Genomic DNA, 57,517 nt, shown 5'->3' on the forward strand with positions numbered 1-57,517 from the left:
GGGCAGCAGCTGCGCGGCATGGTGCTCGGCGTGCACACCGAGCTGGCGATCGACCGGGCGGTGGACGCGGGCGACCTGGACCCGATCGTGGTCCACCCGCTGCCGGTGCAGCAGGCGATCCTGGACGCGTTCGGCCGGCTCGGCTTCGGTTTCAAGGGCGCTGACCTGGAGCGCGGCCACATCCGCAACACCCGGCAGCGGCTGCCGTTCTACCAGGAGATCGAGTTCTTCGCGCCGCAGCAGCAGTACCCGGGCCTGAACCAGGTCGAGCTCTCCTTCGTGGCGGACGAGCACGCGGTGGACGTGGTGCTGGAGATGGACAAGAAGGGCGGCCTCTTCACCGAGGGCTCCGACACCTTCCGCTCCTTCACCGTCGCGCACCCGGACGTGAACGCCACCGACTGGGCCGGCTACCTGCACCAGTGGCTCCATTCGGTCGGCGGTCAGCGCGGCTGGCTCTGATCCGGCCCGTCCCGCGCCTACGGTGACGGCATGTCGGTGAGTCGCAGGGCGGTCCTGGGCGGGTTGGCGGCGGTGGGGCTGGCGGGCTGCGGACGGCCGTCGGAGGCACCGCCCGCCGTCCCGTCCACTCCGTCACCCACGTCCACTCCGTCACCCACGCCCACACCGTCCCCCACACCCACGGCGTCCGCCACGCCCGCGCCGTCGCCCGTGGCAGCGGTACTGCCGACCAGGGCGGAGGTGGTCGCCCGGTACGGCGGGCAGCCGGCCGGGCGGTGGGGGACGGACGTGGCCGGGGTGCTCGGCCGGCTGCCGGGGGAGGCGGTCGCGCTCACCTTCGACGCATGCGGCGGCCCCGACGGCAGCGGCTGCGACGAGGCGCTGCTACGGACGCTCCGTCAGCACGCAGTGCCCGCAACCCTGTTCGTGAACGCGCGCTGGCTGGCCGCCGATCCGGGCCGGGCCCGGGAGCTGGCCGCCGATCCGCTGTTCGAACTGGCCAACCACGGCACCGCGCACCGCCCGCTCTCGGTGGACGGCCGCTCCGCGTACGGGATCGCCGGCACCCGCGGCGTCGGCGAGGTCTACGACGAGGTGGCCGGCAACCACCGGGGGCTGGCCGAGCTGACCGGCCGTCCGCCCCGCTTCTTCCGCTCCGGCACCGCGCACTACGACGAGACCGCCGTCCGGGTGGTCGGCGAACTGGGCGAGCGGGTCGCCGGGTTCACCGTGAACGCGGACGCCGGGGCGACCTTCACCCCGGCCCAGGTGCGGCAGGCGCTGGCCGGTGTCCGCCCCGGGGCGATCGTGATCGCGCACGTCAACCAGCCCGGCCACGGCACCGCCGCCGGGTTCGCCGCCGCGCTGCCCGAACTGCTCGGCGCCGGCCGGAGGTTCGTACGCCTCTCGGATGGTGTAGACCACCTGGGTTAGCCGCTAGGGTCTCGGTCAACCACCGGGAGGGGCAGCCATGACCATCACCACCACCAGCGAGCACGTGCGGACCGTCCGGGCCGGGACGGCCACGGGTACGGTGGTCCGCTGCGGGGTCTCCGATGCGATGCTCGCCGAACTGGCCGTCTCCGTCGTGTTCTTCTACGACCACCCGCTGGACGAGGAGCGCCTGGCCGGGGGTCTGGCGGTGGCGCTCGCCCGGGTGCCGCTGTTCGGTGGACGGCTGCGCGGCGGTGCCGACGGGCTGGAGATCGTCTGCTCGGACGCGGGCGTCCCGATGGTCTCGGGGAGTGTCCCGGAGACCCTGGGCGAGGCGCTCGGGCGGATGACCCTGGCCGCCTCCGGCTACGTGGACCACGTCGCGGCCCAGGCCGTGCACGACGGCGAACTCCCGCTGTTCACCGTCAGGTTGAGCCGCCTGGCGGACGGCGGCACGGCGCTCGGCTGCTCCTGGCACCACGTGCTCGGCGACATGCAGACCTTCATGACCCTGATGCGCTCCTGGTCGGCCGCGGTGGAGGGCACCGAGCAGCCCGAGACGCTGCTGGCCGAAGACCGCGAGGCGTACCTGAGCTCGGTGCTGCCCGAGCGGGACTCCGGGCGGCTGGGCTTCCGGATCCCGGACGCCGCGGAGGCCGAGCTGCTGGCCCGCGAGTTCGCCGTCGCCACCCGGGCCAACCGGACCACCCAGGTCTACTTCACCGAGGGCGAGACCGCCCGGCTGCGGGCGGAGTTCGAGGCGGCGGCCGGGCGGCGGCTCTCGGTCAACGACGTGCTCTGCGCCCATGTGGTCACCGCGGTGCGCCGTTTGGACGAGGACCACGAGGCCCGCACCCTGCTGCTGCCGGTGAACGTCCGCCGCCATCTCGGCGTGCCGGCGGGGCAGTCGGGGAACGTGCTGGGCGAGATCGCGCTGAGCTGTCCGGCCGACGCCGACCCGGCCGCACTGGCCGGGGAGATCCGGGCGGCGGTGGACTCCTTCGCCACCGAGCACCTCAGCCTGCGGACCAACCGGGACTTCCTGGCCACCCTGGGCCGGGAGCGGCTGCGCGAGTGCGTCCCGCTCGGCTTCGACCCGGCGGCCAAGACCTTCACGCTCTCCACCTGGTCCCGCTCCGGCGTCTACGACCTGGCCTTCGAGGGGCACCGGCCGATCGCCTTCAGCCCGGCCGCGAGCGTCCAACTCCCGTGGGTCTCCTGGCTGGTGGAGGGCTTTGAGGGGAGCGGGCACCTGCTCACCGTCTCGCTCCCGGTCCGGCTGGCCGGCCGGCTGCGCACCGAGGCGGGGCAGGCCGTGCTGCACTCACACCGGGCGGCCGACGAGCAACTCCCGGAGACCGCCCGGCAGATGAGGAAGCTGGCCTGAGCGCACGGCCCGCCCCCACCTCCGCCGAGGTGGGGGCGGGCCGCCCGTCAGGCAGCCGGGGTCACGGGAAGGAGACCACGGTGGACGGGGTGGTGCCGGTGCCCGAGGTGCCGGGGCCGGTGGAGTTGACCACGTGGTTGTACTGGCCGTTGCCGCCCAGCGAGACCACCGAGAGGTCGTGGAACTTCACGCCCGGCCGGGCCGGGGCCTCGAAGCCGTGCTCCTGACGGATGGTCGGGTCCACGTTGTAGTAGCAGTAGCTGCCCAGGCCCCAGCCCTCGTGGGTCTGGACGTCCGGGCCGACCCGGTAGGCGGCGTAGCCCTGGGTCGAACCGTTCTGCACCGCGGCCTGGTTGGGGGCGTCGTAGGACTTCTCGTTCTGGAAGAAGATCGTCCTGCCGCGCTCGCCGAACCACTGCACGTCGTACTTGTTGAAGTGCTCGACGAACAGGCCGCTGGTCAGCACGTCGTCGCCGTTCACGATCAGGCCGTAGTCCGAGCGGTTGGTCTCCCAGCCGACGCCGTCACCGTGGTCGGCCCGCCAGAGCCAGGTGTGGTCCACGATCACGTCGTCGCTGTTGACCACGACCGCCGTGGTGGCCTTGCCGGCGCCCGCGCCGCCGACCCGGACGAAGACGTCCTGCACGGTGGTGGGGTTGGCGGTGTGGTCGGCGGAGGCGCCGGTGGGGCCGACCTCCAGCAGGGTGGGGGAGTTGACGGTGCCGGCGTCGATCAGGAAGCCGGCCAGCTTCACGCCGTCCACGTCGGCGACCTTCATCGCGGTGACGCCGTTGTCCGGGACCAGGGTGGCCAGGCCGAGGCCGAGCACCACGGTGTCCGGCCGGGTGACGCTGATGGTCTGGTCGACGTGGTAGACCCCAGGCGTGAACAGCAGGTTGAGGCCTTGGGCCAGCGCCGCGTTGATGGTGGCCGCGGTGGCGCCCGCCTTCACCACGTAGAACTGCGAGAGCGGGACCGAGCTGCCCTGCGGGGTTCCGTTGCCCCAGCTGGTGCCGCGCGCGTCGGTCCGCTTGGCCGGGACGAAGACCTTGTAGTCGGCGCCGTCCAGGTAGAGGAAGGGCTTCTCCCGGGAGACCGGGGTGGTGTCCAGGGTGGTGTAGGCGGGGTTCGGGAAGCTCTGCGCGGGGGCGCCCTGGACGCCGGAGAAGACCTGGTTCCAGACCGAGTTGGAGAAGCCGCCGATCGAGCTGTCCCGGGTGTACCACTGCTGCTGCGAGTAGTTGCCGATCTGCCCGTCGACCTTGCTGTCGGCGATGTACCCGCCGCTGGCCCAGCCGTAGCCGTTGGGCGCCAGGTTGAGCCCGCCCTTGACGTGCATCCGGCGGAACGGGGCGGCTTGGGCGACGGCCCAGCGGTCGGTGCCGCTGACCGGGTTGAGGGCCAGGTTCTCGGTGGAGCGCCAGAAGTTCTGGGTGGCGTTGCCGTTGAACCAGCCGGCGTCCACGGTGACGTCGCCGTTGATGGTGGTGTCGTCGGGGGAGAGGCCGAGGCCGCTGACCGAGGTGTAGAAGCCGACCTGGGCGTTGAGGTTGTTGTACGTGCCCGGCTTGAACAGGAACTGGTAGCGACCGCTGCCGAACTGGGCCGACTCCTGCTGCTGGAAGACCTGGTCCAGCCTGGCCTGGATGTCCGGGGTGGACGGGTCGAAGACGATCACGTTGGGGCCGAGGTCGCCACCGCCCTGGATCGGGGGCAGGCCGGTGCCGGTGTTGACCTTGAAGTCCCAGAGCGAGTAGCCGTACCCGGTGCCCCGGGTCAGGCCGTTGAGCCGGACGTACCGGCCGGAGCCGGAGACGTCGAGGGTCTCGGTGCCGCCGGTACCGTTGGTGGTGGTCTTGACGGTGGCCCAGCTGCTGCCGTCGGCCGAGGTCTGGATCTGGTACGACTTCCCGTACGCCGCTTCCCAGTTGAGCACCACCCGGCAGAGCTGCTGCACGGAGCCGAGGTCCACCTGGAGCCACTGCGGGTCACTGGCGGCCGAGGCCCAGCGGGTGCCGGAGTTGCCGTCGGTGGCGGCGGAGGCCGGGGTGCCCGCGTTCTCGGTGGAGGAGGCCGTGGTGGGGCGGCCCTGGGCGGCGTCGGTGGCGGAGCAGGTGGAGCCGCCGGTCTGCGAGCCGAAGACCTGGAACTCCCAGAGCGAGTAGCCGTAGCCGGTGCCCCGGGTCAGGCCGTTCATCCGGACGTAGCGGCCGGTGCCGGTGACGTTCAGGGTCTCGGTGCCGCCGGTGCCGTTGCTGGTGGTGTGGACGGTGGTCCAGCTGACACCGTCGGCCGAGGTCTGGATCTGGTACGACTTCCCGTACGCGGCTTCCCAGTTGAGCACCACCTTGCTGATGGTGGCGGTGGCGCCGAGGTCCACCTGGAGCCACTGCTGGTCGCTCGCGGCCGAGGACCAGCGGGTGGCGGTGGAGCCGTCCACGGCGAGGGCGGCGGCGGTCCCGCCGTTCTCGGTGGAGGAGGCGGTGACGGCCTTGCCCTGGGAGATCAGGGCGTCGGCCGCGTGGGCGGTGGTGCCGGGCAGGGCGAGCAGTGCTCCGGAGAGCAGTGCCAGCGTGGTGGCGGTCGCGGCTGTACCGCGTGCCGAGGTGAGCCTCACGGGCTTCTCCTGCGGTGGGTGGGGGGTGGGGGTCGGGAGGCGCGGGCGGTGGACACGGACACACCGGCGGATCTTTGGAGAGCGCTCCCCGGTGGGAGTGTGGAGGGCCCAACTCGCGCCTGTCAAGCACCCGGTGACGACCTGACGTACCGCCGGCCGGTCGGCACCCGGCCAGACGTGTACGGTCAAGTCGTCCTCCCCGTAGGGGAGTTGTCGCAGGTCGGGACGGCTACGCCGGGGCCGGCCGGCGGAGTTCGCCGCCCGAGGTGAGGAAGTGGGTGAGCGGCAGGGTGGCCGCGCCCACGGTGACGGCGTCCGGGCCCAGGCGGCCCAGGGTGATGGTGGTCTGGGCGCGCGGGAAGTGCAGCGCGTACTCGGTGGTGGCGGCCTCGATGCCCGGGAGCAGCCGCGGCCCGAGCAGCAGGCCGGCCCAGCCGCCGATGACGATCCGCTCGGGGTTGAACAGGTTGACCAGGTCGGCGATGGCCGCGCCCAGGTACTCGGCGGCCTCCGCGAGCAGTGCCTCCGCCGCCGGATCGCCGGCCTCGGCCGCGGCCAGCAGTGCGGCCAGGCCCTCCTTCTCGGAGCTGCCGGGCGGCGCCGCGCCCCACCGCTCGACCAGCGCCTCCGCGCCGACGTAGGCCTCCAGGCAGCCCTTCGAGCCGCAGCGGCAGCGCCGCCCGCCGACGTGCACCTTGGTGTGGCCCCACTCGCCCGCGCTGCTGGTGGCGCCCCGGAAGCGGGAGCCGTCGGCGATCACGCAGGCCCCGACGCCGGAGCCGAACAGCGCCACCACCGCGTGCCGCGCGCCCTGCCCCGCGCCGAACCACATCTCGGCCTGGCCCAGGGTCTTGGCGCCGTTGTCCACGTAGAGCGGCAGGTCGGTGCCGGCCCGCAGCAGCCGCCCGAGCGGGACGGCGTCCCAGCCCACGGTCTGGCTGTGCACCACCACGCCGTACCCGTCCGAGCCGGGGTCGCCCTGCTCGACGATGCCGGGCACGCCGACGCCGACGCCGAGCACGGTCGCCCGGTCCACGCCGGTCCGCTCCAGCACCTCGGTGATGCCGGTGAGCATCAACTCGACCACGTGGTCCACGTCGTGGCCGTGGTCGGAGAGCGGGTGGTCGCTGGCGGCCAGCTCGGTCAGGGCCAGGTCGAAGAGCGCGACCCGCACCTGGGTCTCGCCCACGTCCACCCCGATCAGGTGTGCCCGGTCGGGCGTGACCTGGAGCAGGATCCGGGGGCGGCCGCCGTCGGAGTCGACCGAGCCGCACTCCTCGACCAGCCCGTCGGCGATCAGTTCGCCCACCACGTTGCTGACCGAGCCGCCGCTCAGGCCGCTGATCCGCCCCAACTCCTGTCTGCTCAGCGGACCTTCGAAGTACAGCCGGTGCAACAGGGTGGAACGGCTGCCCCGTCGCAGGTCACGGACGGTCTGCTTGCCTCGCTCTGTCATGTGGTCTCCCTCCTGGCCTGAATCTATCGCTGCGCGGACTCTTGACGCCAGCTTTTCTCACACGTTAAATCACGGTCCGAAGTAAGCATCTGAGCTAGTAACACTCGTCCGAGAGGGACACGGTCATGCGCTTCCACCGTCTCGCCGCAGCCACCGCCCTGGTCTCCGTCCTCACCCTGACCGCGACCGCCTGCGGCGGCGGGTCCTCCTCCGAGGGCGGCGACAACAGCGCCCCGAAGGAACTCACCTACTGGGCCAGCAACCAGGGCACCAGTCTGGAGAACGACAAGCAGGTCCTGGAGCCCGAACTGAGAAAGTTCGAGCAGCAGACCGGCATCAAGGTCAAGCTCGAGGTCGTCCCCTGGTCCGACCTGCTGAACCGCATCCTGGCCGCCACCGCCTCCGGCCAGGGCCCCGACGTGCTGAACATCGGCAACACCTGGTCCGCCTCGCTCCAGGCCACCGGCGCCCTGCTGCCGTTCGACGAGGCGACCTTCGGCAAGATCGGCGGCAAGGACCGGTTCACGCCGTCCACCATCGCCTCCGCCGGGGCGGCGGGCAAGGACCCGGCGGCCGTTCCGCTGTACTCCATGGCCTACGGCCTGTACTACAACAAGAAGCTCTTCCAGCAGGCCGGCATCGCCCAGCCCCCCGCCACCTGGGACGAGCTGGTGACGGACGCCCAGAAGCTCACCAAGGACGGCAAGTTCGGCCTCGCCATCGAGGGCGGCAACGTCTCGGAGAACGTCCACCACGCCTTCGCGTTCGGCAAGCAGCACGGCGCCGACTGGTTCGACGCGGCCGGCAAGCCCGCCTTCGCCACCCCCGAGGCGGTCGCGGCGGTCAAGCAGTACGTCGACTTCATCGCCAAGGACAGGATCGCCGCCCCGGGCAACGCCGAGTACGCGGCCAACCAGTCGGTGACCGACTTCGCCAGTGGCAAGGCCGCGATGCTGATGTGGCAGGCCGCCGGCGCCTCGCTCAAGTCGCACGGCATGGCCCCCGAGGACTACGCCGTCGCGCCGATCCCGCTCCCGGCCGGGGCGAGCGGCGCCAAGGCCACCACCTCGATGGTGGCGGGCATCAACCTGGCGGTCTTCAAGAACACCAAGAACACCGACGGCGCCCTGCAGTTCGTGAAGTTCATGACCAGCAGCGAGGAGCAGGTCCAGCTGAACAAGACCTACGGCTCCATCCCGCCGGTCAAGGACGCCCAGGCCGATCCCGCCTTCTCCACCCCGGAGTTGAAGACCCTGGCCACCGTGCTGCAGACCAGCGCCGCCCCGCTGCCGCAGGTGGCCAACGAGAGCCAGTTCGAGACCCTGGTCGGCACGGCGGTGAAGAACCTGCTGGCCGCCGCCGCCTCCGGCAAGCCGGTCACCGAGGAGTCGGTGAAGGCCGAACTCACCAAGGCCCAGCAGCAGATGCCGGCGAACTGACCCGATGCGACAGCGATTCGGCCGACGTGCCCTGCCCTACCTGCTCCTGCTCCCGGCGCTCGCCCTGGAGCTGCTGATCCACCTGGTCCCGATGGTGGTCGGCATCGCGATGAGCTTCAAGCAGCTCACCCAGTTCTTCATCCGGGACTGGTCGGCCGCGCCCTGGTCCGGCCTCGCCAACTACCGCGTGGCGGTGGACTTCGACGCACCGATCGGCCGGTCGCTGCTGCACTCCTTCTGGGTCACCTGCCTGTTCACCGCCCTGGCGGTCGGGCTCTCCTGGCTGCTCGGGACGGCGGCGGCGATCTTCCTCCAACAGGAGTTCCGGGGGCGGGGGTTGCTGCGCACCGTGTTCCTGGTGCCGTACGCGCTGCCGGTCTACGCGGCGGTGATCACCTGGTCGTTCATGTTCCAGCGGGACACCGGCCTGGTGAACCACCTGCTGGTGGACCAGCTGCACCTGCTCGACGAGAAGCCGTTCTGGCTGATCGGCGAGAACAGCTTCTGGGCCCTGGTGGTGGTCGCGGTCTGGAAGACCTGGCCGTTCGCCTTCCTCACCCTGATGGCCGGCCTGCAGAACATCCCGCGCGAGCTCTACGAGGCCTCGGCGATCGACGGGGCCGGCGTCTGGCAGCAGATCCGCCGGATCACCCTGCCCTCGCTGCGGCCGGTCAACCAGGTGCTGGTGCTGGTGCTCTTCCTCTGGACCTTCAACGACTTCAACACCCCCTACGTGCTGTTCGGCAAGTCCGCCCCCGAGCAGGCCGACCTGATCTCCATCCACATCTACCAATCCTCCTTCGTCACATGGAACTTCGGCTCCGGCTCGGCCATGTCCGTGCTGCTGCTGCTCTTCCTGCTGCTGGTGACGGCGGTCTACCTGTTCGTCGGCTCGCGTCGGAGGGACGCCGATGCTTAAGCCTCCTTCGTCCTTCCTGTGGGCCCGCCGGGTGTTCCTCACCCTGCTGACCGCGTTCGTGCTCGGGCCGGTGCTGGTGATGCTCAGCTCCTCGCTCAAGCCGCTGCGGGACGTACAGGGCCCGTTCCGGTGGATACCGAGCGAGCTGACGCTCCGTCCGTACGTGGACATCTGGACGACCGTCCCGCTGGCCGACTACTTCGTCAACTCCCTGATCGTGTCGGTGAGTGCGACGCTCTGCTCGGTGGCCATCGCGGTCTTCGCGGCCTACGGGGTGAGCCGCTACCGCTTCCGCGGGCGCAAGCTCTTCACCGTCACGGTGCTCTCCACCCAGATGTTCCCCGGCATCCTCTTCCTGCTGCCGCTCTTCCTCATCTTCGTGAACCTCGGCAACGCCACCGGCGTCGCCCTCTACGGCAGCCGAGGCGGGCTGATCCTCACCTACCTCACCTTCTCGCTCCCGTTCTCGATCTGGATGCTGGTCGGCTACTTCGACTCCATCCCAAGGGACTTGGACGAGGCGGCGGCGGTGGACGGCTGCGGCCCGCTGCGCACCCTGCTGCGGATCGTGGTCCCCGCGGCCACCCCCGGCATCGTCGCCGTCTCGGTCTACGCCTTCATGACCGCCTGGGGCGAGGTGCTGTTCGCCTCGGTGATGACCAACCGGACCACCCGCACGCTCTCCGTCGGGCTCCAGGGCTACGCCACCCAGACCGACGTGTACTGGAACCAGGTGATGGCCGCCTCGTTGGTGGTCAGCGTCCCGGTGGTGGCCGGCTTTCTCCTGCTGCAGCGCTATCTGGTCGCCGGCCTCACCGCCGGGGCCGTCAAGTGACCCTCTCCGAAAGGCTTTCTGACATGGAACTCCGTTCTCTCCCCGACGACTTCGTCTGGGGAGCGGCCACCGCCGCCTACCAGATCGAGGGCGCCGTCGCCGAGGACGGCCGGGCCCCGTCGATCTGGGACACCTTCTCCCACACCCCGGGGAAGGTCGACAACGGCGACACCGGTGACGTGGCGTGCGACCACTACCACCGCTGGCCGGAGGACCTCGGCCTGGCCACCCGGCTGGGCCTCGGCGCCTACCGCTTCTCGATCGCCTGGCCCCGGGTGGTGCCGCAGGCCGACGGCGTGGTCAACCCGGCCGGGCTGGCCTTCTACGACCGGCTGGTGGACGCCCTCCTGGAGGCCGGCATCACGCCCTTCCCGACCCTCTACCACTGGGACCTCCCGCAGGCCCAGCAGGACCGGGGCGGCTGGGCGGAGCGGGCCACCGCCGAACGCTTCGGCGAGTACGCGGCGGTGGTCGCCGAGCGCCTGGGCGACCGGGTGACGCACTGGGCCACTCTCAACGAGCCGCTCTGCTCGGCCTGGATCGGCCACCTGGAGGGCACTATGGCCCCCGGCCTCACCGACCTCACCACCGCCGTCCGGGCCTCCTACCACCTCCACCTCGGCCACGGCCTCGCCGTCCAGGCCCTGCGGGCCGCCGTCCCGGGCGCCCGGATCGGCATCGTCAACAACCTCAGCCCGATCCTGCCCGCCTCCTCCTCGGCCGCGGACCTGGCCGCCGCCGTCCGGGCCGACGGCCACATCAACCGGTGGTGGCTGGACCCGGTCTTCGGCCGGGGCTACCCGGAGGACATGGTCAAGCTCTACGGGGTCGAACTCCCGGTCCAGGACGGCGACATGGAGCTGATCGGCGCGCCGCTGGACTGGATCGGCCTGAACTACTACTTCCGCCAGTTCGTCACCGACGACCCGTCCGGCCCGGCGCCGGGCTTCCGCCAGGTGCGCGGAGCGAACGCCGAACACACCGCGATGGACTGGGAGGTGCACGCCCCAGGCCTCGAAGAGCTGATCCTCCGTCTCTCCCGTGAGTACGGCGCCGCCAAGATCTACGTCACCGAGAACGGCTCCGCCTACGCCGACACCGTCACCCCCGAGGGCGCCGTCCACGACCCCGGCCGCACCGCCTACCTGGAGCAGCACCTCGCCGCCTGCGACCGCGCCGTGGCCCAAGGCGCTCCGCTGGCGGGGTACTTCGCCTGGTCCCTGCTGGACAACTTCGAGTGGGCCTACGGCTACGACAAGCGCTTCGGCCTGGTCCACGTCGACTACGAGACCCAGCGACGGACCGTGAAGACCAGCGGCTTGCGCTACGCCGAACTCATCGCCGCCCACCGCAGCCGCTGAGCTCCGGAGGGGCCGGTCGGGCGAGCGCCCTGGCCGGCCTTCCGCGTTCGGCTTCCGACTCCGGTCGTAGACTCCAGGGAGTCCGGAGCCGAGGAGGGGCAGTGGAGGCATGGATCTCCGTACTGGGTGGGGACCCGGTGCACGAACTTCAGGAACTCGACGGGTGGTTGAACGAGGAGCCGGAGCTGCGGGGGATGGTGCGGCCCCGGGTCGCGCCGCCGGGCCACGGTGAACTCGGCTCGCCTTACGACGTGTTGATCGCGGCGATCGGCAGCGGTGGGGTCGTCACCGTCCTGGCCGGATCGCTGCACGGCTTCCTGACCCGCCCGCGCGGCGCCGACGTGCGGATCTCGGTCTCCTCCCCGAACGGCCGGAGCGTCGAGCTGGAGGCCCAACGGGTCGAGGACGTGGAGGCCTTGTTGCGCCAGGTGATCGCCGCCACGGAGGTGTCCGGCGAGGCCGAAGTCGAGGGCGGCGGAAGGCGCGAGGTCGAGGCGTGAGCAGGGCGGTCGACCCGGAGCGGTCGCGGGTGGTGCTGGTCGGCACCTCGGTCCACGGTGACGAGCGGCTGCCCGATCTGGAGGTGGTCGCGGCCGGAGTCGCTGACCTGGCCCGGGTGTTGACCGACCCGGGGCTCGGCGGATTCCCGGCGGAGCACTGCCGCACCGTGCCGCCGGACGCCGACCTGGCCCGGGTGGGGGAGGAGTTGGCGGCCGCCGCCGAGGAGGCCGAGGACCTGCTGCTGGTCTACTTCGCCGGGCACGGCCTGATCGACCGGCGGGGCAAGCTCCACCTGGGCCTGGCCGGTACCCGCGTCGACCGGCTCCCCTACACCGCCCTGCCCTTCGAGGCCGTCCGGGAGACCTTCCTGGACAGCCGGGCGGAGAACCGCGCGCTGATCCTGGACAGCTGCTTCAGCGGCCGGGCGGTGGGTCGTCCGATGGCGGGGCCGGCGCAGCCCTACCTCGCCGAGCTGGAGGTCTCCGGTGCCTTCACCCTCACCTCGGCCCCGGCCAACCGGGCTGCCCTGATGCTGGACGGGGAGCCGCACACGGCGTTCACCGGGCGGCTGCTCCGGCTGCTGGAAGAGGGCAGCCCGCAGGCCGGTCCGATGCTCACCCTGGCGGACCTGTTTCGGCACCTGCGTTCCCAACTCGCCGCCGAGGGTCTCCCGTTGCCGCAGCACCTCGGCACCGACACGGCCGGTGAGCTGGGACTGGTCCGTAACCGGCAGGTGAGGACGGGCGGTCGGCCTCCGGTGGGGCAGACGCTCCCGGTCCTGGTGCACGCAGCCGTCACCGGGCCGGCCTCGCCGGAGCGGAAGGCGGTCCCCGAGGTCGCGGAACGGGCGATCGAAGAGGCACTCCGGCAAACCGCCCGGGCGGACACCAAGCAGCTGCGGCGCATCCTCCTCGCCTCCGTGGCCCCGGTGGTCGCCAGGGTCTCGGTCGAGCAGGCCCTGGGCATGGCCGCCACCGTCTCCGACCCGGACCGACGGCAGTCGATCACGGCGGACATCGCCGTGGTGCTCGCCGCCGAGGACCCCTTCAGGGCCATCGACATGGCACAGAGCCTCTGGGAACCGTACCGGACCGAGGCCATCGCGGAGAGCGCCCGGGTCGACGGCCAGCGCGACCGGAAGGACGGGCTGTACCTGCTGGACACCTATCTCCTGTCCGACTGGAGTCCGAGCCGGAAGAGTGCGGTCTCCTGGGAGGACGTGGTGCGCTCGGTCGCGGCCTTCGCGCCGGACCGCGCGGAGGAGCTCGCCGACGCCCTGCCGGAGGGCTACTCCCGCACCGTGGCCCGCGCCCGTGTCGCCCTGGCCCTGGCGACAGCAGACCCCGGCCGCGCCCTCCGGCTGCTGCCCGACCGCTGCGGACCCTGGGAGACGCCCTCCGTCGCCGAGGCGCTGGCCACCGTCGACCCGGACCGAGCGCTCGCCTTCCTCGCCCCCCATGCGGACCAACAGCCTTACTCCCACGCGCTGGTGGGCGTCTGCCGCGCGGTGGCCGCCACCGATCCCGGGCGGGCCGTCCACCTCGCCGACACCATCGCCGAACGCTCCTGCCGGGCCGAGGCCCTGGCCGCCGTGGCTGCCGTGGCCGGCGCCGCCGACCCGGACCGTGCCGTGGAGATCATCCGCACCATCGGCGACTCCAAGGTCGAGCAGGCCGCCCGCGCCGATCTGGCCCCCGTCCTCGCCGCCACCGACGCGCACGGCGCGATGGCCCTGGCGGGCACCGTCACGGACAGCCCCTGGACGGTGTACGCCCTCTCCGGGACCGCCGCCGTCCTGCTCGGCGCCGGCCACCGCCGAAGGAGTGCCACCACCCTCGCAGCAGGTCTCCGCTGAACCGCGGGGACGGCGGCACCGCACCGGCTACAAACCCGGGATCTGCCGGGCGGCGAAGGCCTGACGGACCGTCGCCGCCGCCTGGTCGCCGTACATGGTGCGGGCGGTGGCCACGGTGGTGAGGGCGGCGGCGGAGAAGGAGGTGTCGGGGGCGAAGGAGAACTGGGCGTTGACGATCAGGCGGTCGGCGGTGCGGGGGCCGAGGGCCTTGCGGATGTCGTAGAGGGCCTGGGACCAGATCTCGCCGTCGGCGTGCACCTCGCCGACGCGGTCGGCGTAGACCTTGCCGGTGTCGAGGCGGCGCAGGCAGTGCGGCGTGGTGGTGGTGTAGGAGGTGGAGTCCCAGTCGCCGACGCAGGCCTGGTCGGTGCGGCCGGTCCAGCCGTAGCGGGCCTGGGCGGCCTGACCGACCGTCAGGGCGAGGTAGTCGCCGAAGGCCTCGCCGATCGAGCCGGCCTCCGGCGAGCTGCCGAAGCCGGGGACCTGGGCCTCGTGCACCGCGTGGCCGTACTCGTGGACGATCACCTCGGCGTCCTCGGCGTCGTCCACGCCGCCCTTGCCGAGGCGGATCTCGTCCTTCTTGTCGGTGAAGAAGGAGTTGTCCGAGCCCCACTGGTTGAGCCGGACCTGCTGGACTTTGTCGTTGGCCCCGCGCAGCTCGCTGCCGAAGCCGAGGCCCTGGAGGTACTCCTGTGCCTCGTTGACCCAGAAGTACGCCATCACCTGCTCGAACTGGTCGGCGCTGCGGGTGTACCGGAAGTCTCCGGTGGCCGAGCGCGCGGGGGTGCCGGTCTCCGAGCGGACCGCCGCCCACCGCCCGGAGAGGCCGCCGCTCGCGTCGAGGTTGCGCAGCGCCACGGTGGCGTAGGCGGAGGCCGGCACGGCGGAGTCGGCGTCCTTGGAGTCGGTCAGCGACTGGTCCCCGGTGGCCTGCACGGGGTTGACCCGGAACACCTGGCCCACGGGCGCGGTGGCGGGAGCGGCGACGGCCGGGGCGAGCGGCACCGCGAGGGTGGCCAGGGCGGCGGTGGTGGCCAGGGCGAGGCGGGAAGCGCGGGTGGTGCGGGACAAGGCTCCTCCAGGGCGGGCTGGGGCGAGGGTGCTGGGGCCAGGGTGCTGCGGCCCCGACCGATCGGTCGGGGCCGACGGCGGGGATCATGCCGCATCGCCGGAGGATTGGACAGACCTTGGACGGAACCCGCCGGTCGGCCCCTAACGCGCACGCCCCGCCGCCGGGTTAGGGGGTTGCCAAACGGTTTTCGGGCCGCCGAGACTCCAAGGAGGCCGGAGCGGAGGAGGGGCAGTGGAGGCGTGGATCTCGGTGCAGGGCGGGGACCAGGTACGCGAACTGCGGGAGCTCGGGGCGTGGTTGGAGGACGAACCGCTGCTGCGGGGCCGCATCAGGGCCCGTGCCGTGCGGCACTGGCGGGGTGAGCTCGGCACGCCCTACGGCGTGCTGGTCGGGGCGGTCGGCGGCGGCCGGGCGATCGGCGCGCTGGCCGACTCGCTGCACGCGTTCCTGGCCAGGCCCCGCGCGGCCACCGTGCGGATCGCGGTCTCCGCGCCGGACGGGCGCACCGTGGAGCTGGCGGACCAGGGACCCGAGGAGGTCGAGGTGCTGGTGCGCGGAGTGCTCACCGCCGCCCACTGGCCGGCCGTGGACGGGGTGCTCGCCTCCTGAGGATCCGTCAGTACCCGCTCCGTCCGTATGATCGTCGGGATCAGGATCCGGGGGAGTGGGGGCGTCGTGGCGGAGCAGCGTGTGGTGGTCGTCACCGGGGGCGGGACGGGGATCGGGGCGGCCACCGCCCGGGTGCTGCGGGCGGCGGGGCACGAGGTGGTGGTGTCCGGGCGGCGGCGGGAGCCGTTGGAGGTGGTGGCGGCGGAGACCGGGGCGGTGGCGCACCCTGCGGACGGCACGGACGAGCGGCAGGTGGCGGGGCTCGTCGCGGCGACGGTGGAGCGGTTCGGGCGGCTGGACGGGCTGGTGCTGAACGCGGGGACCGGGCGGCCCGGGGCGGTCGGGGAGCTCGCGCTCGAGGACTGGGAGGCGGTGCTGCGGACCAACGTGACCGGGCCGTTCCTGGTGCTGCGGGCGGCGCTGCCGCACCTGCTGGCCGGTGACGGGGGGTCGGTCGTCGGGGTGGCCTCGGTCTCCGCGCTGCGCAACGGGCACGGCAACGCCGCGTACGCCACCTCCAAGGCCGCGATGCTCCAGCTCTGCCGCTCCGTCGCGGTGGACTACGGGCGCCGGGGGCTGCGGGCCAACGTGGTCTGCCCCAGCTGGGTCCGGACCGAGATGGCCGACCGTCCGATGGGCCGCCTCGCGGAGCTGTCCGGGCACGACTCGCTGGACGCCGCCTATGCGGAGGCCACCCGGCTCAACCCGCTGGCCCGGCCCGGCGATCCGGCCGAGGTCGCCGAGGCCGTCGCCTGGCTGCTCTCCCCGGCCGCGAGCCTGGTCAACGGCGCCGTCCTGAACGTCGACGGTGGCATCAGCGCGGTGGACCCGGGCACCGTCCCGTTCGCCTTCGGCGTCGTGCCCCGGCAGGGCTGACGCACCCTCAGGGACGGCGGCGAGGCCGAGTTCCGTCAGCGCCATTGAAAAGCAATGTGACGTGTGCCATTTTACCTCGCAGGCCCGCCGCTGGCGGGCGTCTACTCCACCCCCCAGGGAGTGAACCTTGCGTGCCATCACCAGCACCCTGCTGACCGCAGCCCTCGTGGCCGTCCCCCTCACCGCGGCCCAGGCGGCCCAGGCCGCCCAGCCCACGAAGCCCACCGAGCTCACGTCCGCGCAGGCCGTCGCGGACCCGTCCCAGCGGCCCGCCCACGGCAGCGGCCAGGGCACCCCCGGCCTGGCCGCTGCCGTGGGCGGCAGGCTGGAGTCGCGGATCCTGCCGATCGTCCACACCTGCAGCCCGTCGCTGCGGATCCGGGCGCAGGAGATGACGGCCGACCAACTGGCCGCCACCTGCAACAGCCTGGCCAACCAGGACGCCTACTTCCACGGCGTGGTCAAGGACTCCGGGCCGGTCGCCAACGACCTCAACACCACCCTCGAGGTCGACGTCTTCAACTCCAGCGCCGACTACAAGTCCTACGCCGGGAAGATCTACGGCATCAACACCAACAACGGCGGCATGTACCTGGAGGGCGACCCGGCCAAGGCGGGCAACCAGCCGCGGTTCATCTGCTACGAGCGCACCGACGTCAGCCCCGGCTGGCAGATCTGGAACCTCAACCACGAGTACACCCACTACCTCGACGGCCGCTTCGACCTCTACGGCGACTTCAACGCCAGCCAGACCACCCCGACCGTCTGGTGGGGCGAGGGCATCGCGGAGTACGTGTCCTACTCCTACCGCGGCGTCACCTACGCCAACGCGGTGGCCGAGGCGGGCAAGCACACCTACGCCCTCCGGACGCTGTTCGACACCACCTACGACAACACCGACACCAACCGCACCTACAACTGGGGCTACCTGGCCGCCCGTTACATGGTCGAGAAGCACCCGGCCGACGTCGCCACCGTCCTCGGCCACTACCGCACCGGGAACTGGACCGCAGCCCGCACCTTCCTCACCTCGCTCAACTACGAGAGCGACTGGAACACCTGGCTGACCGCCGTGGCCGCCGGCGCCTGACCCCTGACCCCCACCTCCGCCGTGCCCGGACGTCCCCTCCGGCCACGGCGGAACCGGCCCGACGGCCGCCGACCTTTGGTTGCACGGGCTCATGAGCGCCATCCTCACCAGTGTGATGGCCGTCCTCGGCACCCTGTTCGGGTCTCTGCTTACCCATCTGTTCCAGCAGCGTTCGGCCCGCCAGGCGGAGTGGAGTGCGCGGGCCGAGCGGCACCGTCAGGAGCGGATCGAGGCCTTCGGGGCCTTCGCGGGGGTGCTGGTGGAGCTCCGGCAGGCGCTGATGCACCACTGGCACTGTGTGCACCAGGGCATCGACGCCGACGAGGAGCCAGCCCTGCGCAGCCGGTCCTTCGAGCTGCGCTCGCGTGCCCAGCACGCGCTGTTCCAGGTGCAGTTGACCGCCAGGTCGGCCGAGATCGCCACGCTCGCGGCCGAGGCCTTCGAGACGGTCGGCCGGCTCGACCGGGCCGCCGACCTGGCGGACGCGACCGCCCGGCGGGACGCCACCCGGCTGCTGATCGACGAGTTCGTGGCGGCCGCCCGGCAGCACCTGTGAGGCCCTGACGGATCCTCAGGGGATAATCGCCACCGTGACTGAGCAGCGCGAATGGACTCATGACGGCACCGAACTCGCCTGGCTGTCGGACCGGCTCGGCCGGCCGGAGCCCGGCCCCGGGCACCTGGTGTCCCAGCTGCTCCCTGACGGGTACGAGGCGTACGTCCGGATCTTCCACCGACTCGAGAGCATGGACGGCGCCGTCCAGGGCCCGAGTTGGCGGGAGTGGGCGGAGCGGTCGGGCGTCCCGTTCCTCCCGGAGCTCTCGCACCGCTGGCTGAAGGACGGCCTGGAGACCCAGGACGAGGACGGCGAGGTGACCACGGTGCGGTGGGTGGCGGAGGACGGGGCGCTGGACGCCGCCAGCCGCCGCGCGCTGGCCGCCCTCCTCGGGACGCTGACCGACGGTCGGCCGGTGCACTTCGGCTACGACCTCGCCGCCGTCCTCAACGGTCTGGAGGGCCCGCTGCTGCGTACCGCCCCGCTGGCAGGCCTGGAGCAGCTGCGCGCCGAACTGGCCTCCGCCGTCGGCGAGTCCGGCCCCGAGTACTGGTGGCCCGAGGACCGCGCCTGGGTGGTGTGCACCGACTACGACCTCCTCTCCACCTACGTGGCCTGCACCGCCGCCACCGCCGCCCTCATCCTGGGCGATCCTGACCTGGAGACCATCGAGGTCACCCACGGGACCCGGGTCGACTGGGGTACCGAGGTGCCGTGAGGAACAAACTCAGCCGGTTGCGGTGAGGAAGGCGTCCCCGAAGAGCCAGTTGCCGGGGGCCTCGGGGTCCCTGCTGGTGAAGAACTGCCAGAGGGCGATGGAGAGTTCGTCGACCGAGAGGTGGCCGTCGCCGTCGAGGTCGAGGTGGGCGAAGGCGGTGCGGGCGGCGTCGGGGGCCACGTCGAGGGCGCGCTGGAGGAGGGCGAACTCGGCCTGGGTGACCAGGCCGTCGCCGTCGCGGTCGCAGAGTGACCAGAGCGGTGCGCAGACGCTGCGGGCGGCGGCCAGTGGGTCGGCGGGGGGTGCGGCGGCCAGCCGGAGCATGCCGGTGCGGTACTCGTCGGGGTCGATCCGGCCGTCGTGGTCCAGGTCGAGGCCCTCGGAGAGCGACCGCCACCACGCGGAGGCGGCCCGCAGGACGGTGACCGACTTCGCCGAGTCGAAGGGCTCGCCGGTGGCGGCGATGGCCCGGGCGGCGAGGGTGAGCACGTCCCCGGCGTCGATGGCGCCGTCCCGGTTCTGGTCCGCATAGCCGAAGCTGATGTCGAACTTCCGTTCCAGCAGCCGTTCCTGCTCCGGCACGCGGGGCTCCTGTCGCCGTGCGGCGGCCGGTCGTGGTGGCCCGGCCCTGGGGTCAAGACCTTAGGGCCGCCGTCGTGCGGGGCGGCCCTGGCGCGGCCGTGGCACACCGGGCCTCTGGGCCGAACGGGCGGCCGCCGTGCGGGGCTCCGGGGCGGAGCCGGGCGGCTGACCTAGGGTCGGAGGATCGTGCGGCCGGAGCGGAGGGGGCGGTGGACGGTGCACCACGGCGGGGACCACAGCGGGGACCACGGGACGGACCAAGGGCTCGACCTGCTGCTCACCGGCGCGACGGTGGTGGACGGCACCGGCCGGGACGGCTACCGGGCCGAGGTCGGCGTGCGGGACGGCCGGGTGGCGGTGGTCGGTCCGGAGGCGGAGTGCGGCCCGGCGCGCGAGCGGCTGAAGGTCGACGGGCTGGTGCTGGCGCCGGGGTTCGTGGAGCTGCACAGCCACGCCGATCCGGAGGCGCTGCGGTCGGGCGCGGAGAGCTCGCTGCGCCAGGGCGTGACCACCGAGATCCTCAACCCGGACGGCTTCGGCACGGTGGGAGCACCGTGGACGGACATCATGGCCAGCCCGGACGTCACCCGGACCCTCGCCTTCGCCGGGCGGCCGCCCGGGATCGCCGTCAACGTCGGTGCCTACGTGGGCCTCGGCGCGGTCTGGGCAGAGGGCGCGGGCTGGCAGGACACCCGCCCGGACGCGCGGGCGCTGCGCCGGATGCGCGCGTCGGTCCGGGCGGCGATGGCCGCGGGTGCCTGGGGGGTCTCCGGCGGCCTGTACTACCCGCCGAGTTCGTACGGCAGCACCGACGAGGTGGTCGAGGTGGTCTCGGCCGCGGCGGAGTGGCGGACGGTGTTCAGCAACCACATCCGCAACGAGGGCGCCGAGGTGCTGGCCGCCACCCGGGAGAGCCTGGAGATCGCCGGACGGGCCGGGCTGGTCGGCGTGATCGCCCACATGAAGGCGATGGGCCCGGCCAACTGGGGCGCCACCGAGGCGACCCTCCGGGCGGTGGCCGAGGCCCGGGCCGCGGGGCAGCGGGCGGCCGGTGAGGTCTACCCCTACCTGTCCAGCCGGACCGGCCTGGCGGTGCTGGTGCCGCCCGAGTACCGCTCCGGGGGCGGCGAGGCCATGCTCGCGCGGTTCGCCGACCCGGCCCTGCGCCCGGAGATCGCGGCCGGGGTGGTGCGGGTGCTGCACTCCCGGGTGGCGGACGCCCGCAGCGTCCACCTGGAGGGCGAGGGGCTGACCCTGGGTCAGTACTGCGCCGAGAACGCGGTCGGGGCGGGCGAGGCGGTGATCCGCCTGCTGGAGCAGGACCGGGAGGCGATGGCGGTCTACGACTTCGGCCACGAGGCCGACCTGGAGCGGATCCTGCGCCAGCCGTTCGTGGCCGTCGCCTCCGACGGCGGCGCCTGCCGGGACGAGCGGACCCACCCGCGCAACTACGGCACCCAGCCCCGGGTGCTGGCCCGCTACGTGCGGGACCGTCACCTGCTGACGCTCCCTCAGGCCGTCCGCCGGATGACCGGCCTGCCGGCCTCCGTGCTCGGCATGACGGACCGGGGGGTGGTCGCCCCGGGGGCGGTGGCCGACCTGGTGCTGTTCGACCCGGCGGCCATCCGCGACCGGGCCACCTACGAGCGGCCCCGGCAGTACGCGGAGGGGGTGCGGCACGTGCTGGTCGCGGGCGTCTTCGCGCTGCGCGACGGCGAGCTGACCGGAGCGCGGGCCGGGCGGGTGCTGCACCGGCCGCCGCACGCGGTCAGCGATCCGGACACCGGACTGCCGGGCGGGCCGCGCGAAGGTGAGCCGGGGGTCGTGGTGGTGGAGGTGAAGGGCGGAAGCCCGGCGGGGGAGTGCGAGGTGAGCCTGCGCGGCCCGGGGCACGGTGCGGCGGCGGAGGGGGAGGCGGTGCTGTGCACCCCGGACGGCCGCTCCTTCACCCTCACCCAGCCGGGCAGCCTGCGGGCGGGCGGTCTGCCGCCGGGTGGTGACTGGGCCGCGCTGACCGGGACCGGAAGGCTCGGGGACGGCCGCACGGCGGTGTGCGGGCTGACGGTGCAGACGGCGGACCCCCGGCACGGCGGGCGGCCCAGCGCGGCCTGGGAGCTCGACGGCCGTCCGGTCGGCTACGGCCCGCTGGAGGGCACCGTCACCGTGACCGGCGCGGGCTGAGCGGCCGTCAGCAGGCCGGAGGTGAACGGCCCGAGCAGCTCCCGGTGGTCGGACGGGTCGACCAGGCGCAGCCCCCGGCGGTGGAAGGCGGCGAAGTCGGCGGCGCCCGGGAGCGAGCGGTAGCGGCGCAGGCCCCGGTCCTGCCGCAGGGCCGGCACCGGCCGGCCCGCGAGCACCCGGGGCAGCAGGTCCAGCAGCACCGCCACACCCCGGGGGTAGGTGTGGGCGACGTGCCAGGCCAGCGAGCGGGAGGTGTCGACCGGCAGCCGTCCGATGCCGAGGACCGGCCCGGTGTCGATGCCCCGGTCGATCCAGTGCACCGTGCAGCCGATCGAGCGGCGGCCCTCCAGCAGGGTCCAGAACGGAGAGAACAGGCCCGCGTAGCGCGGGAGTTCACCCGGGTGCACGTTGATCACGCCGAGCCGGGGCAGGGCGAGCACCGGCTCGTGGAAGATCAGGCTGAACCGGGCCGAGATGATCAGGTCGGGCCCGAAGCGGCGCAGCAGCGCCAGTCCGTCGCCCTGGTTCACCTCCCGCACGCTGTGGCACTCCAGCCGGTGACGCCGCGTCAGGTGGCCGAAGCTGAGCAGCTCTCCGGAGGGGGCGGGCAGGGCGTCCAGGGCGGGGAACAGGGCCCGGTTGGGCAGGTCCCGCTCGAAGCGCTTGAGCCTGGCCAGCTCCGGCACGGTGTGCTCGACGCCCCGGTCCACCTCGGACATCAGCACCTGGATCCGGTGGCCGGCCAGCCCCGGCAGCAGCTGGTTGAGGGCCAGGCAGCCCGGCAGGTCCCGCTTGGTGCAGACGGTGATGCGCATGGCGGCTCCGGTTCGGCTCGCGGTTCGGCTCGCGGTTCAGCTCGCGGTTCGGGGGATGCGCCGCTCCCAGTCCCGTTCGAAGACCACGTCGCCGCCCTCCAGGGCGGTGAGGTGGTTGTGGACGGTGAAGTGGTGGGCGTCGCAGGTGATTTCGGAGTGGGTGCGGACGGTGGTGTCCCAGCCGATGTCGGGGCGCTGGAGGCGGACGGTCCAGTCGGAGCGGGTGGTGGCGGAGAGCGGGGAGTCGGCGAGGATCGAGTAGGACTCCAGGGCGTGTTCGTCGAAGACCAGGCCGTCGGGGTAGATCCGGGTGCCGCCGTAGTTGGGGTCCACCTCCAGGCGGTGTTCGCCGGTGGCGACGTCGCGCAGCAGCAGGCGTTCGGGGCGGGCGGTGAGCGGCTCGGGGAAGACCACGTCCAGGCCCACCGCCTGCTCCGGGGGTTCGAAGGTGACCGGCGGGGAGCCGGCGTCGGCGGCCAGGTGGCGGACGGGGAGGACGAGGCGGCTGTGGCCCGGGTCGACCTCGAAGCCGGAGGGGTCGGGCTGGGGCCAGATCCAGGGCCAGTAGGCGGAGGAGAGGGAGAGCCGCAGGCGGTGGCCGGCCGGGAAGGCGTGGGCGATGGAGACCAGCTCGAAGGAGACGTCCGCCACCTCGCCCGGGGTCCATTCGACCACCCGGTCGCGGCCCTGACGGGAGCTCAGGTTGAGCACGCCGCGGGTGACCAGGGTGGAGGAGCCGTCGGGGGCGACGTCGCACAGCCGGGCGGCCACCTGGCCGCGCCGGGCCCGGCTGCGCACCCGCAGCCGCACCGAGGCCCGCCCGAGGACCTCGACCGGCTCGGGCAGCGGCTGCGAGTCGAAGCAGACCGAGCGCCCGTCCTCCTCGCGCTGGTCGGGCGGCAGGTCGGAGGCGTTGCCGAAGGGGAAGAACCGCCCGGCGTCGATGCCGGTGTGCTGCGGGGAGCGGACCTCGACGTAGCGGTCGGCGGAGGTGCCGGCGGTGCGCAGCGCGTCGTCGAGGCCGTAGCCGACCTCCCGGACGTCGGGTGAGGGCCAGCCGTCGTCACCGACCCAGCGGCCGGGCCGGTTGGCGTACACCGTCGCGGGCGGCACCGACTCGTTCATCCAACTGCGCAGCGCGGGCTCGGACATGACGCCGTTGTCGACGCCCTTGAGCCAGTGGTCCCACCAGCGCAGGGTCTCCTGGAGGAAGCCGATCGCGGGGCCGGGCGGCAGGCCCCGGTCGGGGTACTGGTGCGACCAGGGGCCGATGATGCCGCGCACCGGCGCGTCCAGGTGCTCCAGCAGCCGCAGCACGGTGTCCCGGTAGGGGTCGGCCCAGCCGCCGACCGCGAGCACGGCGGCCTTGATCGCGCCGTAGTCCTCGCAGACGCTGCCGTGCCGCCAGTAGTCGTCCCGCACCTGGTGGGTGAGCCAGGGGTGGACGAAGGGCTCGACGGCGGCGAGGCGCTCCAGCCACATCCGGCGCCAGTCGTCCCCGACGTACTTCGGGTCCGGCGGGCGGGCGACGAAGGCCAGCATGGTGGCGGACCAGGCGTGCATGTCCACCGCGAGCAGCGAACCGCCCATGTAGTGCACGTCGTTGTCGTAGCGGTCGTCGGTGGAGCAGACGGTGACCACGGCCTTGAGCGGTTCGGGGGCCAGCGCGGCGATCTGGAGGCTGTTGAAGCCGCCCCAGGAGATGCCGAACATGCCGACCTTCCCGCTGCACCAGGGCCGGGCGGCCAGCCACTCCACCACCTCGACGCCGTCGGCCAGCTCCTGCGCGGAGTACTCGTCGCCGGGCAGGCCGCCGGAGTTGCCGTGCCCGCGGACGTCCACCCGGACCGAGGCGTAGCCGTGGCCGGCGTACCAGGGGTGGCGCTGGGCGTCGCGCGGGGCAGTCCAGTCGGTCAGCCGGTAGGGCAGGTACTCCAGCAGGGCGGGCACCGGTTCGTCGGTGACGGGGCGCCAGATCCGGGCGTACAGCTCGACCCCGTCGGAGAGCGGGATGCGCAGGTCCTCGCGGGTGGTCCCGTACGGGTACTGCGACGGGTGCTGCATCGGTGGGCCTCCTAGGAGCCGTCAGCGGACGGGGTGCATGGTGCGGCGCATCCAGGGCAGCGCGAGGTGCAGCGCGACGCCGGCGGCCACCGCGAAGGCGCCGAGCCAGCCGTAGTAGGCGGCGTCGGAGACCTCGCCGTAGAGCTTGGTCAGCTGGGCGGCGATGCCCTGGGAGAGGGCCAGCGAGAGGAACCAGACGGCCATGGTCTGGCTGGCGAAGTGACGAGGCGCCAGCTTGCTGGTGGCGGACATGCCGGTGGTCTCCAGCAGGATGTCGCCGACGCCCATGAAGAGGTAGCAGCCGAGCAGCCAGAGCCCGGCGACCCGGTAGTCGCCGCTCTTGCCGGCGGTGGCCGGGACCAGCACCAGGAAGGCGGCCCCGGCGGCGAACAGCGAGTAGGCGATCTTGCGGGAGGCGTGCGGCTGGTGGTGGTCCATCCGGGCCCACAGGGCGGCCACCACCGGGGCCAGCAGCACCTCGATGGCGCCCAGGATCGAGGTCCACCAGCTGGAGGGGAAGTGCCAGCCGAAGATCGAGTTGTCCACGTGGTCCACGGCCAGCAGCGCCAGCGTGGTGTACGAGGAGAACAGCACCAGGTTGAAGACCACCGAGGCCAGGAAGAGCACCACGTACGGGCGCAGCCGCCCGCGCTCCTCCCGGCTGACCTCGGGGGAGCGGAACATGACGGCGAAGTAGGCGATCGGGGCGAGCACCGAGACCAGGGTGATCAGGTCCACGGCGCGGTCCATGGTGAGCCAGCCGACCGCCCAGAGCAGCAGCCCGACGGCGGCGACCGCGGCCACCACGAGCAGGGCCAGGCGTCCCCAGCGGGCGCGTTCGGCGGAGGTGAGCGGGTGGACCGGGCCCCGGCCGCGGTGCAGGGTGGTGCGGCCCAGCACGTACTGGACCACGCCGAAGGTCATGCCGACCGCGGCGGCGGAGAAGCCCCAGTGCCACCCCTTGTTCTGGCCGAGCCAGCCGCTGACCAGCGGACCGGCGAAGGCGCCGATGTTGATGGCCATGTAGTAGAGGGCGAAGCCGGCGTCCCGGCGGTCGTCGTCGGTGGCGTAGAGGCCGCCGACCAGGGTGGCCGCGTTGGGTTTGAGGAAGCCGGTGCCGACCACGATCAGGCCCAGGCCCACCCAGGTCATGGCGGCGGTGGGCACCGACATCGTGTAGTGGCCGCAGGCGATCAGCACCCCGCCGTAGAGCACGGAGCGGTAGGAGCCGAGCATCCGGTCGGCGACCCAGCCGCCGACCACCGAGGTCAGGTAGACCAGCGTGCCGTAGGCGGAGACCACCGAGGCGGCGGTCCCCTGGGCCATGCCCAGGCCGCCGTCGGCCACCGAGTCGGCGAAGTAGAGGACCAGGATGGCCTGCATGCCGAGGAAGGAGAACCGCTCCCAGACCTCCAGGCCGGAGAGGGTGAGCAGGCCCCGGGGGTGCCCGAAGAAGGAACGGTCGAGTTGGGCGGCGTCCTTGCGCTCGGTATCCGTGGTCACAGGAACAGACAATAGGGGACATTTATGGCGATTTCCTGACGGGGTGTGAGCTGGGGAGCCGTCAGGGCAGCGCCCGGTCGCCGTCGAGTGCTCCCGTACGCCGGGGTGGCGCAGTTGCGAACGGCTTGCAACTGCGCCCCGCCAGGGGGAAGGATGGCCCAGCTCAGCGCTCTGGGCATCTCGTACGACTTACCTGCGACCTACCTGGAGGAACGCCGCATGGCTGCGCCCGCGAGACTGCGCGACCGGCTCACCCGCGAGGAGTGGATCCGGCTGGCCGGCATGGGCGGCTTCGTGCTGGCCCTGCACGTGATCGGCTGGTTCACCCTGATCGCCCTGGTCGCCCCCGAGGAGTACGACGTCGGCGGCCAGGTCTTCGGCGTCGGCATGGGCCTGACCGCCTACACCCTCGGCATGCGGCACGCCTTCGACGCCGACCACATCGCGGCCATCGACAACACCACCCGCAAGCTGATGGGCCAGGGCCAGCGCCCGCTCTCGGTCGGCTTCTGGTTCTCGCTCGGCCACTCCTCGATCGTCTTCGGGCTCTGCGCGCTGCTCGCCTTCGGCATCCAGTCGCTGGCCGGGCAGGTCGAGTCGGACGACTCCGCCCTGCACGACATCACCGGCCTGATCGGGGTCAGCGTCTCCGGCGTCTTCCTGGTGCTGATCGGCCTGATCAACCTGGGCGCCTTCAACGGGATCCTCAAGGTCTTCCGCAAGATGAAGGTCGGCGAGTACGACGAGGCCGAGCTGGAGCGCCAGCTCGACAAGCGCGGCTTCCTCAACCGGATCCTCGGCAAGGTCACCAGGGCTGTCACCAAGCCCTGGCACATGTACCCGGTCGGCCTGCTCTTCGGCCTCGGCTTCGACACCGCCACCGAGGTCTCGCTGCTGGTGCTGGCCGGCGGCGCGGCCGCCTTCCAACTGCCCTGGTACGCGCTGCTGGTGCTGCCGGTGCTGTTCGCGGCCGGGATGAGCCTGCTGGACACCATCGACGGCTCGTTCATGAACTTCGCCTACGAGTGGGCGCTCTCCAAGCCGGTCCGCAAGATCTACTACAACCTCACCGTCACCGGCCTCTCGGTGCTGGTCGCGCTGGTGATCGGCACCATCGAGCTGGTCGGCCTGCTGGGCGAGAAGCTGGAGATCACCTCCGGCCCGGTCGCCTGGATCGGCGCGATCAACCTCGACCTGGTCGGCTACGCGATCGTCGGCCTGTTCGTCCTCACCTGGGCCGCCGCCTACGGCTACTGGAAGCTGGCCCGGGTCGAGGAGCGCTGGACGGCCGCCATGGCCAAGGGCGCAGCGGCCAACGACTGATCCCAGGGAGCCCTCACTCCTCCCGCAGGCCGTCCGCGACCGCCGCCAGTTGCCCCGGCGTCAGCGGACGGCCTGTCAGCACGAGAGCCCACTGCCAGCGCGCGTCCCGCCAACGGTGCAGGTGAACCGCCGGGTTGAGCGCCCAGCCGGCCAGGTAGGGCGCGTCCCCGAGCGGCTGCCGCACCAGCTGCGCGCCGGTCGGGAGCCCGGCCGCCGGGAGCGGGTCGAGGTCCACCACCAGGTACCCCGTCTCCGGGTCTCCGTCGACCGGGGCCGGCAGCGGCCGGTCCCGGAAGTGGGCCCGTACGCTCTCGTAACGGTGGAGCTCAGCCGCGTCTGCCTCGGTGACCGGTCCGAACGGCTCCTCCGGCAGTGCGGCAGGGAAGGTGAGTTCTGTGAGCTCCTCCAGGTACCCGCATGCGGTCGAGGTCGCACGCAGCAGTACACCCCACTCCTCGTCCACCCACAGCTCGACCGGCTCACCGTCCGGGCCCTGGGTCCGCCGCACCCTTGCTGCTCGACCGTCCCACTCCGCCGCCCACTCGTCCAGGCTCCCCGCCAGACCGGCCGGACCTGGCACCAGCAATCGAGCGGGCCGCGGCTCGAACGCCCAGAACCACCCCTCCTCCGGGAACACCCACCCCGGTGGATCCCACGGAGCCCGGCCCCTCTGACGGGAACCTGACCACATCGACGGTCCTCCCGAAAGCGTGGTTCAACTCCGCGCCATCAGGTGCCGCACCTGAGGTGGGTCCATCTGCGCCATCGGCCTTCCAAGTGGAACAGGTCTGGTCGGTCGCACCCTCGATGTTCACGCCGCACTCATACGTGTACGAGGCGGAGAAGTTGCCCGGCCCCGACCAAGGCGCGGAGTTCAGCGTCAGTCGCCACCGTCGTGATTCGCCACCGAACAGATACTCCTTCAGCCCCAGCTTCACCTGCTGCACCGGTTCGCAAGAGGAACCACTGCAACGGGCCTCGATCGCTCACACGTCGGCAGAGTTGTAGACGTAGTCTGTCGCTGGGGCGCCCTTCCGCAGCACGTACCCACGTGGTGCGGCCGTCCGTGGTTCAACCGGAGGTGGCGTCAGCTGGTCCTGTGCGGGACCAGGCAGGTCAACGACGGGAGTGCCACTGTCCGGCAGTGGCGAGTCGGCGAAGTAGGCGACTGTGCGCGGCTGGTCGGCAGCGCGGGCCGTCGGCATCCCCGTGGTGAGCAGGAGGGCGATGGCGGCGACGCCCATCGTCCTGGAGGTCGGATTCATCCTGCACACCGCTTTCAGGCAAGGCCGGATGCTCCTCGTTATACCTGGGCCGGGGCCCGGTGGCCTCCCCGCCGTGCCGACGCCACCCGTCCGGGGGATGGGCCGGGCTTGCCCGGCCGTGACGGTGGCTCAGAGCCAGCCGCGCCGGGCCGCCTTGAGGCCGGCCTCGAAGCGGCTGGCGGCGTCCAGACGCTCCATCAGGGCGGCCATCTGGCGGCGGACGGTGCGGACGGAGACGCCGAGGCGCTTGCCGGCGGCCTCGTCGGTGAGGCCGGTGGCGAGCAGGCGCAGGAGTTCGCGCTCGGTGGGGTTGAGGCCGGTGTCCCGGCAGGAGGCCGGGTCGGCGCCGAGCGGAGTCGCGGTGTCCCAGGCCTGTTCGAACAGGGCCACCAGGGAGGCGACCAGGCCCGGCTCGGTGGTGCAGAGGGCTCCGGCCTTGGTGTCGGCGGGGTCGATCGGGACCACCGCGACCCGGCGGTCGAAGACCAGCAGGCGGGGCGGCAGCATCGGGGCGGTGCGCACCTGGCCGCCGAGCCCGGCCATCCACTGGGCGTAGAGGAAGGTCGGCAGGTCGTTGCGCGCGGAGTCCTGGTAGAGCGTCAGCAGCCGGACGCCGCGCGCCATCGCGTCCTGGTCCAGCGGCCGGGAGGCCTCCAGGCTGGCGGCGGACTGCGCCCCGCCGGGCATCACCGAGAGGCACTCCTCGGTCAGGCCTTCGGTGAGCACCTCCAGCTTGGCCTGGATCGCGTCCAGCCCGTGGAGCCGCTCGGCCTGTACCGCGCCGGTGCCCGGCCGTAGGTCGGCGTACTCCGCCACGGCCCGCGCCGCAGCCGCCCTGCTGAGCGCCAACTCCTGCTGCCTCCGGGCGAGTTCCTCCTCCTGGCGGCGCAGGATCAGCTCCAGGCCGCGCTCCGGACTGACCGGGCGCAGCCGGCCCGGATGGTCCCGGGAGGCGCGCAGCAGGGTGAGGTCGGCGAGCCGGTCCAGCGCTTCGCGGACCACCGGCTCGGAGAGCGAGAGCCGCTCGCACAGCTCGGCGAGGCAGTCGTCCGGGCGGGCCAGCAGCTCGCGGTAGACGGCCTCGGCGGTCGGGTCCAGGCCCAGGAGTTCCAGCACGTCGGCAGTCCCCCACAGCTCGTCGTGTACGCGTCGCGCGCGTGATCCGGATCTTCACATTCCGTGCGTCCGGTGCGCAAGCCCGTCCGCGGCGGGACGGGCCCGGGCGGGGCGGGGGGGCGGCCCGGGCAGGATGCTGCCAGGCATGTTCGTGCCGCCGGGAGGCCCTCCACGGGGCGGCGCGCGGACGGGCAGGATCGGGGTGTCGGAAGATCAGATTCCAGAGAACCGGGAACCACCGTGCTCAACTCCGCCCGTCGTGCCGCCGCTCTCCTCACCACCGCTCTCGCGGCCTGGTCCGTGCTGGCCGTCGCCGCCCCCGGGCAGGACCTCCTGGCCGGCGACGGGATCGGCTGGGACGCTCCGGCGAAGCGGTCCGTCCTGGCGGGCAAGGGCATCGGCTGGGACGCCCCGGCCGAGTCCGGCCGGGTCTGACCGGACGGGCCGCCGCTGGGACCGCGCCGTGCACGCCGTCGATCTCGTCCTGGTCCGCCCGGACGCCGGCCCGCCGGGGTCGGACGAGGCCAACGCCGTGCAGGACGCGCTCTGGGCGCACGCCGCGCCGGCCGACGGGCTGGAGCACGTCCGGGCGCTGGCCCTGCCGGAGGGCATCGGCCTGGTGCTCTTCCTGCGCGCGGCCTCCCGGGCCGCGGCGGCCGTGCAGGCGCAGCTGCTGCTGGCCCGGGTGCTGGGCTCGGCCGCACACGCCGGGCTGACCGTGGCCGCCTGGACCTGATCCACCGTCACGCCGCCTGGATCTGATCAACCGTCACACCCCTTGAACCGGCCGGAGGCCGGGGCACGTCCCGGCTCCGCCGGGCCACCTGCCCTCCGGCCGGTCCCCACTCTCCATTTCCTCCCCCGAGTCCCCCCGCGGCAGCGGCCCGCCACCGGCGGGTGGCTGTCATGGCCATGCCCTCAAGGAGATCCATGTCACGCCTTCCCGGCGGCGGTGCCCCGCCGTCCTCCCCCGGCGCGCGGAGCGGCCGCACCGGCCTGCGGCCGCTCGCCGTCGCGCTCTCGGTGCTGATGGCCGCCGAGTGCGGCGTCGCGGTGCTGAGCACCGGTCAGGCCTTCGCCGTCGCCCCGAACTCGGCGCGGATCGAGCTGCCCTCCTCGGTGCCGAGGACGGCCGGTCCGGCGACGGCCAAGGACGAGGCCAGCGCCCGGGTGAAGGCCCGGCTGGAGAACCGCCGGATCGAGATCCTGGACGCCCGCTCGGAGACGGTCACGCTCTGGGCCAACCCGGACGGCTCGACCACCCAGGACATGGCCACCGGCCCGGTCCGGTTCAAGGACGCGGCCGGCCGGTGGCAGGACGTGGACGTCGCCCTGGTCCAGCAGGCGGACGGCAAGGTCACCGCCAAGGGCCACCCGCTCGGCCTCACCTTGGCGGGCAGGAGCGCCGCCCCCAAGGGCAAGGCCAAGTCCGGTGCGGCGGCGGCACCTTCGGCCGGTGAGGCCACCGGAGAGGTGCCGAGCACCCCGCTGGTCACCCTGCACGGCGGCGAGGGCGGACCGGCCATGACCCTCAACTGGCGGGGCGAGCTGCCCGCCCCGACCCTGGAGGGCTCCAGGGCCCGGTACGCGGACGCGCTGACCGCGACCGACCTGGTGATCGAGTCCACCCGGACCGGATTCGAGCAGTTCCTCGAACTCAAGGACCGCTCCGCGGTCGCGGCCAACGGCTCGGTCACCATGACCCTGGACGCCAAGGGCCTCACCGCCCGGGCGAACGAGGACCGTTCGGTCTCCTTCGTCGACCCGAGGACCGGCAAGGAGGCGGGCGTGCTGCCCGCCCCGGTGATGTGGGACGCCCAGGTGGACCCGCGCACCGGCGACCACCGGAACACCGCCCCGGTCGGCCTGAAGGTCAGTCAGCACGGCGACGCAGTCGAGCTCACGCTCACCCCGGACGCCGCCTTCCTGAACGACCCGAAGACCCAGTACCCCGTCACCGTCGACCCGGCGGTGAACCTCGGGGTCGGCTTCGACACCTTCGTCCAGCAGGGCTACGCCACCGACGTCTCCAGCCAGACCGAGCTCAAGCTCGGCAACAACGGCTCCGGCCAGGTGGCCCGCTCCTTCCTGCAGTTCCCGATGGCGAAGGTCACCGGCAAGCAGATCCAGAGCGCCAAGCTCAACCTCTGGAACTTCCACTCCTGGTCCTGCACGGCCAAGGGCTGGGAGGTCTGGGACACCGGCAGCGCCACCACCGCCACCCGCTGGACCGCGCAGCCCGGTTGGAACAAGAAGTGGGCCTCCTCCACCTCGACCAAGGGCTACTCCAGCTCCTGCGGCGACGGCTGGGTGAACACCGACATCACCACGCTGGCGCAGGCCTGGGCCAACAACGGCAACGCCAACAACACCCTGGGCATCCGGGCCACCGACGAGACCGACGAGTACGCCTGGAAGAAGTTCAACTCCGGCAACGCGGCCTCCAACACGCCCTACCTGTCGGTGACCTACAACACCAAGCCGGGCGCGGCCACGCCGATCTCCCCGCTGTCGGGCGCGCTCACCAACGACTCCACGCCGACCCTGACCGGCAAGGCCACCGACGCGGACGGCAACACCGTCCAGCTCACCTACGAGATCTGGGCCGCCAGCGGCACCGCCGCCCTGCAGACCGGCAAGTCGGCCTTCGTCGCCTCGGGCACCAACGCCCCGTGGACCTCCACCACCGCGCTGGCCCCCGGTGCGTACAAGTGGCGGGCCGCCGTCTCGGACGGCCTGATCTCGAACGGCACCTGGTCCGCCTGGCAGACCTTCACGGTGGACACCACCGCGCCCGGCGCGACCACCATCGGCTCGGCCGACTTCCCGGCCGGCGCGTGGTCCGGCAGCCCCGACGGCTCGGGCAACTTCTCCGGCAACTTCACCTTCACGCCGCCGAGTTCGGACGTCAAGGACATCCAGTACAAGCTGGACGCGGGGGCCTGGGTCACCGTCGCCACCACCGGCGCCGCGGTCACCAAGGCGCTCACCTTCAAGGCCGGCCAGCACACTGTCACGGTGCACACCCGGGACGCGGCGGGCAACCTCTCCGCCGACAGGGCGTACACCTTCTTCGCGGGCAAGGGCTCGGCCCTGAACGCCCCCGGCGACGGCGAGCGCCCGGCCCGCCGCACCTCGCTGCAGGCCGAGGGCAAGAGCAGCTACACCGGCGTCAGGTACCAGTACCGGCGCGGCGAGGCGGACGCCTGGAAGGATGTCCCGGTCGCCAACGTGACCACCACGGCCGGCGCCGCCGTCACCGCCTGGCCGTTCGCCGCGCCCTCCGGCAAGCCCGCCCTGCTGAACTGGAACATCACCGACACGCTGGCCCAGGACGGCACGGTGGACGTGCGGGCGGTCTTCACCGACGGCACCGCCACCGACGCCTCCGAGCCCAACACCGTGACGGTGGACCGCAAGGCGGGCACCGCGCCGGTCGAGGCGCACGGCCCCGGCACGGTCAACCTGCTGACCGGTGACTACACCCTCTCGGCCACCGACGCCTCGGCGTTCCAGGTCTCCTCCACCCGCTCGCTCTCCTCGCGCAACCCGCGCGCCCAGGAGGACGGCCAGGCGCCGATCTTCGGCCCGGAGTGGTCGGCCGGCACCGTCATCGACATCAACGAGACGGCCTGGTCCCACGTCAGGCAGACCTCGGCCACCTCGGTCGCACTGGTGGACAACGCGGGCCGCGCCTACGGCTTCACCGCCACCACCAGCGGCGGCGGCTGGAGGCCCGAGCCGGGCGCCGAGGAGCTCACCCTCACCGGCAGCCTCACCACCTCCTTCACCCTGAAGGACACCGGCGGCGACAGCGTCACCTTCACCAAGTCCGATGCCGCGCAGCCGACCTGGCGGATCGCCTCGAGCGCCGAGAACGGCCTCGCCGACTCCACCACCACCGTCACCTCGGAGGCCGTGACGGTCGGTGGCAAGAAGCTCTCCCGCCCCAAGCTGGTGATCGCTCCCACCTCCGCGGTGACCACGGCCACCTGCGCCTCGGTGCCGAGCACGGCTGGCTGCCGGGTGCTGGAGTACGTCTACGCCGACACCACCACCGGCACCGACGCCGCCTTCGGCGACTTCGCCGGCCAGGTCAAGGAGTTGAGGCTCTGGGCGACCGAGCCGGGCGCCGCGGCGGCCACCGCCAAGGTGGTCTCCGCCTACCGCTACGACGCGGCGGGCAAGCTGCGTGAGCAGCGCAACCCGCTCCAGCCGCAGGCCGCCCCGGTGGCCTACGACTACGACGCGGCCGGCCGGGTCACCAAGCTGACCCCGGGCACCGACCTGCCGTGGACCCTGAGCTACGGCAAGGCCGGAAACTCCGCCACCGCTGGCGACGGCATGCTGCTCTCGGTCTCCCGCTCCGGCCTCAAGCCGGGCACCAAGGACGTGCTCGAGGGCGCCGCCACCACCACGGTGGTCTACGACGTGCCGCTCTCCGGTGCCAACGCCCCCTACCAGCTGGGTGGTTCGGACGTCGCGGCCTGGGGCCAGACCGACGCCCCGACCGACGCCACGGCCATCCTGCCGCCCGACGCGGTGCCGGCCGGCAACGCCGGCTCGGCGCTGACCCCGGCCGCCTACAAGCGGGCCGCGATCACCTACACCAACGCCTCCGGGCGCGAGGTGAACACCGCCGTCCCCGGCGGCCACCTCACCACCACCGAGTACGACGCGCGCGGCAACACCGTCCGCGCCCTGTCGGCCGCCAACCGTGCGGTGGCCCTCGGTGTCAGCGCCGCGGACCGTGAGGTGCAGTCCGACCTCGGCATCACCGGCCTGGCCGCGGCCGCCCGGGCCGAGCTGCTCTCCGCCCGCACGCTCTACAACCCCACCGGCACCCGGGCGTTGGAGACCTTCGGCCCGCTGCGCCGGGTCGAGCTCACCGAGGACCTGAAGAACGGCGCCGCCACCGTGCTGCCCACCGGCAGCAGCCTGGTCGGCCGCAACTGGACGGTCAGCGAGTACGACCAGGGCCGCACCGCCGACGCCACGGTCGAGGACCAGGTGACCAGGGTCACCGCCGGTCTCCAGCCGCTGGAGTACCCGACCCTGATGGCGGACGCCCGGATCACCGACACCGCCTACGACTGGGCCAAGGGCCTGCCGGTCCGCGAGACCCAGGACCCGAACGGACAGGCCGTCACCCACACCGTGGAGTACGACGCCCAGGGCCGCGCGGTCAAGGAACTGCTGCCCGGTGCCACCGGCACGGACGCCGCCACCACCGTGACCGGCTACTGGTCCGCCACCGGCACCGGCGCCTGCCAGGGCCGCCCGGAGTGGGCCGACCTGGCCTGCACCACCGGCCCGGCCGGCGCGGTCACCGGAGGCGGGAGCAACCCGTCCACCCTGCCGGTGATCGGCTCCGAGTACGACTGGTGGGGCCAGCAGACCAAGGTCACCGAGACCGTCGGCTCGACCACCCGCACCAACACCACCAGCTACGACGCGCTGGGCCGCGCCCTGGAGGTCAAGCTGGCCGGCGGTCTCGGCGAGGCCGTGCCGCAGAGCACCACCGAGTACGACCCGGTCACCGGACGGGCCGTCAGGACCGTCTCGCCGACCGGCGGCACCATCACCCGCGAGTACGACCGGCTGGGCCGTCTGATCGCGTACACCGACGCCGACGGCGCCACCACCCGGGCCGAGTACGACCTGCTGAACCGGCTGGCCAGGACCTCCGACTCGGTGCCCTCCAGCGTCACCTACGTCTACGACACCGAGGTCGAGCCGCGCGGCATGGCCGTGCGCACCGTGGACTCGGTGGCCGGCACCTTCGCGGTGAGCTACGACGCCGACGGCGAGGTGCGCAGCGAGAAGCTGCCCGGCGGGTACAGCCTGACCGTCGAGCGCGACCCGGCCGGCGCGGTCACCTCCCGGGTCTACACCCGGGACTCCGACGGCGCCGTGGTGATGGCCGACAGCGTCACCCGGGCCGCCAACGGCGAGCTCACCAGCCACGCCGGCTGGTCCTCGCAGGACTACGGCTACGACCGGATGGGCCGCCTGACGACCGTTCAGGACACCGTGGGCGACACCTGCACCAAGCGCTCCTACACCTTCGACAAGCGGGCCAACCGGACCTCGCTGACCACCGCCGAGGGCGCGGCCGGCGCGGCCTGCCCGACCGGCGGCGGGAGCACCGTCACCCACACCTACGACAGTGCCGACCGCCTGGTCGACGCCGGGTACGGCTACGACGCGCTCGGCCGCACCACCGCGCTGCCCGGCTCCACCCTGGAGTGGTACGCCAACGACCTGGTGCGCCGTCAGTCCACCGCGGACCAGCGGCAGACCTGGCAGCTGGACGCCAACCTGCGCAACCGCTCGTTCACCGTCGAGAGCCTCACCGACGGCACCTGGACCCCGACCGGCGGCAAGGTCAACCACTACTCCGGTGACGGCGACAGCCCGCGCTGGATCGTGGAGGACGCCACCACCAACGAGCTGACCCGCATGGTCGACGCGGCCGGCGGCTCCTTCGGCGCCACCACCTCGGCCACCGGCGACGTGGTGCTGCAGTTCGCCAACATCCACGGCGACGTGGCCCTCCAGCTCCCGCTGGACCCGGCCGACAGCCTCCGGGTGCTGGACAACGACGAGTACGGCAACCCGCGTTCGGGCCAGCCGGGCACCCGGTACAACTGGCTCGGCGAGAAGCTGCGCTCCAGCGAGACGCTGACCGGCGCGGTGATGATGGGGGCCCGGCTCTACAACCCGGCCACCGGCCGCTTCCTGTCGGTCGACCCGGTGCCGAACGGCGGGGCCAACGCCTACGTCTACTGCTCGGGCGACCCGGTGAACTGCCGGGACACCTCCGGCACCCTGGACTACTCGTTCAAGTTCGACCTGGGCAACGGCCTGAAGAGCGCCAAGGGCCTGTTCCGCTACTGGATGGACCACTTCGGCAAGATCTTCCCGCTGGCCGGCCGGGCCAACAAGATCACCCACGTCGGCCAGAAGATGGACCTGCGGGACTCGGTCTTCGGGTACAAGATCAACTTCAACGTCCGGGTCGCCTACATCGGCTCGAACACCCTGAAGCTCGGCACCCGCAAGGGCAGCGTCGTGCACGGTCGCAACTCCTACATCCAGTTCACCATCACCAAGGGGCGGACGGACCGGATCGGCATGGGCCGGCTCTACCTGACCACCCACGGGCACACCGCCGGTGACAGCTGGATGGACGACTGCATCGACAGCTGGACCTGCCCGATCACCGAATGGATGTACAAGAAGGGTGCCCACATGACCTGGGAGAAGCTGGCGGGCAACCTCCGCCGCCACGTCTGATCCCGCACCTGACGGACCGTCGGCCCGCCGCCCCCGCCCTGGGGGTGGCGGGCCGACGGTGTTCGGGCCGTTGCCGATTGTTAACTGACGGAGTCTTGTCGTGTCATTTTCTACGCGCGTATCTTTGGGCCGCCGGTACTGGCCGGTAATCGATCTACACGGGTAGCGGTCCCCAAGACGCTGCCTGATCCACCCTCAGCTCCCGGCGACCCCACGACCGCCGGAGCATCCGACCGAGGAGCCCTGCCCGGTGACCAAGCCCACCGCCCCCCGTTCGCGTCGCGCCCTGCTGCGCGCCACCCTGCTCCCCGCGGGTGTCGCGGCCTCGCTCGTGCTCGTCCCGCTGCCCGGCGCGTTCGCCGCGCCCTCGGCCGACGCGGTCGTCTCGGAGGTGTACGGCGGCGGTGGCAACTCCGGTGCCACGCTGAAGAACGACTTCATCGAGCTGGCCAACAAGGGCACCGCCGCCCTCGCGCTGGACGGGTACAGCGTGCAGTACCTGCCCGGCACCCCGAGCGCGGGCTCGCAGTGGGGCGTCACCCCGCTGACCGGCTCGATCGCCAAGGGCGGCCGCTACCTGGTCGCCGAGGCGGCCGGCACCGGCGGCACCGTCGCGCTGCCCACCCCGGACGCCACCGGCACCCTGGCGCTCTCCGGCACCAGCGGCACCGTCGCGCTGGTCCAGGGCACCGCCCCGCTGACCTGCAAGACCGCCGCCGACTGCGCCGCCGAGCCGCGGATCAAGGACCTGGTCGGCTTCGGCACCGCCGTGGTCCGCGAGGGCTCCGGCCCGGCGGCCGGCGCGAGCAACACCGCCTCGGTCGCCCGCACCTCGGGCCTGCCGGACACCGACGACAACGCGGCCGACCTCAAGGCCGGCGGGCCGTCCCCGGTGAACAGCAAGGGCGAGGCGGCCGAGGGCGGCGACACCGGTACCGGCACCGGCCCGACCGACCCGGGCACCGTGCGGATCCACGACATCCAGGGCACCACCCGGCTCTCCCCGCTGACCGGCAAGACCATCGCGGGCGTCCCCGGCGTGGTCACCGCCGTGCGCACGTCCGGCTCCAAGGGCTTCTGGTTCCAGGACCCGAACCCGGACGCCGACCCGGCCACCAGCGAGGGCCTGTTCGTCTACACCGGCAGCGCCGACCCGGCCGTCAAGGTCGGCGACTCGGTGCTGGTGACCGGCAAGGTCGCCGAGTACTACCCGGCCTTCAGCGCGGGCGGCCAGTCGCTCACCCAGCTGACCAACCCTCAGCTCACCGTCCGCTCCTCCGGCAACCCGGTGCCCGAGGCCGTGCTGCTGGACGAGTGCTCGATCCCGGCCGCGTACGCCCCGGAGGCGGCCGGCGGCTCGATCGAGCCGCTGCCGCTCAAGCCCGCCGCCTACGCGCTCGACCGCTTCGAGTCGCTGGAGGGCATGAACGTCGAGCTCGGCCACGCCCGGGTCGTGCAGGCCACCGACGAGTACCACGAGCTCTGGGTGACGGTCCGTCCGACCGAGCCGCGCACCGAGCGCGGCGGCGCCGCGTACCTCGGTTACCAGGGCCAGAACTCCGGCCGCCTGATGGTCCAGTCGGCGCTGCCCGAGGCCCAGCGGCCGTTCCCGGTGGCCAACGTCGGTGACGAGCTCTACGGCGGCACCGCGGGCCCGCTCGACTACAACCGCTTCGGCGGCTACACCGTGGTCGCCAACACCATCGGCGAGCACGTGGACAACCAGCTCCAGCGCGAGGTCACCGACCGAGCGCTGCCCAGCGAGGTCGCCATCGCCACCTACAACGTGGAGAACCTCGACCCGAGCGACCCGGACTCGAAGTTCGCCGAGCTGGCCAAGGGCGTGGTCACCAACCTGCGCTCGCCCGACATCGTGGCGCTGGAGGAGATCCAGGACAACAACGGCGCGGTCAACGACGGCACCGTGGACGCGAGCCAGACCCTGGCCAAGTTCACCGCCGCCATCCGCGCGGCAGGCGGCCCCGCCTACGAGTGGCGCACCATCGACCCGGAGAACAACAAGGACGGCGGCGAGCCGGGCGGCAACATCCGCACCGCCTTCCTCTTCAACCCGCAGCGGGTCTCCTTCAACGACATCGCGGGTGGCAACGCCACCACCGCGGTGGACGTGACGGGCTCCGGCAAGTGGGCCTCGCTGACCGCCTCCCCGGGCCGGATCGACCCGGGCAACGAGGCCTGGGCCACCAGCCGCAAGCCGCTGGTCGGCGAGTTCATGTTCCACAACAAGAAGATCTTCGTGATCGCCAACCACTTCAACAGCAAGGGTGGCGACCAGGGCCTGGACAGCCGGTTCCAGGCGCCCACCCGCTCCTCCGAGGTGCAGCGGGTCAAGCAGGCCCAGGTCGAGCAGGCCTTCGTGGCCAAGCTGCTGGCCGCCGACCCGAAGGCCCGGGTGGTCGCGCTCGGCGACCTGAACGACTTCCAGTTCTCCCCGGCGCTGACCGCCCTCACCAAGGACGGCGTGCTCCGCGACCTGGTCAACGAGCTTCCGGCGAACGAGCGTTACTCCTACGTCTTCCAGGGCAACTCGCAGGTGCTGGACCACACCCTGGTCAGCCCGGCGCTGAAGCACGCGGAGTACGACGTGGTGCACATCAACGCCGAGTTCGCCCAGCAGGCGAGCGACCACGACCCGCAGATCGTCCGCATCAAGCCGTGACGTGACGAGCCGCAGGGCGCGGACCGGAGTTCCGGTCCGCGCCCTGCGGTCTTTCCGGCTACCGGCCCAGTGCCTTGAGCACCGCGCCGGCCATCGCCCGCTCCCCGGCCGCGTTCGGGTGGAACGGCACCGCCGGGGAGCCCGGCAGCGCGCCCTCCACCCAGCGGTCCGAGGAGCAGGCGTCGTGGCCCCTGGTGGGGGACAGGGTGTCCACGTAGGTGGCGCCGTTGGCGGCGGCGGTCCGGGCCAGCATGGCGTTCAACTCGCCCAGCACGCCCCGCAGGTAGTCCACGTCCCCGGGGGTGACGGGCTGGCGGCCGATGCAGCTGCGACCGTCCTCGGGCAGCACGGACGGGTAACCGACCAGCAGCACCTTGGCGTTGGGCGACTTGGCGTGGATCTTCCGTAGCATGTCGGCGAGTTGGGGCGCCGCCCCGGCGATCCGGCCGCGCAGGCTGTCCTCGCCGTAGACCCACTGGAAGGACCAGTCGCGCCACTCCCAGTGCCCGTCGGCGTAGACGTCCTTGCACGGGGTGCCGAAGGGGTTGACCACCGCGCCCGCGATGCAGACGCCGATCACGTCGCCGACACCCAGGTCGGTGACGCCGAGGTCGTTGCCGCCGACGCCGAGGGTGATCAGCCCGGTGTCCGGCCGCAGCGCGTCCAGCTGCGGGTCGTTGACCCGAATGAAGGCGTCGTACTGGGCGGTGGTGAGGTGCTTCACCTTGGCGGCGGCGCAGGTGACGTCGGTGTAGGCCGGGCTGCTCAGCGCGGCCGCGACCAGGTGGCCGTAGTTGTGGTCCGAGCGCAGGCAGAGCCCGGCGGACTGGCCGGGAACGCCGGCACCGGCGGCGTAGGAGTCGCCGAGCGCGACGTAGGGGCCCGATCCGGCGATGGCGCCGGTCTGGGCCTGGGCGGTGGTGGGGGCGGCGAACGCGGCCAATGCGGCGGCGGCGACCAAGAATTTCCGGGCATGGCGGAGCACGGTTCCTCCTGAGGGGTGGAGAGAAACGCATGGTGGGGGAATTCGCTTTACCGACAAGTAAGTTACTGGCAGGTTAATAGGGCTGTCCAGGGGTGTTGCGGAAATCCATTGGCTGCGTCAACTCGACTGGTATTTCCGCTCCTTGCCGGATCGTTTGTCGGCGGAATTCCGCTACCGGGTGGATCGGAAATCTCCCGCGCGGTGGTTGACCGGGCCCCGTCCAGGCCAGAGAATCCCGACACCACCCCCGCACCCCTGGAGGACCCCCGTGGCACTGGACGCCGACGTCATCGTGATCGGAGCGGGGCTGGCCGGCCTGGTCGCCACGGCCGAACTCGTCGACGCGGGACGGAAGGTGATCCTCCTCGACCAGGAGCCGGCCGCCTCGCTCGGCGGCCAGGCGCACTGGTCCTTCGGCGGCCTCTTCCTGGTGGACTCGCCCGAGCAGCGCCGGATGCGGATCAAGGACTCGCACGAACTCGCCTGGCAGGACTGGCTCGGCACGGCCGGCTTCGACCGTCCGGAGGACGCCTGGCCGCGCCGCTGGGCCGAGGCCTACGTCGCCTTCGCGGCGGGCGAGAAGCGGGCCTGGCTGCACGGCCAGGGCGTGCGCTTCTTCCCGGTGGTCGGCTGGGCCGAGCGCGGCGGCCTCACCGCCACCGGCCCCGGCAACTCGGTGCCGCGCTTCCACATCACCTGGGGCACCGGGCCCGGCCTGGTCGCCCCCTTCGCCGCCCGGGTCCGGGCCGCCGCCGCGCGCGGGCAGGTGGAGCTGCGCTTCCGGCACCGGGTCACCGGCCTGTCCGCCACCGCCGGGGCCGTCGACACCGTCACCGGCGAGGTGCTGGTGCCCAGTCAGGTGGCCCGCGGCGAGTCCAGCTCCCGCGAGGTGGCCGGCTCCTTCGAACTGCGCGCCCAGGCGGTCGTCGTCACCTCCGGCGGCATCGGCGGCAACCACGAGCTGGTCCGCAAGGCCTGGCCCGCCCGGCTCGGCACCCCGCCGCAGAAGCTGCTCAGCGGCGTGCCCGCGCACGTGGACGGCCTGATGCTGGACATCGCCGGCGCGGCCGGCGGGAACCTGATCAACGGCGACCGGATGTGGCACTACACCGAGGGCATCGAGAACTGGGACCCGATCTGGCCGAAGCACGGCATCCGGATCCTGCCCGGCCCGTCCTCGCTCTGGCTGGACGCGCGCGGGCGGCGGCTGCCGGTCCCGCTCTTCCCGGGCTTCGACACCCTGGGCACGCTGGAGCACATCATGACGACCGGTCACGACTACACCTGGTTCGTGCTCACCCAGAAGATCATCGAGAAGGAGTTCGCCCTCTCCGGCTCGGAGCAGAACCCGGACCTGACGGGCAAGTCGGTGCGCGGGGTGCTCGGCCGGGCGCTGCCCGGGGCCACCGGGCCGGTGGAGGCCTTCAAGCGGCACGGGGTGGACTTCGTGGTCGCCGACTCGCTCACGGAGCTGGTGCGCGGCATGAACGCCAAGTCCGACGGGCCGCAGATCGACGAGGCCGAGCTGCGCCGGGAGATCGAGGCCCGGGACCGCGAGCTGGCCAACCCCTTCTCCAAGGACCTCCAGGTGACCGCCATCCACGGTGCCCGCCGCTACCTGGGCGACAAGCTGATCCGCACCGCCACCCCGCACCGCCTGCTCGACCCCAAGGCCGGGCCGCTGATCGCGGTGCGCCTCAACATCCTCACCCGCAAGTCGCTCGGCGGGCTGGAGACCGACCTGGACTCGCGCGTCCTGCGGGCCGACGGCTCACCGCTGGAGGGCGTCTACGCGGCGGGCGAGGCGGCCGGCTTCGGCGGCGGCGGGGTGCACGGCTACCGCTCGCTGGAGGGCACCTTCCTCGGCGGCTGCCTCTTCTCCGGCCGGGCGGCGGGCCGGGCGGCGGCCGAGGCCACCGCCTGACCCGCCGCCGGGTCGTGCGGGCTCAGCGCTTCATGTAGACGCTGTCCATGAACTCGATGATCTGCTTGTCCGTCAGCCGGCCGCCCTCGCGGTGACCCATCGCGAGGTCGGCCTCGCTGATCATGCCGACCAGGCGCTCCCCGTCGATCACCGGGATCCGGCGGATCTGGTGCTGCTCCATCTTCTTCAGCACCGCGTCGATCGAGTCGTCCGCCCGGACGCAGTGCAGGTGGCCGCTGAGCTCCATGGCCTTCATCGTCGACGGGTCCTTCCCCTCCGCGATACATCGGGTGACGATGTCCCGGTCGGTGACGATCCCCTTGAGGAGCTGGTCCTCGCCGCAGATCGGCAGGGCGCCGACGCCCATGTCCCGCATCATCATGGCGGCGTCGAGCAGGGTCTGGTCGGCACGGACGCACTGGGCACCGGCGTGCATGATGTCGCTGGCCGTGATCATGAGTCGAACCTCCGGTCCGCCCCCGGAGGGTCCGGGGTGCGGTCGCGGCCACCGTAAGCAGCGGCCGGACGGACCGCACGGCGGGCGGCCGGGGCCGTGACGCTCCGTCATGGCGGCGGCCGTACTGACGCACCCTGGGGGGCGTCCGGGGCCGTGGTGCAGAATTCAGGGGATCACGGGGGTGGCGCCAGTCCTCCCCGGCGCCCGCAACACGGCCCCGGCAGCCACGCCGCCGGGCCCCCGTCGGAAGGAAACTGATGGCTCGTCGCCCCCGCAAGGAGGCCGCCGCGGCGGCCCCGGCCCCGGTCACCGTCACGGTCTGCCGGGGATGCTGCTGCGGGACGGAGCGGCGCCACCCGGAGGTGGACCACGCGGCGCAGCTGGTGCGGCTGCGGGAGGGCGTCGGCGCGGCCGGCCGGGTCCGCGCGGTGCCCTGCCTGGACGCCTGCGACCACTCCAACGTGGTGGTGGTCAGCCCCTCGGCCGAGGGCCGCGCGGCCGGCGGGCGTCCGGTCTGGCTCGGCTGGGTGCTGCAGGACGACATGCTGGACGAGATCACCGACTGGGTGAAGGCGGGCGGCCCCGGGGTCGCCGACTCGCCCGGCACGCTGGACCTCCAGGAGTTCGCCGTCTCCCGCCGGATCCGCGACGGCCTGCCGGGCTGACGCGGCTTCCCCGTCTTCGAGCTGGCATGCTGCCGGACATGAGCGAGACGGAACTGAACGGCAGGCCGGTGCGGCCCTCGGAGCTCCAGGCGCTGGCGCTCACCAACTACGGCCACTTCACCACCCTGCGGGTCTCCGACGGCCGGGTGCGCGGCCTCGCCCTGCACCTGGAGCGGCTGCGGCGGGACTGCCGGGAGCTGTTCTCCGCCGAGCTGGACCTCGACCGGGTGCGGCAGTACGCGCGGCGGGCCGTCCCGGCCGGGGGTGGGGACGTGATGGTCCGGATCACCGTCTTCGACCCGGCGCTGGACCTCGCCGGTCTGGCCGGGAGGGCCGACCCAGCCGTCCTGGTGACGACCCGTCCGGCCGGCCCGTCCGGTCCGCTGCCGCCCGTGCGGGTCCGCACGGTGACCTACGTGCGAGACCTGCCGCAGGTGAAGTCGGTCGGCCTGTTCGGCGCCCTGCACCACCGCCGGGAGGCCCAACTGGCCGGGTACGACGACGCGTTGTTCGTCACCCCGGACGGCGCGGTGGGGGAGGGCGGCACCTGGAACCTCGGGCTGGTGCGTGGCGGCGAGGTGCTCTGGCCCGAGGCCCCGTACCTGCCCGGTGTCACCCAGGAGCTGCTGAGCGGCCTGCACCCGGCCCGCCGCGAGCGGGTCGCCCCGGCCCAACTGCCGGACTTCGAGGCCGCGTTCGCCGTCAACGCGGCCATCCCGCTGGGCCTGCGGCCGCTCGCCGCGATCGACGCGGTGGCGTACCCGTCCGAGCACCCGGTGCTCGCCGCGCTGGCGGCGGCGTACGCCGCCCTGGAGGGCGAGGCGCTCTGAACGCGCGCGGGGCCGCACCCGGCGGGTGCGGCCCCTGACGTCGGCGTCGGCTCAGTAGCCGCGGGCGCCGCGGCCCGGGTCGGCCTGCTGGACCTTGGAGGCCAGGTCGTGGCCGTCCTTGGAGACGCCGTAACGGTCCATCACGTAGTTCATCGCGGCCGCGCAACTGGCCACCGGGTCGTAGATGTTGGTGGAGGTGCCCGGCTGGTGGTGGGCGGCGAAGGTGCTCGGGATGGTCTGCCAGGGGCCGCGCGAGCAGTTCTGCGGGTAGCCGTCGCCGACCCGGGGGCCGTGCGCGTTGCTGTCCCAGTCGTTGACCAGCGGCATCGCGTTGTACGAGGACTCGCGGCCGGTCATGGTGAGCAGGCCGCGCATCCAGTTGGCCCGGGCCTGCGGGTCGGTGACGCCCATCAGGTCGAGGGTCTTGTTGATGTAGTCCTCGCAGGCCGCCTTGCCACTCTTCCAGGAGCCCCGGCCGCCGTACTCGACCTCGGAGACCTTGATCGCGGAGGCGGTGGACGGCGTGGCGGAGGCGTCGCCGCCGTTGTCGCCGCCACCGTCGTGGTCGCCCGAGCCGCTGCCGTTCCCGTTGCCGTGCCCGTTCCCATGGTCGTTGCCGTGGCCATTCCCGTTCCCGTTCCCGTTGCCGTTCCCGTTGCCGTGGCCGTTGCCGGTCGGCTTGGGCTTGTCCGGGGTCTCGCGCTCCTTGTCCTGGTTCTTCTGCTCCTCGGCGATCTTGCGCTCCGCCTCCTGGTACTCCCGGATGACGGCCTGGAGCTTCACCGCGTCCTCGGCGATCGCCTTGGAGAGCTTCTCCTTGGTCTCCATCAGGTGCTTGGCGCGGCTCTCCACGTCCTTGGCGTCGTTCAGCACGTCGTAGGCGATGTAGAAGCCGGCGATCCCGGCCAGCGGGCTGACGGCCAGGTCGACCGCGACCGCCTTGGCCAGGGTGGACTGGATCTTCCCGAGCTTGGCCTGGAGCTCCGCCATCCGCTGGCTCATCTGCTGCCAGTCCTTCTGGAGCGTCCCCAACTCCGCCACCGAGACGCCGAACCTGTCCCCGCTGCTCATACCGCTGCCCCCTGCCTACTCGCTCTGCTGCCCTCGGCCACCACCGCGAACGCCTGCCCGCGCCACCTCCGGTGACGGCCCCTCAACACCTGATGGTTCCCCGGCATCCTGCCATGACCAGGCCATCACCGCGGAAGGCGGCCGCCGGGATCCTTAAAGCGCTTGCCCTCCGCGCGGGCTGGCCTAGTGCCGTGCCCGGCAAGGTCTGCCCCGTCACGCCGCCCGGCACGCACTCTCGCCGCACCGGCCAAAGGCCCGGGTAGCTCCGCTACGACGGGCCTTCGCCCGGCACGCCGACAGCACGCACCGAACGACGCGACGGGGCAAACCTTGCCGGGCACGGCACTAGCATCGGCAGGGTGGCCAGTGAACTGCGGCGGATCACCGCCTTTCGGACCTCCTTCGCCCGCCGCCAGGCAAGCTCGGTGCGGGAGGTGGAGGGCGGGTTCGTGGTGCGGAACGCGGAGTTCCCGCTCTCGTACGAGCACAACCAGCTGCACGTGGACGGCACCGGCCTCGATCCGGCGGCGCTGCTGGCGCTGGCGGACGAGGTGATGGCGGACGCGGACCACCGGCTGCTGACGGTCTACGAGGACGAGGTCGGTGCGGCCTGCGTGCCGCTCTTCACCGCGGCCGGGTACGAGCACAGCACCGAGCTGGTGATGCACCACACCGGCCCGGTGCCGGCCGCCCCGCCCGCCGTGCCGGCCGAGCCGGTGGACTGGCCGGAGCTGGCGGCGCCGTACGGCGTGCGGCTGCGCGAGTGGATGCCGGAGTTGACGGACGAGGGCGTGCGGCAGCTGGCCGCGCGCCGGGAGGCGCGCCGACGGGGTGCGCAGGAGGTCGTCTTCCTGGCGGCCCGGACCCCGGAGGGGGAGGTGGCGGCCTGGGCCGACCTCTACCTGGACCCGCCGAGCGGCACCGCCCAGATCGAGGACCTGATCACCGCCGCCGAGCACATCCGCCAGGGCTACGCGGACGCCGTGGTCGCCACCGCGCTGCACCGCGCGGCCGGGGTGGGGCTGCGCTTCCTGATCGCCGACGCCGAGGACTGGCCGCAGTACTGGTACGGGCGCCGGGGCTTCACCCCGGTCGGCCGAGGGCACTCCTTCACCCGCTCGTGATCGAATGAGCGGACGGGCAGGCTCCGACCGGGAGCTGACCGATCATCAGGGAGAGAACGTGCGCAAGCTGGTGTACTTCGTCGCCGGTACGCTCGACGGCCACATCGCCGCCCCCACCGGTGGTGACCCGTCCGGCCCGGACGGCTTCTGGCCGATCGGCCAGGACTACGTGGAGCACCTGGTCGCGGAGTATCCGGAGGTGCTCCCCGGCCCGGCCCGGGCCGCCCTCGGCGTCACCGCCGAGGGCACCCGCTTCGACACCGTGCTGGAGGGCCGCAACACCTACCAGATCGGCCTGGACGCGGGCATCACCAACGCCTACGCCCACCTGCGCCACCTGGTCTTCTCCCGCAGCCTCACCGAACTCCCGGACCCGGACGTCGAGTTGGTCGCCACCGATCCGGTCGCCAAGGTCCGCGAGCTCAAGCAGCAGGAGGGCAAGGACGTCTGGCTCTGCGGCGGTGGCGAACTGGCCGGCGTGCTCTACGCCGAGATCGACCGGCTGGTCCTCAAGCTCGCCCCGCTGACCACCGGCTCGGGCATCCCGCTGTTCGGCCGCTCCGCCGCCTTCGAGCCCCGCAACTGGCAGCTCACCGACCAGATCACCCTCAAGAGCGGCGTCATCTTCCTGACCTACGACCGGCTCTGAGCACGGGAGTTCGAAGGTCTTGGACCGACCGGGTGACCGGGCGGACACGCCGGGGGCAGCTCCGGCGGGCGGACCGCGGCGGTGGTGAGCTGGCGGGCGTGAAGCGTCTCCGACGGTGCGTCGTCGCTCTGTTGCTGGCCGCGGCCCCGGCCGGGTTGGCCGCCCCACCCACCGTGGCCCGGACCCGCGACGGCTGGACGGTCATCGCTCCGGGGGTCACCTACCGGGAGTTGACGGTCCCGACCTCGCACGGCACCGCGCGGGTGTATGCGGTCCGGGCCGACCTTGGCCGGGCGGGGGTGCGGGCGGACCTGCTCTTCCCCGGTGCGGTGGCCGCCCGGGCCCCGCTGACCCGGCTGGCCGGGGACCGCCGGGCGGTGGCGGCGGTGAACGGGGACTTCTTCCACATCACCGAGGACCAGCACCCGGGCGTCGAGGCCACCGGAGCCCCCTCGGGCCCGGCGGTGTACCGGGGGCAGGCGCTGAAGGCAGCGGTCCCGGAGGCCCAGCGGTTCGGCTGGAAGCTGCCACCGGGCGGCAGCGGCCGGGACGTGCTCGGGGTCGGCGTGGACGGGGTGGCCCGCACCGGACGGCTGGAGCTCGAAGGCCACCTGCGGACCGAAGGCGGCACCTGGCCGCTGGGCGGACTGAACCAGTACGCCCTGCCGGTCGGTTCGATCGGCGCGTTCACCACCGACTGGGGCGAGGTCTCCCGGGCCCGGGCGGCCTGCGGGAGCGACGAGTCGCGGAAGGCCCCCTGCACCGCGGAGGTCCGGGAGGTGACGATCCGCCACGACCGGGTGGTCGCGGTCTCGGAGACCCCCGGCAGCGGGCCGATCCCGCCCGGCAGCACCGTGCTGCTCGGCCGGGAGGCCGGTGCCCGGGTGCTGGCCGGCCTGCCGCTCGACACCCCGATCTCGGTGGACCACCGGCTCGCCTCGGACCAGCAGGTGCCCTTCGCCTTCGCCCTGGGCGCCCACCCCGTGCTCCAGGGCGGACGCCCGCTGCCGGGGCTCGACGACAGCGTCGTCGAGCCCCGCAGCGCGGCCGGTTTGGGAAGCGGCGGGCGGGTGCTGACGCTGCTCTCCACGGACGGGCGCGGGGGCACCTCCACCGGACTGACGGTCGGTGAACTCGCCCGCGTGGTCGGCGATCTCGACTGTCAGGACGGCGTCTACCTGGACGGCGGCGGCTCGTCCACGCTGGTCGCCCGTGACCCGGCCGGCGGCGGACTCACGGTCCGGAACCGGCTCGACCAGGGCCAGGAGCGGCGGATCCCCAACGGCATCGGCATCTTCGCCGAGGACGACCGGACGGCCGGCTGACGGGACGGTGCAGTCGCCGACGGACGCCTCCGCCGCCGGCCGGACGGCGGGTCAGAGGGCGCAGGTGGTCTCCGGGATACCGGTGGAGAGCGGGAGCGGGGCCGGGACGGTGGTGCTCGGCGGTGGGGTGGTGTCGCGCGTGGTCCAGGCGACCAGGGCGTCGAAGGCGGTGTCGAAGCAGGGCTGCATCGGGCGGACCAGGTCCTTGGCGAGGTCGCGGAAGCCGTCGGTGTGGGTGCCGTTGGCGATCCGGTAGTAGCGGTGCAGGCCGCCGCGGCCGGAGTCGTTCACCATCTTGTCGTAGACGTCGCCGGTGCGGCTGATCGGGAGCAGGACGTCCAGGGTGCCCTGAAGGGTGATCAGCGGGCGGGCGATCCGGCCGGTCAGCGAGACCCGGGCGACGGCGTCGTGGACGCTCTGCGGGCGGGAGGCGTAGTCGTAGTCGGTGTCGCAGCCGGGGCCGGTGCCCTCCGGGCAGAACGGCGTGCCGGCCCGGGTGTCGCCGTCGTAGTCCGGGTCCAACTCCTCGCGGATGATGCGCTGGAGGGCGTCCCACTGCGGGCGGTGGGACGGCCAGAGGGCCTCGGAGCCCTCGGGGTACCCGGCGGCGTACATCGCCTCGGCGGCGCCGGGCTCGTGCCGCTCCCAGCGGGGGTAGGCACGGAGGGCGGGCGGCAGGTTGGTCAGCAGGTTGGGCTGGTCCCGGGTGAGCAGCAGGCCGTTCCAGTCGATGCCACCGGTGTAGAGCTGCGGGTAGTGCTCCAGCTGCCAGCGCACCAGGTACCCGGCGGCGGAGAGCCCGGCGGCGTACGTGCGGCCGGGGGCCCGGCCGTAGTGCCGGGCGGTCACCTGCTGGGCGGCGACGGTGAGTTGGGCGACCCGGCGGTGCCACTCCAGGATGGCGTCGCCCGGGGCGTCCCCGTCCTCGTACATCCGGGGGCCGGTGTTGCCCTTGTCGGTGGCGGCGTAGGCGAAGCCCCGGGCCAGCACCTGGTCACTGATGATCTGGTCGTTGGCGTACTGGCCCCGGATGCCGGGCGGGCCGGCCACCACCAGGCCACCGTTCCAGTGCTCGGGCAGCCGGATCACGAACTGGCTGTCGTGGTTCCAGCCGTGGTTGGTGTTGGTGGTGGAGGTGTCCGGGAAGTAGCCGTCGAGCTGGATGCCGGGGATCCGGGTGGGGTTGACGGTGTCCTTGGCCTGGAGGCCCTCGTAGTCCTTGGAGTTGGTGAGGCCGGCCGGGAGGGCGGCCGTGGTCAGGTCGTCCAGGCAGTGGCTGACCAGCCGTTCCGCGCCGGGGACGCGCAGGCGCTGCCCCTGGCAGGCGGAGCCGGTCGCGTCGGCGGCGGTGGCCGGGAGCAGGCCGACGGCCAGCAGGGCGGGTACGAGGGCGACCAGGGGACGCCAACGGCGGTGTGCGGTACGGGACATGGTGCTCGGTACTCCTCGTGGTCGATGGGGACGGACCGACCGTAGGCGGGCCGGGCCCGGGCGCAGGAGTGCCGGACGGCCACACCTGCTGGTGAACCCCCAAGTGCCGATCGGCACATGACCTCCGGCCAGACCTGCCGCGCGGGGCGGTGGCCGCCGCCCGTGGTCCCGTATCGTCCCTGGCGAGACCGACTCGAAGGGGGAGCGGATGGCCTCGTCACCGACCGTCGTGCCACCGGCCGCCGTGCCGTGGATCCCGCCCGTGCTGTACGCGGCGGTGCTGGCGGGCGGCCTCTACCACGCCGCCCTGGCGGACGGACCGCTGCCGGCCGGTCGCCTGGTGGGCTTCGTGGCCGGGCTGCTCCTGCTGCTCGCCCTCGACCTCGGGGAGCGGCGCCGGTGGCGCGCGGGCACGCCCGCGAGGGTGGTGGCCGGGCTGCTGGTGGCGAGGCTGCTGCTCTGCTCGGCGGTGGCGGTGCTGGACGGTTCGGGGGTCTCCCGGGCGCTGTTCGTCCTGGTGCCGTTCGCCGCCCACCTGGCCTTCGGACGGCGGGCCGGGCTGATCGGGGGCGCGGGCTGTGTCGCCCTGCTGGTCACCGGCTACTCGCTCTGGGTGCCCCGGTGGTGGGTCCAGGCAGCCTACGTCTCCGACCTGTTGATGTTCGCCCTCGGGCTCGCGCTGGCGCTCTCGATGGCCGCCGTCGCCCTGGGGGAGCAGCGGGCGCGGGCCCGACTGGAGGGTGTGCTGGCCGAGTTGGAGCTCTCCCACGAGCGGGTGTCCGCGTACGCGCTGCGGGTCGCGGAGCTGTCCACCGCCGAGGAGCGCAACCGGGTGGCCCGGGAGATCCACGACAGCCTGGGCCACCATCTGACCGCCGTGGCCATCCAGTTGGAGAAGGCCGAGGTCTTCCGCGAGCTCGATCCGCCGGCCGCGGCGAAGGCCGTGGCGGACGCCCGCTGGTCCGCCGGGCGGGCCCTCACGGAGGTCCGCGAGTCGGTCGGTACGCTGCGGGGCGCGCGGCCCTTCTCCCTCACCCGCGCGCTCGCCGACCTGGCCCGTCACCTCGGCGACGACCGCCTGACGGTGGCGCTGCACGTCACCGGGGAGGAGACCGGGTACGCCGCCGAGTCGCTCGCCGCGCTGTACCGGGCGGCCCAGGAGGCGCTCACCAACGCCCACCGGCACGGCCGGGCGAGCCGCATCGAGGTCACGGCCGCCTACGGTGACTCCGCCGCCGTGCTGGTCGTCGCCGACGACGGCCGGGGGTTCGCCGTTGCACCCGGAGCCGGGAGCGGCTTCGGGATCCGCGGCATGCGCGAGCGGGTCGAACTCCTGGGTGGGACAGTCGAGTTCGGTGCGGCCCCAATCTCCGGGACGGTGGTCACCGTGACCGTCCCGCGCAGCCGGCAGCCGGTGCGGAGCGCCGGATGAGCGGGGTGGCGGAGCAGGAGGTACGGGTACTGGTCGTCGACGACCAGGAGCTGGTCCGGGAGGGGATCGCCTCCCTGCTGGGCATCCAGCCCGGCGTCACCGTGGTGGCCACCGCGGGTGACGGCCCGTCGGCCGTCGAGGCGGCCGTGGCCCACCGGCCGGACGTCGCGCTGGTGGACGTGCGAATGCCGGGCGTGGACGGCATCGAGACCACCGCCGTGCTGGCCGCCCGGGTGCCCTCCTGCCAGGTCGTCATGCTGACCACCTTCGACGACCAGGAGTACGTGGCCCGGGCGCTCGCGGCCGGTGCCGTCGGGTACCTGCTGAAGAACCTGCCCTCCGCCGAACTCGCCCGCGCGGTGCGGCTGGTGCACGCCGGGGTGGCCCAGTTCGACACCACGGTGGTGGCCCGGCTGGCCGCCGCGCTGGCTGCACCTACGGCACCGGCCCCGCCGCTTGCACCGACCGCGCCGGAGGAGGGCCTGACGGGGCGCGAGGTGCAGGTGCTGCGCCTGATCGCGGACGGTTCGACCAACCGGGAGATCGCCTCCCGGCTCTTCCTCAGCGAAGGAACCGTCAAGAACCACATCTCCCGCATCCTCGGCCGGCTCGGTCTCCGCGACCGCACCCAGGCCGCGCTCTATGCCCGCGACCGCGGTCTCGTCTGAACGGGCATTCTCAGGGCCGGAGTTGGCGCCGGTAGACCGAGGGGCTGACGCCCATGGTCTCGCGGAAGTGGTGGCGGAAGCCCGCGGCGGTCAGGCCGACCCGGTGGGCGACGACGTCGACCGGGTGGTCGGCGGTCTCCAGCAGGGCTGCCCCGGCGCGGACCCGTTGGTGGGTGATCCAGCGCCCGGGCGGCAGGCCGGTGGCCTCGGCGAAGCGGCGCTCGAACTGACGGACCGACAGGTGGGCCAGCTCGGCCAACTCGGTGACGGTCAGCCGCCGGTGGAGGTTCTCCAGGGTGAAGCGGACGGCGCCGCCGATCGGGTCGTCGGCCGGGGCCGGGCCGACCGGGCTCTCGGCGAACTGGGCCTGGCCGCCCTCGCGGTGCGCGGCCACCACCATCCGCCGGGCCACCCGGGCGGCCACCTCGGCGCCGTGGTCCCTGCGGACCAGGTGCAGACAGGCGTCGATGCCGGCGGTGGTGCCGGCCGCCGTGATCACCGAGCCGTGGTCGAGGTAGAGGACCGAGGGGTTGACGGTCACTTGCGGGTGACGCTCCTGGAGCAGGGCGGCGAACCGCCAGTGCGTGGTGGCCTCCAGGCCGTCCAGCAGGCCGGCGGCGGCCAGGGCGAACGCGCCGCCGCAGATGGAGACCATCCGCGCCCCGCGCGCGGCGGCCTCCCGCAGCGCCGCCAGGACGGTGGGGGAGACCTCCTGGTGGACGTCCGCCACCCCCGGGACGACCACGGTGTCGGCGAGCCGGAGCCGGTCCAGGCCGTGGTGCACCACGATGTCGAAGCCGCCCACCATCCGGTGTGGCCCGGGCGTCTCGGCGCAGAGCTCGAACCGGTACCACCGGTCCACCTCCAGCTCCGGCCGGGGCACCGCGAACACCTCGGCCACCGTGGCCAGTTCGAAGGGGGTCATGCCGTCGAAGGCGAGGCAGGCGATCCGGTGGTGGCGACGGGGCATGACGGAATCCTAGCGACAGGTGCCGTTCACGACACTGTCCGGGAAGGTCCGTCGGGCCCGAAGCTGGTGCCGTGAAGCCAGAGATCACCATCACCGCACCGACCGCACCGACCGCACCGACCGCGCCGACCGCGCCGACCGCGCCGCTCACTCCGCTGACCTTCGGGATGCTCATCTTCGACCAGGTCGAGGTCCTTGACCTCGGAGGCCCCTTCGAGGTCTTCAGCACCGCCGGCCGACTGGCCCGCTCCGCCGAGGGAGAACCCCTGCTGCGCGTCGTGACGGTCGCCGTCTGCGGTCGCCTGGTCCGGGCCAGGGGCGGCCTGAAGATCCTCGCGGACCACTCCCTCGACGAGGACCCGCCCTTCGACGTGCTGGTGGTCCCCGGTGGCGTGACCACGGACGTCGAGGCGGACGTCCAGGCGCTCGACTGGCTGGCCCGGCGCGGGAAGAGCGCCGAGCTGACGTTCAGCATCTGCACCGGCGCCTTCCTGCTCGCCGCCACCGGTGCGCTGGACGGGCGCCCGGCCACCACCCACTGGGAGGACCAGGAGGAGCTGGCCCGCCGCTGGCCGGCCGTCCGGGTACTGCAGGACACCCGCTGGGTGGACGACGGCGACATCGTCACCTCGGCGGGGATCAGCGCGGGCATCGATGCCGCCCTGCACATCGTGGAGCGGTTCTTCGGTGCTGAGCTCGCCCGGCGGACGGCCCGTCAGATGGACTACGCCTGGGAGCCCGGGGAGGACGCGGCGCCACGCGAGTAGGCCAAGCAGAAACGTTCGGACGCGGACGGGGGACCCTAGGTTGGGCGCCGCAAGGTACCGCTCATCTCGGAAGGTCCCCCTCCCATGCGCCTGCGCACCATGGCCGTCGCCGCCGCCTTCGCCTCCACCCTCGTCCTCGTCTCGCCCGTCCCGGCGAGCGCGGCCGACGGGGTGTTCGAGTACACCTTCGACGGCGAGTTCGGACGGCAGACCGCCGTCCTGGAGTACCCGCGGAGCTGGGAGTGCGTGACCCTGCCGGAGGTGGCCGACCCCGGGTCCTCGTCGCCCGCCTTCTCGCCGCGCAACTACACCAGCAGCACGGTCGCCATGTTCACCGGCCCTGACTGCGACGGCGACTACTACTCGCTGCGCCCCGGCGGCAAGGCCTCCGAGCGGCTCAAGCTGCGGTCGGTGGTCTTCTCCTGACGCACCGTTCAGGCCCCGGCGCCGGCGAGCACCGCCGCGAGGCGGCCGATGTCCGCGCGCCAGGGCTCGGCGTACTCGGTCTCGCCCCAGAGCTCGGCCAGTTCGGAGTCGGCACCGAGCACCCGGCCCAGCGCGGCCGCCGCCAGCGTCCGCAGCTCCGGCGCGAGCGGGGGCAGCGGCTGCTTGGGGCCGTAGGCGGGTGACACCGCTGCGCCGCCCGGGAGTTGGGCGGCGATCAGGGCGGCGGCGGCCACCGCCTCGGCGCCCTCGTCGCTCTCCAGGTAGTCCGTGCTGTCCGCGACGGCGGCCAGCACCCGGCGGAGGATCTCGCCCCGCTCGGACGGCTCGGAGTCGTCCAGGAAGGCGGCGAAGTCGGCCGCGTTGTCGTTCTCGAACGGGCCGATGTCCCAGGCGCCCATGGCGTGCTCCCCAGCTCGGGTGGTGGTGTCCGGAGGATCATCGCAGCGGGGGGTGACACCACGTAGGAGCGGGGTGGTCCACCGGCCGCACGGCCGGGAACCACCCCGCTCCGGGGGTGCGGGTCAGAGCAGTCCGTTGACCCGGTACTGCATGACCCGGTAGTTGGTGTCGTCGTACCACTGGCTGACCAGGATGTGCAGGTCGCCGATCGTCGAGCCGGGGACGATGAAGCCGCCGTACGGGCTGGCGACCAGGTTGCCGGTCTCCTGGCCCGGGCTGCCGGGCAGGATCATGGTTCGTTCCGGGGTCCGGGTCAGGTCGGAGGTAGGGAGCGGGAAGACCATCGCCCGGATCGAGAGCGGGTCCATGTCCAGCCAGCTGAGCACGTAGCGGCCGTCCACGGCACGGAAGCTCAACTCGCCCCACCGCCGGGTGCCCAGGACGCTCGTCGGGGCGGGCGCGTTCCACCGCCAGCCGCCGTCCGCGAAGCCCCAGGGCTCGTAGGCGCCGGGGTCCCCGAGGGCGTCCTGGCGGACCCGGTGCAGCAGCAGGCCCGACTCCGTCTCGCGGTTGAAGACGGTGGACAGGACGTAGCAGTACCCGTCGTCGGCCACCGCGTAGGTCTTCTGCTGGAACTGGCCCCCGTGCAGGTCGCCCGGCCACTGGCAGAGGTACTCCCAGGTCTCGCCGTTGTCGGGGGAGCGCCAGAAGTCGGTGTGGTGGGTGTCGTGGAGGACGCCGCGCATGAGGTGCATGTAGAGCACCCCGCCGACCTCGAACACGTCGGACGGGAGCGCCGTGGTGCGCCCGCCCGGGACCGGGGTGTGCGGCTCGGGGACGAGAGCGGTGGCGTAGCCGCCGCCGACGCAGCCGTCGACGCGCAGGTTGTTCGGGTCCGCGCTGCTCGAGCGCAGGCCCACCGGGGCGCGCCACTCGGGGTCGCCCACGCGTTCGCCGTCGAAGGTGTCGCCGCAGACCAGGAGCATGCTGCCGTCCGGGCAGCGCACCGGGATGCCGAGGTCGGTCCACGGCGCGCCGAACCGGCCGGTCTCCGCCGGGCCGGTGAGGTTCCTGACCTTGGTGGTGAGCGTCGGGAGAGCCGGGTCGTACCGGCCGGCCGCGTGCGCGGCCGGCCCGCCGGGGAGGGCCGAGGAGCCCACCCCGGCGGCCAGGCCGGCACCGATCCTGAACAGCGTGCGGCGGGAGAGCCCGCCTGACGGTGTGTCGGCCACTGGTCGAAGGTCCATGGTGACGTGTCCTTCCGGTACGGCGGGTGCGGAACTCACCCTAGGCGGACGGAAGGTGAGGGAACGTTCCGTCCGGCCCACCGCGTGTGTCGCTGCCCGCCGACCGGTCGGATCACCGGGTGCGGTAGGCGTCCAGGACGGTCTGGAGGGTGTTGCCGCCGAGGTCGGTCAGCTCGGCGCGCAGACTCACCCCCGCCGCCCGGCCGGTCGCCGGGACGGTCACCGCGCCCCGGACGACCGGGAGCCGCTGCCAACCGGCGCCGCCGTCCAGCGAGTACGAGACGGCCAGCGAACGGTGCCGCCCGTCGGCCGCCGCGCCCCGGACGGTGACCGGCAGCCGCAGCGCCGCGTCGGCCGGGGCCGATCCGTCGCCGCGCAGCTCGGGGGAGAAGCGGACCACGCTGAGCGGCAGCGGGGTCGGGCCGGTGGTGGCGGCGCGGGCGGAGAAGGTCCAGTCGGCCGTCACCCTGGTCGCCGTGCCGGGGGCGCCACCGCGCTCCACGGAACTGGTCAGCCGGTAGTCCGCCGCGCCGCCGGCCGGGACGGTGAAGGCGGCCTGCCCGGGGGCGTCGGTGGAGGTGCCGACCACCTCGCCGTCCCGGAGGAGTGTGGTGGCGGTGGTGTCGAAGGCCGGGCTCCAGGGCACGTGCCCGTCGCCGTCCGCCAACATCGGGACGTTCAGGGTGAGTTGGTCACCGTCCTGGACCAGGGAGGGGCGGTCGGTGAGCTGCGGGCCGAGGACCGCGTTGTCGAAGGTGTGGACCGTCCTGGCCCCGGCGCGCAGGTTCATCCCGAGGACCGGGTAGCTGGCCGGCCGGGCCCCGTCGACCGCTGGGGTCTGGTAGATCAGGTCCCATGCGCCGCGCTCCGGGGTGACCTTGAGCTCCGCCGTCGCCGGCGTCCGGAGCTTCGTCGCCACCCCGACCGTCGGCCCCTGGGTGGGGATCAGGTCCAGCACGGCCTCGCCCCCGGTGCCTGGACGGGCGGCCCCGCGCACCTCCACCGCGGCCAGCTCCCGCGGCCCTGGGCGCCGCACCAGCCCGTCCAGCGCGCGGCTGCCGGTGAAGACGTAGCCGAGGGCATAGGTGGTGCTGTCGCTGCGCCAGTAACTGTCGTACGACTGACGGACCGTGCCGGGCTCGGCCGCCGGGCCGACGTGGCCGATCCGGATCTCCGGATGGGAGGACATCCGGTTCGCCAACCGGGAGCCGGGGCCCGAGCCGACCACCAGGTAGACCCCGCTGTTCACGAACTCCGCCGAGGCGTCCGGCGGCCGCACGTCCACCGGGGAGGTGCGGCGGGCGTCCAGGGTGACGGTCGTGTCCCGGGCCAGGTCCAGCCGGGGCTGCACCAGCCAGTCCACCGCGTCCGAGCCGGTGAAGGTGGCGTCCAGCAGGTAACGGCCCTTGGGTAGCCGGACCTTGGTGGTGCCGGTCGCGTCGTACGGCGCCGCGGTCCGGTCCGCGCCCGGGCCGGAGATCCCGATGGCGTGGGTCTCGTATGTGGAGGCGGGGCGGCCGTCGCGGCCGAGGTGACGGATGGTCAGGGTGTAGGTGTCCGGTTCGGCGGCGAGGGCATCGGTGGCCGGCGCGGCGGTGACCAGCATGGCCAC

47 protein-coding genes and 1 pseudogene (2 of these 48 cut by a window edge) are annotated in these 57,517 nt (G+C 72.9%); 30 read left to right on the plus strand and 18 right to left on the minus strand.

What is annotated here, in order from left to right; translation table 11 throughout:
* Positions 1-462: the 3' portion of a sporulation protein gene (locus ACZ6ZR_RS08255; RefSeq protein WP_465640630.1), read on the plus strand. Its footprint begins 324 nt before the window's first position; only the last 462 of its 786 coding nucleotides appear in the window; its start codon lies beyond the left edge, outside the window; its stop codon occupies positions 460-462.
* Between the two features lie 17 nt (positions 463-479).
* Here ACZ6ZR_RS08255 and ACZ6ZR_RS08260 read toward each other — a convergent pair whose 3' ends face one another.
* Positions 480-620 carry a hypothetical protein gene (locus ACZ6ZR_RS08260; protein WP_465640632.1) on the minus strand — a complete coding sequence of 47 codons (141 nt, stop codon included), beginning with the start codon at positions 618-620 and terminating at the stop codon, positions 480-482.
* A gap of 52 nt (positions 621-672) precedes the next feature.
* Here ACZ6ZR_RS08260 and ACZ6ZR_RS08265 point away from each other — a divergent pair, with 52 nt between their 5' ends.
* On the plus strand, positions 673-1,395 hold the full coding sequence (locus ACZ6ZR_RS08265; RefSeq protein WP_465640634.1) for a polysaccharide deacetylase family protein: 723 nt from the start codon (positions 673-675) through the stop codon (positions 1,393-1,395).
* Between the two features lie 37 nt (positions 1,396-1,432).
* Entirely contained in the window at positions 1,433-2,782 is a 1,350-nt protein-coding gene (locus ACZ6ZR_RS08270) for an acyltransferase (protein ID WP_465640636.1), read from the plus strand.
* A gap of 61 nt (positions 2,783-2,843) precedes the next feature.
* Here the strand turns inward: ACZ6ZR_RS08270 and ACZ6ZR_RS08275 are convergent, their stop codons facing one another.
* Both ACZ6ZR_RS08275 and ACZ6ZR_RS08280 read right to left on the minus strand, forming a co-directional pair.
* Positions 2,844-5,399 carry a discoidin domain-containing protein gene (locus ACZ6ZR_RS08275; RefSeq protein WP_465640638.1) on the minus strand — a complete coding sequence of 852 codons (2,556 nt, stop codon included), beginning with the start codon at positions 5,397-5,399 and terminating at the stop codon, positions 2,844-2,846.
* Positions 5,400-5,628: 229 nt separating this feature from the next.
* Complete coding sequence (locus tag ACZ6ZR_RS08280) at positions 5,629-6,855, minus strand: ROK family transcriptional regulator (protein WP_465640640.1); 1,227 nt, start codon at positions 6,853-6,855, stop codon at positions 5,629-5,631.
* A gap of 125 nt (positions 6,856-6,980) precedes the next feature.
* Here ACZ6ZR_RS08280 and ACZ6ZR_RS08285 point away from each other — a divergent pair, with 125 nt between their 5' ends.
* From ACZ6ZR_RS08285 to ACZ6ZR_RS08310, 6 genes are all read left to right on the plus strand, one after another.
* Positions 6,981-8,294 carry an ABC transporter substrate-binding protein gene (locus ACZ6ZR_RS08285; RefSeq protein ID WP_465640642.1) on the plus strand — a complete coding sequence of 438 codons (1,314 nt, stop codon included), beginning with the start codon at positions 6,981-6,983 and terminating at the stop codon, positions 8,292-8,294.
* Positions 8,295-8,298: 4 nt separating this feature from the next.
* Complete coding sequence (locus ACZ6ZR_RS08290; protein ID WP_465640644.1) at positions 8,299-9,213, plus strand: carbohydrate ABC transporter permease; 915 nt, start codon at positions 8,299-8,301, stop codon at positions 9,211-9,213.
* Entirely contained in the window at positions 9,206-10,048 is an 843-nt protein-coding gene (locus ACZ6ZR_RS08295; RefSeq protein ID WP_465640646.1) for a carbohydrate ABC transporter permease, read from the plus strand. Before ACZ6ZR_RS08290 ends, ACZ6ZR_RS08295 begins: the two co-directional genes overlap by 8 nt.
* Positions 10,049-10,071: 23 nt before the next feature.
* Entirely contained in the window at positions 10,072-11,409 is a 1,338-nt protein-coding gene (locus tag ACZ6ZR_RS08300) for a GH1 family beta-glucosidase (protein ID WP_465640648.1), read from the plus strand.
* Positions 11,410-11,546: 137 nt separating this feature from the next.
* Positions 11,547-11,909 (plus strand): effector-associated constant component EACC1, encoded by a 363-nt coding sequence (locus ACZ6ZR_RS08305; protein WP_465640650.1) that lies wholly within the window; start codon positions 11,547-11,549, stop codon positions 11,907-11,909.
* A complete protein-coding gene (locus ACZ6ZR_RS08310) occupies positions 11,906-13,765 on the plus strand; it encodes a caspase, EACC1-associated type (RefSeq protein WP_465640652.1) in 1,860 nt (619 codons plus the stop codon). Before ACZ6ZR_RS08305 ends, ACZ6ZR_RS08310 begins: the two co-directional genes overlap by 4 nt.
* 27 nt (positions 13,766-13,792) lie before the next feature.
* Here the strand turns inward: ACZ6ZR_RS08310 and ACZ6ZR_RS08315 are convergent, their stop codons facing one another.
* A complete protein-coding gene (locus ACZ6ZR_RS08315) occupies positions 13,793-14,836 on the minus strand; it encodes a M36 family metallopeptidase (RefSeq protein ID WP_465640654.1) in 1,044 nt (347 codons plus the stop codon).
* Positions 14,837-15,068: 232 nt separating this feature from the next.
* Here ACZ6ZR_RS08315 and ACZ6ZR_RS08320 point away from each other — a divergent pair, with 232 nt between their 5' ends.
* The 5 genes and pseudogenes from ACZ6ZR_RS08320 (at position 15,069) to ACZ6ZR_RS08340 (ending at position 18,686) form a co-directional block, all read left to right on the plus strand.
* A complete protein-coding gene (locus ACZ6ZR_RS08320; protein ID WP_465640656.1) occupies positions 15,069-15,446 on the plus strand; it encodes an effector-associated constant component EACC1 in 378 nt (125 codons plus the stop codon).
* A gap of 66 nt (positions 15,447-15,512) precedes the next feature.
* The gene (locus ACZ6ZR_RS08325; protein ID WP_465640658.1) at positions 15,513-16,322 is read left to right on the plus strand and encodes an SDR family NAD(P)-dependent oxidoreductase; all 810 of its coding nucleotides are present in this window, start codon (positions 15,513-15,515) and stop codon (positions 16,320-16,322) included.
* Positions 16,323-16,593: 271 nt separating this feature from the next.
* A pseudogene (locus tag ACZ6ZR_RS08330) lies at positions 16,594-17,406 on the plus strand (collagenase); the annotation flags it as partial.
* A 97-nt stretch (positions 17,407-17,503) separates the two neighbouring features.
* A complete protein-coding gene (locus tag ACZ6ZR_RS08335; RefSeq protein ID WP_465640660.1) occupies positions 17,504-17,968 on the plus strand; it encodes a hypothetical protein in 465 nt (154 codons plus the stop codon).
* 34 nt (positions 17,969-18,002) lie between these two features.
* Entirely contained in the window at positions 18,003-18,686 is a 684-nt protein-coding gene (locus ACZ6ZR_RS08340) for a hypothetical protein (RefSeq protein WP_465640662.1), read from the plus strand.
* A 9-nt stretch (positions 18,687-18,695) separates the two neighbouring features.
* On the opposite strand, the gene ACZ6ZR_RS08345 is transcribed toward ACZ6ZR_RS08340, so the two are convergent.
* A complete protein-coding gene (locus ACZ6ZR_RS08345; protein ID WP_465640663.1) occupies positions 18,696-19,268 on the minus strand; it encodes an EF-hand domain-containing protein in 573 nt (190 codons plus the stop codon).
* A 216-nt stretch (positions 19,269-19,484) separates the two neighbouring features.
* Between ACZ6ZR_RS08345 and ACZ6ZR_RS08350 the strand changes: the two genes are divergently transcribed.
* Positions 19,485-21,449, plus strand: a complete 1,965-nt coding sequence (locus ACZ6ZR_RS08350; RefSeq protein WP_465640665.1) for an N-acyl-D-amino-acid deacylase family protein — start codon at positions 19,485-19,487, stop codon at positions 21,447-21,449.
* On the opposite strand, the gene ACZ6ZR_RS08355 is transcribed toward ACZ6ZR_RS08350, so the two are convergent.
* From ACZ6ZR_RS08355 to ACZ6ZR_RS08365, 3 genes are read right to left on the minus strand one after another with little or no spacing between them, the layout of a single operon-like run.
* Complete coding sequence (locus ACZ6ZR_RS08355; RefSeq protein WP_465640667.1) at positions 21,404-22,264, minus strand: formyltransferase family protein; 861 nt, start codon at positions 22,262-22,264, stop codon at positions 21,404-21,406. The genes ACZ6ZR_RS08350 and ACZ6ZR_RS08355 overlap by 46 nt on opposite strands.
* Before the next feature lie 36 nt (positions 22,265-22,300).
* Complete coding sequence (locus tag ACZ6ZR_RS08360; RefSeq protein WP_465640668.1) at positions 22,301-24,328, minus strand: CocE/NonD family hydrolase; 2,028 nt, start codon at positions 24,326-24,328, stop codon at positions 22,301-22,303.
* A 21-nt stretch (positions 24,329-24,349) separates the two neighbouring features.
* Positions 24,350-25,831 (minus strand): peptide MFS transporter, encoded by a 1,482-nt coding sequence (locus ACZ6ZR_RS08365; RefSeq protein ID WP_465640670.1) that lies wholly within the window; start codon positions 25,829-25,831, stop codon positions 24,350-24,352.
* A 219-nt stretch (positions 25,832-26,050) separates the two neighbouring features.
* Between ACZ6ZR_RS08365 and nicT the strand changes: the two genes are divergently transcribed.
* The gene (gene nicT / locus ACZ6ZR_RS08370; RefSeq protein WP_465640672.1) at positions 26,051-27,154 is read left to right on the plus strand and encodes a Nickel transporter NicT; all 1,104 of its coding nucleotides are present in this window, start codon (positions 26,051-26,053) and stop codon (positions 27,152-27,154) included.
* A gap of 13 nt (positions 27,155-27,167) precedes the next feature.
* On the opposite strand, the gene ACZ6ZR_RS08375 is transcribed toward nicT, so the two are convergent.
* Both ACZ6ZR_RS08375 and ACZ6ZR_RS08380 read right to left on the minus strand, forming a co-directional pair.
* Complete coding sequence (locus ACZ6ZR_RS08375; protein WP_465640673.1) at positions 27,168-27,662, minus strand: hypothetical protein; 495 nt, start codon at positions 27,660-27,662, stop codon at positions 27,168-27,170.
* An 886-nt stretch (positions 27,663-28,548) separates the two neighbouring features.
* Positions 28,549-29,535 carry a helix-turn-helix transcriptional regulator gene (locus ACZ6ZR_RS08380; RefSeq protein WP_465640675.1) on the minus strand — a complete coding sequence of 329 codons (987 nt, stop codon included), beginning with the start codon at positions 29,533-29,535 and terminating at the stop codon, positions 28,549-28,551.
* Between the two features lie 240 nt (positions 29,536-29,775).
* Between ACZ6ZR_RS08380 and ACZ6ZR_RS08385 the strand changes: the two genes are divergently transcribed.
* From ACZ6ZR_RS08385 to ACZ6ZR_RS08400, 4 genes are all read left to right on the plus strand, one after another.
* Positions 29,776-29,970: a hypothetical protein gene (locus ACZ6ZR_RS08385; RefSeq protein WP_465640677.1), complete on the plus strand. Its 195-nt coding sequence runs from the start codon at positions 29,776-29,778 to the stop codon at positions 29,968-29,970.
* A gap of 28 nt (positions 29,971-29,998) precedes the next feature.
* The gene (locus ACZ6ZR_RS08390) at positions 29,999-30,271 is read left to right on the plus strand and encodes a hypothetical protein (RefSeq protein ID WP_465640679.1); all 273 of its coding nucleotides are present in this window, start codon (positions 29,999-30,001) and stop codon (positions 30,269-30,271) included.
* 194 nt (positions 30,272-30,465) lie between these two features.
* On the plus strand, positions 30,466-36,834 hold the full coding sequence (locus ACZ6ZR_RS08395; protein WP_465640680.1) for a DNRLRE domain-containing protein: 6,369 nt from the start codon (positions 30,466-30,468) through the stop codon (positions 36,832-36,834).
* A gap of 250 nt (positions 36,835-37,084) precedes the next feature.
* On the plus strand, positions 37,085-39,514 hold the full coding sequence (locus ACZ6ZR_RS08400; RefSeq protein WP_465640682.1) for an endonuclease/exonuclease/phosphatase family protein: 2,430 nt from the start codon (positions 37,085-37,087) through the stop codon (positions 39,512-39,514).
* A gap of 58 nt (positions 39,515-39,572) precedes the next feature.
* On the opposite strand, the gene ACZ6ZR_RS08405 is transcribed toward ACZ6ZR_RS08400, so the two are convergent.
* Positions 39,573-40,499, minus strand: a complete 927-nt coding sequence (locus ACZ6ZR_RS08405; RefSeq protein ID WP_465640684.1) for an SGNH/GDSL hydrolase family protein — start codon at positions 40,497-40,499, stop codon at positions 39,573-39,575.
* Positions 40,500-40,767: 268 nt separating this feature from the next.
* On the opposite strand from ACZ6ZR_RS08405, the gene ACZ6ZR_RS08410 reads away from it, so the two are divergent.
* Positions 40,768-42,423, plus strand: coding sequence for an FAD-binding dehydrogenase (locus ACZ6ZR_RS08410; protein WP_465640686.1), 1,656 nt, complete (start codon positions 40,768-40,770; stop codon positions 42,421-42,423).
* 22 nt (positions 42,424-42,445) lie between these two features.
* On the opposite strand, the gene ACZ6ZR_RS08415 is transcribed toward ACZ6ZR_RS08410, so the two are convergent.
* Positions 42,446-42,880: a CBS domain-containing protein gene (locus ACZ6ZR_RS08415; protein WP_465640688.1), complete on the minus strand. Its 435-nt coding sequence runs from the start codon at positions 42,878-42,880 to the stop codon at positions 42,446-42,448.
* Positions 42,881-43,137: 257 nt separating this feature from the next.
* On the opposite strand from ACZ6ZR_RS08415, the gene ACZ6ZR_RS08420 reads away from it, so the two are divergent.
* A complete protein-coding gene (locus ACZ6ZR_RS08420; protein WP_465640689.1) occupies positions 43,138-43,545 on the plus strand; it encodes a (2Fe-2S) ferredoxin domain-containing protein in 408 nt (135 codons plus the stop codon).
* A gap of 38 nt (positions 43,546-43,583) precedes the next feature.
* Entirely contained in the window at positions 43,584-44,375 is a 792-nt protein-coding gene (locus ACZ6ZR_RS08425) for an aminotransferase class IV (RefSeq protein WP_465640691.1), read from the plus strand.
* Between the two features lie 51 nt (positions 44,376-44,426).
* Here ACZ6ZR_RS08425 and ACZ6ZR_RS08430 read toward each other — a convergent pair whose 3' ends face one another.
* Complete coding sequence (locus ACZ6ZR_RS08430) at positions 44,427-45,446, minus strand: zinc ribbon domain-containing protein (protein WP_465640693.1); 1,020 nt, start codon at positions 45,444-45,446, stop codon at positions 44,427-44,429.
* 359 nt (positions 45,447-45,805) lie between these two features.
* On the opposite strand from ACZ6ZR_RS08430, the gene ACZ6ZR_RS08435 reads away from it, so the two are divergent.
* From ACZ6ZR_RS08435 to ACZ6ZR_RS08445, 3 genes are all read left to right on the plus strand, one after another.
* Positions 45,806-46,570 (plus strand): GNAT family N-acetyltransferase, encoded by a 765-nt coding sequence (locus ACZ6ZR_RS08435; RefSeq protein WP_465640694.1) that lies wholly within the window; start codon positions 45,806-45,808, stop codon positions 46,568-46,570.
* 58 nt (positions 46,571-46,628) lie between these two features.
* The gene (locus ACZ6ZR_RS08440; RefSeq protein ID WP_465640695.1) at positions 46,629-47,219 is read left to right on the plus strand and encodes a dihydrofolate reductase family protein; all 591 of its coding nucleotides are present in this window, start codon (positions 46,629-46,631) and stop codon (positions 47,217-47,219) included.
* Positions 47,220-47,317: 98 nt separating this feature from the next.
* Positions 47,318-48,544, plus strand: coding sequence for a phosphodiester glycosidase family protein (locus tag ACZ6ZR_RS08445; protein ID WP_465640696.1), 1,227 nt, complete (start codon positions 47,318-47,320; stop codon positions 48,542-48,544).
* Positions 48,545-48,595: 51 nt separating this feature from the next.
* On the opposite strand, the gene ACZ6ZR_RS08450 is transcribed toward ACZ6ZR_RS08445, so the two are convergent.
* The gene (locus ACZ6ZR_RS08450) at positions 48,596-49,975 is read right to left on the minus strand and encodes a tannase/feruloyl esterase family alpha/beta hydrolase (protein ID WP_465640698.1); all 1,380 of its coding nucleotides are present in this window, start codon (positions 49,973-49,975) and stop codon (positions 48,596-48,598) included.
* A gap of 208 nt (positions 49,976-50,183) precedes the next feature.
* On the opposite strand from ACZ6ZR_RS08450, the gene ACZ6ZR_RS08455 reads away from it, so the two are divergent.
* The gene (locus ACZ6ZR_RS08455; protein ID WP_465640700.1) at positions 50,184-51,407 is read left to right on the plus strand and encodes a sensor histidine kinase; all 1,224 of its coding nucleotides are present in this window, start codon (positions 50,184-50,186) and stop codon (positions 51,405-51,407) included.
* Positions 51,404-52,075 carry a response regulator transcription factor gene (locus tag ACZ6ZR_RS08460; protein WP_465640702.1) on the plus strand — a complete coding sequence of 224 codons (672 nt, stop codon included), beginning with the start codon at positions 51,404-51,406 and terminating at the stop codon, positions 52,073-52,075. Before ACZ6ZR_RS08455 ends, ACZ6ZR_RS08460 begins: the two co-directional genes overlap by 4 nt.
* Before the next feature lie 10 nt (positions 52,076-52,085).
* Here ACZ6ZR_RS08460 and ACZ6ZR_RS08465 read toward each other — a convergent pair whose 3' ends face one another.
* Positions 52,086-53,045 carry a helix-turn-helix domain-containing protein gene (locus ACZ6ZR_RS08465; protein ID WP_465640704.1) on the minus strand — a complete coding sequence of 320 codons (960 nt, stop codon included), beginning with the start codon at positions 53,043-53,045 and terminating at the stop codon, positions 52,086-52,088.
* 71 nt (positions 53,046-53,116) lie between these two features.
* Between ACZ6ZR_RS08465 and ACZ6ZR_RS08470 the strand changes: the two genes are divergently transcribed.
* Together ACZ6ZR_RS08470 and ACZ6ZR_RS08475 are read left to right on the plus strand one after the other, a co-directional pair.
* Positions 53,117-53,812 (plus strand): DJ-1/PfpI family protein, encoded by a 696-nt coding sequence (locus ACZ6ZR_RS08470; protein ID WP_465640706.1) that lies wholly within the window; start codon positions 53,117-53,119, stop codon positions 53,810-53,812.
* Positions 53,813-53,896: 84 nt separating this feature from the next.
* Positions 53,897-54,238, plus strand: a complete 342-nt coding sequence (locus tag ACZ6ZR_RS08475) for a hypothetical protein (protein ID WP_465640708.1) — start codon at positions 53,897-53,899, stop codon at positions 54,236-54,238.
* Positions 54,239-54,246: 8 nt separating this feature from the next.
* On the opposite strand, the gene ACZ6ZR_RS08480 is transcribed toward ACZ6ZR_RS08475, so the two are convergent.
* The 3 genes from ACZ6ZR_RS08480 to ACZ6ZR_RS08490 form a co-directional block, all read right to left on the minus strand.
* Positions 54,247-54,657 (minus strand): DUF4259 domain-containing protein, encoded by a 411-nt coding sequence (locus tag ACZ6ZR_RS08480; protein ID WP_465640710.1) that lies wholly within the window; start codon positions 54,655-54,657, stop codon positions 54,247-54,249.
* 123 nt (positions 54,658-54,780) lie between these two features.
* Positions 54,781-55,905: a DUF4185 domain-containing protein gene (locus ACZ6ZR_RS08485; protein ID WP_465640711.1), complete on the minus strand. Its 1,125-nt coding sequence runs from the start codon at positions 55,903-55,905 to the stop codon at positions 54,781-54,783.
* A gap of 112 nt (positions 55,906-56,017) precedes the next feature.
* A protein-coding gene (locus ACZ6ZR_RS08490; RefSeq protein ID WP_465640713.1) for a serine protease crosses the window boundary here: on the minus strand, positions 56,018-57,517 show its 3' portion. The gene runs 54 nt beyond the window's last position; only the last 1,500 of its 1,554 coding nucleotides appear in the window; the start codon falls outside the window, past its right edge — the gene reads right to left on this strand; the stop codon is at positions 56,018-56,020.

The sequence above is a fragment of the Kitasatospora sp. NPDC088742 genome (assembly GCF_055584905.1).

Excerpts from the sequence above, each read along its gene's own strand:
- ACZ6ZR_RS08270 (WP_465640636.1), top strand. The coding sequence starts at position 1,433 with ATGACCATCACCACCACCAGCGAGCACGTGCGGACCGTCCGGGCCGGG.
- ACZ6ZR_RS08280 (WP_465640640.1), bottom strand. The coding sequence starts at position 6,855 with ATGACAGAGCGAGGCAAGCAGACCGTCCGTGACCTGCGACGGGGCAGC.
- ACZ6ZR_RS08285 (WP_465640642.1), top strand. The coding sequence starts at position 6,981 with ATGCGCTTCCACCGTCTCGCCGCAGCCACCGCCCTGGTCTCCGTCCTC.
- ACZ6ZR_RS08290 (WP_465640644.1), top strand. The coding sequence starts at position 8,299 with ATGCGACAGCGATTCGGCCGACGTGCCCTGCCCTACCTGCTCCTGCTC.
- ACZ6ZR_RS08295 (WP_465640646.1), top strand. The coding sequence starts at position 9,206 with ATGCTTAAGCCTCCTTCGTCCTTCCTGTGGGCCCGCCGGGTGTTCCTC.
- ACZ6ZR_RS08300 (WP_465640648.1), top strand. The coding sequence starts at position 10,072 with ATGGAACTCCGTTCTCTCCCCGACGACTTCGTCTGGGGAGCGGCCACC.
- ACZ6ZR_RS08335 (WP_465640660.1), top strand. The coding sequence starts at position 17,504 with ATGAGCGCCATCCTCACCAGTGTGATGGCCGTCCTCGGCACCCTGTTC.
- ACZ6ZR_RS08355 (WP_465640667.1), bottom strand. The coding sequence starts at position 22,264 with ATGCGCATCACCGTCTGCACCAAGCGGGACCTGCCGGGCTGCCTGGCC.
- ACZ6ZR_RS08360 (WP_465640668.1), bottom strand. The coding sequence starts at position 24,328 with ATGCAGCACCCGTCGCAGTACCCGTACGGGACCACCCGCGAGGACCTG.
- nicT (WP_465640672.1), top strand. The coding sequence starts at position 26,051 with ATGGCTGCGCCCGCGAGACTGCGCGACCGGCTCACCCGCGAGGAGTGG.
- ACZ6ZR_RS08395 (WP_465640680.1), top strand. The coding sequence starts at position 30,466 with ATGTCACGCCTTCCCGGCGGCGGTGCCCCGCCGTCCTCCCCCGGCGCG.
- ACZ6ZR_RS08415 (WP_465640688.1), bottom strand. The coding sequence starts at position 42,880 with ATGATCACGGCCAGCGACATCATGCACGCCGGTGCCCAGTGCGTCCGT.
- ACZ6ZR_RS08420 (WP_465640689.1), top strand. The coding sequence starts at position 43,138 with ATGGCTCGTCGCCCCCGCAAGGAGGCCGCCGCGGCGGCCCCGGCCCCG.
- ACZ6ZR_RS08425 (WP_465640691.1), top strand. The coding sequence starts at position 43,584 with ATGAGCGAGACGGAACTGAACGGCAGGCCGGTGCGGCCCTCGGAGCTC.
- ACZ6ZR_RS08430 (WP_465640693.1), bottom strand. The coding sequence starts at position 45,446 with ATGAGCAGCGGGGACAGGTTCGGCGTCTCGGTGGCGGAGTTGGGGACG.
- ACZ6ZR_RS08450 (WP_465640698.1), bottom strand. The coding sequence starts at position 49,975 with ATGTCCCGTACCGCACACCGCCGTTGGCGTCCCCTGGTCGCCCTCGTA.
- ACZ6ZR_RS08455 (WP_465640700.1), top strand. The coding sequence starts at position 50,184 with ATGGCCTCGTCACCGACCGTCGTGCCACCGGCCGCCGTGCCGTGGATC.
- ACZ6ZR_RS08460 (WP_465640702.1), top strand. The coding sequence starts at position 51,404 with ATGAGCGGGGTGGCGGAGCAGGAGGTACGGGTACTGGTCGTCGACGAC.
- ACZ6ZR_RS08465 (WP_465640704.1), bottom strand. The coding sequence starts at position 53,045 with ATGCCCCGTCGCCACCACCGGATCGCCTGCCTCGCCTTCGACGGCATG.
- ACZ6ZR_RS08475 (WP_465640708.1), top strand. The coding sequence starts at position 53,897 with ATGCGCCTGCGCACCATGGCCGTCGCCGCCGCCTTCGCCTCCACCCTC.
- ACZ6ZR_RS08480 (WP_465640710.1), bottom strand. The coding sequence starts at position 54,657 with ATGGGCGCCTGGGACATCGGCCCGTTCGAGAACGACAACGCGGCCGAC.
- ACZ6ZR_RS08485 (WP_465640711.1), bottom strand. The coding sequence starts at position 55,905 with ATGGACCTTCGACCAGTGGCCGACACACCGTCAGGCGGGCTCTCCCGC.